The organism is Myxococcus guangdongensis (genome assembly GCF_024198255.1).
Lineage (GTDB): Bacteria > Myxococcota > Myxococcia > Myxococcales > Myxococcaceae > Myxococcus > Myxococcus guangdongensis.
In genome coordinates, this window is sequence record NZ_JAJVKW010000016.1 from 114066 (window position 1) to 171387 (window position 57322).

At 69.3% G+C, this 57322-nt stretch carries 47 protein-coding genes (2 of these 47 only partly in view); 25 read left to right on the forward strand and 22 right to left on the reverse strand.

Features of this window, described 5'->3' with window-relative positions; translation table 11 throughout:
• The 5 genes from LXT21_RS36880 to LXT21_RS36900 all read right to left on the reverse strand — a co-directional run.
• Nucleotides 1-492, reverse strand: the 5' portion of a protein-coding gene (locus LXT21_RS36880; RefSeq protein ID WP_254042923.1) for an RNA ligase family protein. The gene continues 270 nt to the left of window position 1, outside the view; the window shows 492 of its 762 coding nt (coding positions 1-492); its start codon is at nt 490-492; the stop codon falls past the left edge of the window.
• Nucleotides 493-532: 40 nt separating this feature from the next.
• A complete protein-coding gene (locus LXT21_RS36885) occupies nt 533-862 on the reverse strand; it encodes a Carotenogenesis protein CarS (RefSeq protein ID WP_254042924.1) in 330 nt (109 codons plus the stop codon).
• Nucleotides 859-1527: a DUF1109 domain-containing protein gene (locus tag LXT21_RS36890; RefSeq protein WP_254042925.1), complete on the reverse strand. Its 669-nt coding sequence runs from the start codon at nt 1525-1527 to the stop codon at nt 859-861. Before LXT21_RS36890 ends, LXT21_RS36885 begins: the two co-directional genes overlap by 4 nt.
• Nucleotides 1524-2069 carry an RNA polymerase sigma factor gene (locus LXT21_RS36895; RefSeq protein WP_254043003.1) on the reverse strand — a complete coding sequence of 182 codons (546 nt, stop codon included), beginning with the start codon at nt 2067-2069 and terminating at the stop codon, nt 1524-1526. The genes LXT21_RS36890 and LXT21_RS36895 overlap by 4 nt, the downstream gene beginning before the upstream one ends.
• Nucleotides 2070-2193: 124 nt before the next feature.
• Nucleotides 2194-3387, reverse strand: a complete 1194-nt coding sequence (locus LXT21_RS36900; protein ID WP_254042926.1) for a metallophosphoesterase — start codon at nt 3385-3387, stop codon at nt 2194-2196.
• A gap of 188 nt (nt 3388-3575) precedes the next feature.
• Between LXT21_RS36900 and LXT21_RS36905 the strand changes: the two genes are divergently transcribed.
• The 4 genes from LXT21_RS36905 (at nt 3576) to LXT21_RS36920 (ending at nt 9879) form a co-directional block, all read left to right on the forward strand.
• Complete coding sequence (locus tag LXT21_RS36905) at nt 3576-4067, forward strand: FKBP-type peptidyl-prolyl cis-trans isomerase (protein ID WP_254042927.1); 492 nt, start codon at nt 3576-3578, stop codon at nt 4065-4067.
• Nucleotides 4068-4222: 155 nt separating this feature from the next.
• Nucleotides 4223-5419 carry a cyclic nucleotide-binding domain-containing protein gene (locus LXT21_RS36910; RefSeq protein WP_254042928.1) on the forward strand — a complete coding sequence of 399 codons (1197 nt, stop codon included), beginning with the start codon at nt 4223-4225 and terminating at the stop codon, nt 5417-5419.
• Nucleotides 5420-5890: 471 nt separating this feature from the next.
• Complete coding sequence (gene fusA, locus LXT21_RS36915) at nt 5891-7999, forward strand: elongation factor G (RefSeq protein WP_254042929.1); 2109 nt, start codon at nt 5891-5893, stop codon at nt 7997-7999.
• A gap of 389 nt (nt 8000-8388) precedes the next feature.
• Nucleotides 8389-9879, forward strand: a complete 1491-nt coding sequence (locus LXT21_RS36920) for a DEAD/DEAH box helicase (RefSeq protein ID WP_254042930.1) — start codon at nt 8389-8391, stop codon at nt 9877-9879.
• Nucleotides 9880-10022: 143 nt separating this feature from the next.
• On the opposite strand, the gene LXT21_RS36925 is transcribed toward LXT21_RS36920, so the two are convergent.
• Nucleotides 10023-10556, reverse strand: a complete 534-nt coding sequence (locus tag LXT21_RS36925) for a pyridoxamine 5'-phosphate oxidase family protein (protein WP_254042931.1) — start codon at nt 10554-10556, stop codon at nt 10023-10025.
• The gene (locus LXT21_RS36930; protein WP_254042932.1) at nt 10553-10978 is read right to left on the reverse strand and encodes a PaaI family thioesterase; all 426 of its coding nucleotides are present in this window, start codon (nt 10976-10978) and stop codon (nt 10553-10555) included. The genes LXT21_RS36925 and LXT21_RS36930 overlap by 4 nt, the downstream gene beginning before the upstream one ends.
• 64 nt (nt 10979-11042) lie before the next feature.
• Between LXT21_RS36930 and LXT21_RS36935 the strand changes: the two genes are divergently transcribed.
• Together LXT21_RS36935 and LXT21_RS36940 are read left to right on the forward strand one after the other, a co-directional pair.
• Nucleotides 11043-11687, forward strand: a complete 645-nt coding sequence (locus LXT21_RS36935; RefSeq protein ID WP_254042933.1) for a TetR/AcrR family transcriptional regulator — start codon at nt 11043-11045, stop codon at nt 11685-11687.
• A gap of 156 nt (nt 11688-11843) precedes the next feature.
• The gene (locus LXT21_RS36940; protein WP_254042934.1) at nt 11844-12662 is read left to right on the forward strand and encodes a hypothetical protein; all 819 of its coding nucleotides are present in this window, start codon (nt 11844-11846) and stop codon (nt 12660-12662) included.
• Nucleotides 12663-12688: 26 nt separating this feature from the next.
• On the opposite strand, the gene LXT21_RS36945 is transcribed toward LXT21_RS36940, so the two are convergent.
• From LXT21_RS36945 to LXT21_RS36965, 5 genes are all read right to left on the reverse strand, one after another.
• Complete coding sequence (locus LXT21_RS36945; RefSeq protein ID WP_254042935.1) at nt 12689-13006, reverse strand: hypothetical protein; 318 nt, start codon at nt 13004-13006, stop codon at nt 12689-12691.
• 58 nt (nt 13007-13064) lie between these two features.
• Nucleotides 13065-16532 carry a methylmalonyl-CoA mutase family protein gene (locus tag LXT21_RS36950; protein WP_254042936.1) on the reverse strand — a complete coding sequence of 1156 codons (3468 nt, stop codon included), beginning with the start codon at nt 16530-16532 and terminating at the stop codon, nt 13065-13067.
• A gap of 75 nt (nt 16533-16607) precedes the next feature.
• On the reverse strand, nt 16608-17591 hold the full coding sequence (meaB, locus tag LXT21_RS36955) for a methylmalonyl Co-A mutase-associated GTPase MeaB (protein ID WP_254042937.1): 984 nt from the start codon (nt 17589-17591) through the stop codon (nt 16608-16610).
• Nucleotides 17588-19777 carry a methylmalonyl-CoA mutase gene (gene scpA / locus LXT21_RS36960; RefSeq protein WP_254042938.1) on the reverse strand — a complete coding sequence of 730 codons (2190 nt, stop codon included), beginning with the start codon at nt 19775-19777 and terminating at the stop codon, nt 17588-17590. The genes meaB and scpA overlap by 4 nt, the downstream gene beginning before the upstream one ends.
• Entirely contained in the window at nt 19777-21639 is a 1863-nt protein-coding gene (locus tag LXT21_RS36965) for a methylmalonyl-CoA mutase family protein (RefSeq protein ID WP_254042939.1), read from the reverse strand. The genes scpA and LXT21_RS36965 overlap by 1 nt, the downstream gene beginning before the upstream one ends.
• 237 nt (nt 21640-21876) lie before the next feature.
• Here LXT21_RS36965 and LXT21_RS36970 point away from each other — a divergent pair, with 237 nt between their 5' ends.
• Together LXT21_RS36970 and LXT21_RS36975 are read left to right on the forward strand one after the other, a co-directional pair.
• The gene (locus LXT21_RS36970) at nt 21877-22977 is read left to right on the forward strand and encodes an ankyrin repeat domain-containing protein (protein WP_254042940.1); all 1101 of its coding nucleotides are present in this window, start codon (nt 21877-21879) and stop codon (nt 22975-22977) included.
• 58 nt (nt 22978-23035) lie between these two features.
• Nucleotides 23036-23569, forward strand: coding sequence for a DUF2378 family protein (locus LXT21_RS36975; RefSeq protein ID WP_254042941.1), 534 nt, complete (start codon nt 23036-23038; stop codon nt 23567-23569).
• A 19-nt stretch (nt 23570-23588) separates the two neighbouring features.
• Here the strand turns inward: LXT21_RS36975 and LXT21_RS36980 are convergent, their stop codons facing one another.
• A complete protein-coding gene (locus LXT21_RS36980) occupies nt 23589-27191 on the reverse strand; it encodes an ABC transporter permease/M1 family aminopeptidase (RefSeq protein WP_254042942.1) in 3603 nt (1200 codons plus the stop codon).
• 1 nt (nt 27192) lies between these two features.
• Entirely contained in the window at nt 27193-28074 is an 882-nt protein-coding gene (locus LXT21_RS36985) for an ABC transporter ATP-binding protein (RefSeq protein ID WP_254042943.1), read from the reverse strand.
• Between the two features lie 39 nt (nt 28075-28113).
• On the opposite strand from LXT21_RS36985, the gene LXT21_RS36990 reads away from it, so the two are divergent.
• The gene (locus tag LXT21_RS36990; RefSeq protein ID WP_254042944.1) at nt 28114-29355 is read left to right on the forward strand and encodes a glycoside hydrolase 5 family protein; all 1242 of its coding nucleotides are present in this window, start codon (nt 28114-28116) and stop codon (nt 29353-29355) included.
• A 58-nt stretch (nt 29356-29413) separates the two neighbouring features.
• Here LXT21_RS36990 and LXT21_RS36995 read toward each other — a convergent pair whose 3' ends face one another.
• The 4 genes from LXT21_RS36995 to LXT21_RS37010 form a co-directional block, all read right to left on the reverse strand.
• Nucleotides 29414-29971, reverse strand: a complete 558-nt coding sequence (locus tag LXT21_RS36995) for a peptidoglycan-binding domain-containing protein (RefSeq protein WP_254042945.1) — start codon at nt 29969-29971, stop codon at nt 29414-29416.
• Nucleotides 29972-30108: 137 nt separating this feature from the next.
• Nucleotides 30109-30894, reverse strand: coding sequence for a response regulator (locus tag LXT21_RS37000; RefSeq protein WP_254042946.1), 786 nt, complete (start codon nt 30892-30894; stop codon nt 30109-30111).
• Nucleotides 30891-32174, reverse strand: a complete 1284-nt coding sequence (locus LXT21_RS37005; RefSeq protein WP_254042947.1) for a sensor histidine kinase — start codon at nt 32172-32174, stop codon at nt 30891-30893. Before LXT21_RS37005 ends, LXT21_RS37000 begins: the two co-directional genes overlap by 4 nt.
• A 105-nt stretch (nt 32175-32279) precedes the next feature.
• Nucleotides 32280-32777 carry a hypothetical protein gene (locus tag LXT21_RS37010; protein WP_254042948.1) on the reverse strand — a complete coding sequence of 166 codons (498 nt, stop codon included), beginning with the start codon at nt 32775-32777 and terminating at the stop codon, nt 32280-32282.
• A gap of 99 nt (nt 32778-32876) precedes the next feature.
• Here LXT21_RS37010 and LXT21_RS37015 point away from each other — a divergent pair, with 99 nt between their 5' ends.
• The 9 genes from LXT21_RS37015 (at nt 32877) to LXT21_RS37055 (ending at nt 38462) form a co-directional block, all read left to right on the forward strand.
• On the forward strand, nt 32877-33644 hold the full coding sequence (locus tag LXT21_RS37015) for a HesA/MoeB/ThiF family protein (RefSeq protein ID WP_256572297.1): 768 nt from the start codon (nt 32877-32879) through the stop codon (nt 33642-33644).
• Between the two features lie 408 nt (nt 33645-34052).
• Nucleotides 34053-34292: a sulfurtransferase TusA family protein gene (locus LXT21_RS37020; protein ID WP_254042950.1), complete on the forward strand. Its 240-nt coding sequence runs from the start codon at nt 34053-34055 to the stop codon at nt 34290-34292.
• A 7-nt stretch (nt 34293-34299) separates the two neighbouring features.
• A complete protein-coding gene (locus tag LXT21_RS37025) occupies nt 34300-34572 on the forward strand; it encodes a MoaD/ThiS family protein (RefSeq protein WP_254042951.1) in 273 nt (90 codons plus the stop codon).
• A 6-nt stretch (nt 34573-34578) separates the two neighbouring features.
• Nucleotides 34579-35211, forward strand: coding sequence for a HesA/MoeB/ThiF family protein (locus LXT21_RS37030; protein WP_254042952.1), 633 nt, complete (start codon nt 34579-34581; stop codon nt 35209-35211).
• Nucleotides 35212-35243: 32 nt separating this feature from the next.
• Nucleotides 35244-35630 carry a Mov34/MPN/PAD-1 family protein gene (locus LXT21_RS37035; protein WP_254042953.1) on the forward strand — a complete coding sequence of 129 codons (387 nt, stop codon included), beginning with the start codon at nt 35244-35246 and terminating at the stop codon, nt 35628-35630.
• 193 nt (nt 35631-35823) lie between these two features.
• On the forward strand, nt 35824-36615 hold the full coding sequence (cysC, locus tag LXT21_RS37040) for an adenylyl-sulfate kinase (RefSeq protein ID WP_254042954.1): 792 nt from the start codon (nt 35824-35826) through the stop codon (nt 36613-36615).
• 103 nt (nt 36616-36718) lie between these two features.
• Complete coding sequence (gene larE, locus LXT21_RS37045; RefSeq protein WP_254042955.1) at nt 36719-37612, forward strand: ATP-dependent sacrificial sulfur transferase LarE; 894 nt, start codon at nt 36719-36721, stop codon at nt 37610-37612.
• 56 nt (nt 37613-37668) lie between these two features.
• A complete protein-coding gene (locus LXT21_RS37050) occupies nt 37669-38238 on the forward strand; it encodes a hypothetical protein (RefSeq protein WP_254042956.1) in 570 nt (189 codons plus the stop codon).
• Nucleotides 38239-38297: 59 nt separating this feature from the next.
• Nucleotides 38298-38462 carry a ribbon-helix-helix domain-containing protein gene (locus tag LXT21_RS37055; RefSeq protein ID WP_074956984.1) on the forward strand — a complete coding sequence of 55 codons (165 nt, stop codon included), beginning with the start codon at nt 38298-38300 and terminating at the stop codon, nt 38460-38462.
• A 25-nt stretch (nt 38463-38487) separates the two neighbouring features.
• Here the strand turns inward: LXT21_RS37055 and LXT21_RS37060 are convergent, their stop codons facing one another.
• The gene (locus LXT21_RS37060) at nt 38488-39336 is read right to left on the reverse strand and encodes a tRNA pseudouridine synthase A (protein ID WP_254042957.1); all 849 of its coding nucleotides are present in this window, start codon (nt 39334-39336) and stop codon (nt 38488-38490) included.
• A 44-nt stretch (nt 39337-39380) separates the two neighbouring features.
• Here LXT21_RS37060 and LXT21_RS37065 point away from each other — a divergent pair, with 44 nt between their 5' ends.
• From LXT21_RS37065 to clpX, 3 genes are all read left to right on the forward strand, one after another.
• On the forward strand, nt 39381-40298 hold the full coding sequence (locus LXT21_RS37065; protein ID WP_254042958.1) for an AgmX/PglI C-terminal domain-containing protein: 918 nt from the start codon (nt 39381-39383) through the stop codon (nt 40296-40298).
• Between the two features lie 27 nt (nt 40299-40325).
• Nucleotides 40326-40982: a hypothetical protein gene (locus LXT21_RS37070; protein ID WP_223784435.1), complete on the forward strand. Its 657-nt coding sequence runs from the start codon at nt 40326-40328 to the stop codon at nt 40980-40982.
• A gap of 223 nt (nt 40983-41205) precedes the next feature.
• Nucleotides 41206-42483 carry an ATP-dependent Clp protease ATP-binding subunit ClpX gene (clpX, locus tag LXT21_RS37075; protein ID WP_046713573.1) on the forward strand — a complete coding sequence of 426 codons (1278 nt, stop codon included), beginning with the start codon at nt 41206-41208 and terminating at the stop codon, nt 42481-42483.
• Nucleotides 42484-42568: 85 nt separating this feature from the next.
• Here the strand turns inward: clpX and LXT21_RS37080 are convergent, their stop codons facing one another.
• Nucleotides 42569-47884, reverse strand: a complete 5316-nt coding sequence (locus LXT21_RS37080; RefSeq protein WP_254042959.1) for a trifunctional serine/threonine-protein kinase/ATP-binding protein/sensor histidine kinase — start codon at nt 47882-47884, stop codon at nt 42569-42571.
• 180 nt (nt 47885-48064) lie between these two features.
• Between LXT21_RS37080 and crtI the strand changes: the two genes are divergently transcribed.
• Nucleotides 48065-49561 (forward strand): phytoene desaturase family protein, encoded by a 1497-nt coding sequence (gene crtI / locus LXT21_RS37085; RefSeq protein ID WP_323395489.1) that lies wholly within the window; start codon nt 48065-48067, stop codon nt 49559-49561.
• Between the two features lie 184 nt (nt 49562-49745).
• The gene (locus LXT21_RS37090; protein ID WP_254042961.1) at nt 49746-50552 is read left to right on the forward strand and encodes a hypothetical protein; all 807 of its coding nucleotides are present in this window, start codon (nt 49746-49748) and stop codon (nt 50550-50552) included.
• Nucleotides 50553-50617: 65 nt separating this feature from the next.
• Here LXT21_RS37090 and LXT21_RS37095 read toward each other — a convergent pair whose 3' ends face one another.
• A complete protein-coding gene (locus LXT21_RS37095; RefSeq protein ID WP_254042962.1) occupies nt 50618-52675 on the reverse strand; it encodes a carotenoid oxygenase family protein in 2058 nt (685 codons plus the stop codon).
• Nucleotides 52676-53021: 346 nt separating this feature from the next.
• Between LXT21_RS37095 and LXT21_RS37100 the strand changes: the two genes are divergently transcribed.
• Nucleotides 53022-55040 (forward strand): protein kinase domain-containing protein, encoded by a 2019-nt coding sequence (locus LXT21_RS37100; RefSeq protein ID WP_254042963.1) that lies wholly within the window; start codon nt 53022-53024, stop codon nt 55038-55040.
• 21 nt (nt 55041-55061) lie between these two features.
• Here LXT21_RS37100 and LXT21_RS37105 read toward each other — a convergent pair whose 3' ends face one another.
• Nucleotides 55062-56585 carry an Hsp70 family protein gene (locus LXT21_RS37105; RefSeq protein ID WP_254042964.1) on the reverse strand — a complete coding sequence of 508 codons (1524 nt, stop codon included), beginning with the start codon at nt 56583-56585 and terminating at the stop codon, nt 55062-55064.
• Nucleotides 56586-56926: 341 nt separating this feature from the next.
• Between LXT21_RS37105 and LXT21_RS37110 the strand changes: the two genes are divergently transcribed.
• Nucleotides 56927-57322 carry the 5' portion of a PrkA family serine protein kinase gene (locus LXT21_RS37110; RefSeq protein WP_254043004.1) on the forward strand. The gene runs 1854 nt beyond the window's last position, so 396 of the gene's 2250 nt are visible here — the first part of the coding sequence; the start codon lies at nt 56927-56929; its stop codon lies off the right edge, out of view.

Here is a 57322-nt window from a genome sequence, read left to right on the forward strand (position 1 = left end):
CGTGACGAAGTCGCCCGCGCGGACTCGGGCGGTGAGCTGCTCCCACGGCAGGCGCTGTCCTTGCTGCATCAGGTCGAACACGACGAACGGCTCGTGCGGCAGCGCGTAGCGGGTGCCATGCGCGAGGGCGAGCCACTCGCCGACCAGCCACTCACCGGGTTGGAGCACGGCCCTGAATCGCTCGGCATGGAGGGTGACCCACTTAGCCCACAGCTGCCGGGCCTCGTTGGGGGAGTGCGCGGCGAGACGCCCCTCGCGACCGAGCGCGATGACTTCCTCTCCGAGCCTCGCGGCGGCGACACACGAGCCGTCCAGCTTCTCCAGGACGATGACGCGGTCCTTCGCGTCGCGAAGCCGCTCGGTGCAGACACGCGCCAGCGGAATGCTCAGGTGGTGGTCCGCGGGGCCGGTGCGCGAGCCGGGCAGGTGGGGAATCGAGCCGTAGGCCTTACGGCCCAGCGGGCGGAGTGAATCGTCGGGTGGTGTCACCACTCCGGAATCATGCCCTGCTCCGGTGCGCCGTGTCGGGTGCTCACTGCACGCGCCACACGGAGGGGACGGGGCGCTCGGTCTTCTTCTCGCGAGGCGGGCGCGGCAGGGGCGCGGAGGCCCACTCCGGGACGAGCTCGTCCATGAAGAACAGGTCCTCGCCCAGTCCGTCGACGCGCACCTGGATGAGCGGGTCCGCGGGGTACTGGGCCACGGGGTCGTCGTACACGAGCGCCACGACGACGCCGGTGTGGCCCAGGAAGCCGGCGCTGATGGTGCCGTCGGACGAGTGGGAGACGACCTTCACGCGCTCGCCAATCCTCACCGGCGCGCCGTCCACGTTCGTGCTCACGATGAGAGAGGGGTCGTTCATGGGGCGTAGGAGCGAGGCTTGAGGGTGCGTGAAAGGACGAGGGCCACCACACAGATGAACCCCCAGGCGAACAGGTGGTAACCGGCGACGTGGCGCCAGTCCTGCTCACAGGCCAGCTCTCCGACGAAGGCGCCCGTCGTGCCGACGGACAACCCCGCGCACAGGGCCCGCAGCGGCTGGAACGCGGCCCCCCGCAGCACCACCACCGCCACCACCAGGGGGATGATGCCCACGGCCAGATGGCTCGCGGTGCACACCCAGCCGGGCAGCGACGGAGGCGTCGTCGGCGAACCGCGCGCGAGCACGAGCGTCGCCGCGCAGGCCATGGCCAGGCCCACGGCGGCCCGCCGCAAATCCCGTCCGCGCGGAGACAGCGCGCCCCAGGCGCAAACGCCGCTCGTCATGAGCAACAGGAGCAGCAGCGGGGCTCGCGCCCACAGGGCCCCCGCGCTGACCGCGCCCACGGCGAGCATCACCACGGCGGCCATCAGCGCGAGGCCTCCAGAGGACGCCATCACCCACGTGGCCTGGGTGCGCCAGCCGCGCACGGGCTTGCGCAGCGCCAGCTCGCCCCGGGCGCTCGCGAGGGCGCGCTCGAGGGCCGCGGTGTCCGGCGGGCGGGGCTCCTCCTGGAGGAGGGCGTCGATGTCCATGGGCGTCTTCATCGCGCCTCTCCCAGCCCTCCGAGCAGCTCCCGGAGCTTCTCGTATCCCCGATGCGCCCGGAGTCGCGCGGCCCCCGCGCTGATGCCCCGAAGCGCCGCGATCTCGTCGAACGACCAGCCCTCCACCTTGCTCAGCACCACCGCCTCGCGGTGGTCGGGAGGAAGCTGTTGTAACGCGTCCAGCAGGTGGCGGCGCAGGGACGGGTCCCCGGAGGGTGGGGGGGCGGATGTAGGGGCGCCTGTGCCCTCGCCGGAGGAGTAGGCGTCCACGTGTTGACGGTGGCGCAGCGCATCGCGCGCGGCGTTGGCGGCGATGGTCATCAACCAGGGGGAGAAGCGGGTGCCGCGCTCATAGCGGCCCCGGGCCCGGACGACGGACAGGAAGGTGGTCTGCAAGAGGTCCTCGGCGAGCGGTCCGTCGCGCACCATCCGCGTCAGGAAGCCCTGCACCCGCCCCGAATGACGGGCGAAGAGGGCCTCGAAGGCGTCTTGTGCACCAGCGCAGAACCGTTCCATGAGCTCTTCGTCCGAGGGACTCCCCATCACCCGGCTCATGGACGGCCCACCCTGAAATGTGTTTCCGGCGTCCCCCCAGCCCCTCGGCGCGCCCGTGTCGGGCACCCGATGCCGCGACGCCCCACGAGGCAATCCGCCACGCCGCCAGGGCCTATCCGGGCATCAGCACCAGGCGGGCAATCTCGGGTGGGGCTCCCACGCGCATCGGCGGGCCCACGAAGCCGCAGCCCCGGCTGACGTAGATCTGCGAGTCGCCCGTGCGGCTGAGCCCCGCGTTGCGCTCCCCCCAGATGAGGTCTCCCACCACGTTGCCCGGGAACATCTGGCCGCCGTGGGTGTGGCCGGAGACCTGGAGCCCCACGCCGCGTCGGGCCACCTCGTCGAAGTTGGAGGGCTGGTGCGCCAGCAATACGGAGGCCTGGTCCGGGCTCACCTCGCGCAGCGCCGCGTCCAGGTCGTACCCGGGCAGACCCATCCGGTCCGCGCTCCAGTCGTCCACGCCCGCGAGCATGAACGATGCGCTCGCGTCGCCGATGGACACGGCGCGATTGCGCAACACGTTGATGCCCAGACGCTCCAGGTAGGCGACCCATGACGATGCGCCCGAATAGTAGTCATGGTTTCCGGTGACGAAGTACACCCCATGTCGCGCGCGCAGGGCGCCGAAGCCGGCCACGTAGGCCCCCAGGTCCGCCACGGTGCCGTCGACCAGGTCCCCGGTGATGGCGATGACATCCGGCTTCAGCGCGTTGGTGCGCGCCACCAGCTCGTCCACGAAGTGGCGCTGGAGCACGTCCCCCACGTGGATGTCGGTGAGCTGCACCAGCGTGAACCCGTCCAGCGCCCGAGGCAGCCGGGGCAGTCTCACCGGGATGTCGCGCACGTCCGGAGGATGGAAGGCCCGCCACGCGCCGAACGACGTCGTCGCCACGCCCGCCAGTCCCGCGCCCACGGCCAGGCCACCGGTGATGACGGCGCGGCGCTCGGGAGAGGGCGGACCCGAGGGTGGCTCGGCGGGCGGTGAGGCACGGCGCGCGAGCCTGCGCCTGCCTCGCTCGAGCAGCTCCACCCCCAGCGTGTAGAAGAGCAGGTACATCACCAGCCCCATCCACGCGAGCAGGCCGATGCCCACCGCGCGGGTCAGGTCCGAGGGGAACAGGCTCCCCAGGAAGCGGAAGCCCACCGCGCCGAGGAAGCCGAGCGTGAAGAGCACCTGCGCCGCGCGGCGCAGCCCCTGGCGCGCGGTGAGGTCTCTCACCAGCCGGCGGTAGAGGTAGACATGGGCGCTCGCCATCAGCGCGAGCACGGGGACGAAGAACAGGAGGAGGCTGAGCCAGCGGGGCATCGCGCTCCTGAATAGCGGAAGCCCTCGGTCGGTGCCCGTGCATTTCGCCAGCGGTCCCTCCAACGGCCCGAGACGCCCCTGGCGGCAGGCAGGCGGTCGCACTTCTGCTTTCGCGGAAGGACGCGTCGGGGCAGGCTTGGGGCCGTTCATCGCGGGCCCGGGGCCCGCGCTCCTTTTCGAGGACCTCCATGCTTCGTCGCTCCGTGCTGCTCTGTGCCCTGGTGCTCCCCCTGATGGGGTGTGGAGATGACCCCAAGGAGCCCACGCCGCCGGTGGGCAACCCGGACGATGGTGATCCGACGAAGGTGACGTACGCGGAGAGCCTGAACGTGGACCTGGCGGCGATGACGCGGCTGGACAGTGGCCTCTTCCTCCAGGACCAGGAGGTGGGCGCGGGCCCCGAGGCCGTCGCGGGCCGGCGGGTCCAGGTGCACTACACGGGCTGGCTGCCGGACGGCACGCGCTTCACGACCTCCGAGGGCGGGCCCGCGCTGGCCTTCGACCTGGGGGCGGGGTACGTCATCAAGGGGTGGGATCAGGGCATCGTGGGCATGCGCGTGGGGGGAAGGCGCCGCCTCATCCTCCCGTATGACCTGGCCTACGGCGCGGAGGGGAACCCGCCGAGGATTCCGCCCTACTCGGTGCTCATCTTCGACACGGAGCTCGTCTCGGTCCGCTGAAGGCCGCGTCTCGTCCTCGCGTCCACTTGACGGGCGCCCCGGAAGCTCCTCGGTGAAACAAGGGGTGATATAGCCACCCCACGTCTGCCGGGGAGTCGGGCCGTCCGAAAGGAGTCCCGACTTTGGGGGTTTCATCCTCCGGCGAGGGGGACGCAATGTCGGGGACCGAGTCGGAAGTGGTCGAGGGGAATGGGGAGAAGGCCGGGGCGGAAGGAACGCTCCAGGCGCTGCAGGCCCTGATGGGGCTGGAGTCCGCCGCGACGGCCGCCCGGCTCTACGAAGAGCTGAGCGCGGCCCAGCGCGAGCGACTGCTGCGGGATGCGGCGCTGGCCCCCGCGCGCGAGCGCCAGCAACTGTCGGAGGTCCTGTCGTGGGCGCGTGACTTCGCGGGCGCCGCGCGGCTCCTGCAGGGCTGCGGCGCGGACTCGCGGATGGCGTCGCTCTATGTCCAGGGCGGCCAGTACGTGGACGCGGCGGAGGCCTTCCTGCGCGCGGGCGATGCGGAGCGGGCGGCCGCGGCCTTCGAGCGGGGTGGCGCGCTGGAGCGGGCCCTGGAGGTTTACCGGGGGCTCGGCTCGCGCGAGCAGGTGGCGCACTGTCTGGTCCGCCTGGGACGTCCGCACGAGGGCGCGCTGCTGTACCGCGAGCTGGGACAGCCCCACGCGGAGGTGGAGGCGCTGGGGTGCGTGCCGGCGGGAGACGCGCGTCACACCGAGTCGGTGTTGCGCATGTGCATGCTGCTGGACGCGGAGGGCTTCACGCGCCGGGCGCTGGCGCTGCTCGCGGACACTCTGCGCGGCTCGGAGACGGCGCGCGGAGATCCGGCCCTGGCCGCGGAGAAGGCGCGGCTGCTTCGCCGCATGGGCATGGACGCGGAAGCCGAGGCCGTCATCGCCCGGCTCCCCGCGCAGAGCTCCTCGCCGGAGGCCAACGGGTACAACTACCTCAAGGCCATCCCCATCTTCGGCGAGCTGTCGCTGGTGGACATGAAGGACCTCTATCGCGTGGCGCGCCAGGTCCTCATCCCCGCGGGCGCCGTCATGTTGGAGAAGGGCGCCGCGGGCGTGGGCCTCTTCGTGCTGCTGGAGGGCACCGTGGACGTCTACACCGGCACGGAGGACGACGCGCGCCGGCTCAACACCCTGGGGCCCGGGGCCTACCTGGGAGAGATTTCCCTGGTGCAGGACGCGCCCGTGTCGGCGCGGGTGAAGGCTCGCACGTCGGTGCGCGCGCTGCGCATCACCCGCGCGGGCTTCCAGCACTACCTGGACACGCACGAGGGCGCCGCGCTGCGCATCTTCCGGCTCTTCACGCAGAACCTCGCCGCGCGGGTGCGGGCCCTCAGCACCTGACGGCGCCCGGGCGACGGCTGCCGATGCCTTGCTCCCCAGGACGTTGCGCGTGCCCGCCCGGACGCGCGTGCCTGGGGGCGCATTGACAATCACAGTCGTCTGCTTTATCTCAATCCCATCATGAGGCCCGTCTCCTTCACAGCCCTGCTGATGCGCGTCCCCGCGCCGGCGGCGGACGTGTGCCTTTCCCCCCGTCACGAGGTTCTGCTCGACATTTGAGCAGGCGGGCCGGAGTCCTTCCGGCGCGCGGGTCGCTGGTTCCCGTGTGTCGTGAAGTCCGGTTCCGCCCTGGCTCGATGAGGGCCGTCGTGTGCCTTCGTTCCATGCGTCCCTGAGCGGGCATTCTCGCCCCTCCGGCGCGTCGCGCGTGGACTGGCATCACGGCGGCACCGCGTCCGTCGTCCCTCTCCAACCGGCTCTCACTTCATCGCCACCCGCGGGCCTCGCTGCCCGACGGGAACGGGAGTCTTTATGCCTCGCAGCACTCGCATCGAGCGGTATCGCAACATCGGCATCATGGCGCACATCGACGCGGGCAAGACGACGCTCACCGAGCGCGTCCTGTTCTTCACCGGTCGCATCCACTCCACGGGCGAGGTGCATGACGGCTCCACGGAGATGGACTGGCTGCCGCAGGAGAAGCAGCGCGGCATCACCATCACCTCCGCGGCCACCACCGCGTTCTGGTCTCCTCGCACGGGGCCCTCTGCGGGCATGCCCCATCGCATCAACATCCTGGACACGCCGGGACACGTGGACTTCACCATCGAGGTGGAGCGCTCCCTGCGCGTGCTGGATGGCGCGGTGGCCGTGTTCGACGCGAGCCAGGGCGTGGAGCCCCAGTCGGAGGCCGTGTGGCGTCAGGCGGACCGCTACGGCGTCCCGCGCATCGCGTTCATCAACAAGATGGACAAGGTGGGCGCGGACTTCGTCATGAGCCTGGAGTCCATCCGGGAGCGGCTGGGGGCTCGCCCGGTGGCGGTGCAGTGGCCGCTGATGAGCGCGGACTCGGAGTTCCAGGGACTGGTGGACCTGGTCCGGATGAAGACGGTCCTCTTCGACGGCGACGGCGGCGAGTACCGCGACGGCCTGCCCATTCCCGAGGAGGCGCGCGCGGAGGTGGAGCGGTGGCGGCTGCGGCTCATCGAGGCGGCGGCGGACCTGGACGACGCGGTGATGGAGAAGTTCGTGGACGGACGTCTGGACGAGATTGGCGAGGCGGAGCTCGTGCGTGCGTTGCGCGCGGGGACGCTGTCACGCGCGCTGGTGCCGGTGCTCGCCGGGGCGGCGTTCAAGAAGAAGGGAGTGCAGATGCTGTTGGACGCCGTCGTCGACTACCTGCCCGCGCCGTCGGACCTGCCGGCGGTGGAAGGCTCCGTGTACGGCACGGAGCAGCGGACCACGCGCGAGCCCACGGACGACAGTCCTCCGGCCGCGCTGGCCTTCAAGATGATGAGCGACAAGAACGTGGGGAACATCGTCTTCCTGCGCGTGTACTCGGGCACGCTGCGCGCGGGCACCGTGCTGCTCAACTCCGCCACCGGCAAGCGGGAGCGGGTGGGCCGACTGATGTTCATGCATGCCAATCGCCGGGAGGAGGTGGAGGAGGTCCATGCTGGAGACATCGCCGCGGCGCTCGGCCTGAAGAGCGTGCGTACGGGAGACACGCTGAGCGACGTGGAGGCCCCCGTGGTGCTCGAGTCGCTCGGCTTCCCGGAGCCCGTGGTGCACCTGGCCGTGGAGGCGAAGTCCCCGGCGGAGCTGCCGAAGCTGGAAGAGGGCCTGCAGCGTCTGGCGGCGGAGGACCCGTCGCTGCGCGTGGGCGTGGACCCGGAGAGCGGCCAGGTGCTGCTGTCCGGAATGGGTGAGCTTCACCTGGAGGTCGTCGTGGACCGATTGAGGACGGAGTACGGCGTGGAGGCGCGCGTGGGACAGCCCAAGGTGGCCTACCGCGACACGCTCCAGCGCGCGGTGCGCCAGGAGTACCGCCACGTCCGTCAATCGGGCGGGCCCGGGCAGTATGCGTACGTGGTGCTGGACGTGGCTCCGGCGGCGCGGGGCGCGGGGCTCGTCTTCGTGGACGACACCAAGGGTGGCTCCATCCCGAGGGAGCTGGTGCCGGCCATCCAGAAGGGCGTGGCGGGGGCCATGGAGAAGGGCGTGCGTGAAGGCGTGGCGCTCGTGGACGTGGAGGTCCGGTTGGTGGATGGAGACACGCACGTGCGCGACTCCACGCCCCAGGCGTTCGCCACGGCCGGCTCCCTGGCGCTGCGGGAGGCGGTGCGGGCCGCGGGCGTGCGGGTGCTCGAACCCGTGATGTCGGTGGAGGTGACGACGCCCGAGGAGTACCTGGGCGACGTGCTGGGTGACCTCGCCGCGCGGCGGGGCAGGGTGTTGGGGATGGAGGACCGTGGCAACGCGCGAGTCGTCTCGGCGCGCGTGCCCATGGCCAGCCTCTTCGGCTACGTGACGAGTCTGCGTGGCCGTACGCAGGGCAGGGCCCAGGCGAGCATGCGCCTGGGTGAGTACGAGCCGTTGCCGGAGGCGCTCCAGCCGTCCCTGGCCGTGACTCACGCTTGATGGAAGAGGCCCTGGGCTCGTATCGGCCTGGGGCCTCGTTGTTTCAGCCGTGAGCGATTTCGCTTGCTTGGACGAAGGTTCGACGCGCCGAGAGTCCTCGTCAGACAGGGGACCCTGCGAGCGTCCGGGCGTCGCCGAGGGGAGTGGCGCAAAACGTACACCCCGCCGTTGATTCCGCGGGACTTTGGCCCGGGGAGCGGGCAGGGTCTCGCGCCAAGACGCCGGAATGGGTGGGTCAGCCTCCCTGTTCCCGGACGTTCCCCGAGTGGTCCGGACCCAGTGAGGTCCGGCCGCGCACCGCCAGGCGCCTCCGGCATGGGTCGGAAGAGCGCGCTGCGCGGGCTTGCTCGCCACCGTAAGGCGGTGAGCTCACTGTTTCCCAGGAAGACATGACTTTCGACGAATTGCAGCTTCACGACACCCTCCTGCGCGCGGTCAAGGCGGAGGGCTACACCACCCCCACGCCCATCCAGGCGAAGGCGATTCCCCACGCGTTGTTGGGCAAGGACGTCCTCGGCGTGGCGCAGACGGGCACGGGGAAGACGGCGGCGTTCGCGCTGCCCATCCTCCAGCGCCTGTCCGCGAAGGCGCCCGCGGGCGGCCACCGCCCGATTCGATGCCTGGTGCTCACCCCGACGCGCGAGCTCGCCGGCCAGGTGGGCGAGAGCTTCATGACGTACGGCAAGAACCTGCCGTTGAAGCACGCGGTGATCTTCGGCGGCGTGGGACAGGCGGCGCAGGTGCAGGCGCTCCAGCGCGGCTTGGACGTGCTGGTGGCGACGCCGGGCCGCCTGTTGGACCTGATGGATCAGGGCTACGTGTCCCTGCGCTCGCTCGAGGTGTTCGTGCTCGACGAGGCGGACCGCATGCTGGACATGGGGTTCATCCACGACGTGCGCAAGGTCATCAAGGCGCTGCCGGCGAAGCGTCAGACGCTGTTCTTCAGCGCGACGATGCCGCCGGAAATCGTGGACCTGTCGCGCAACCTGCTGACGGACCCCGTGCGCGTGGAGGTGACGCCGGTCTCCAGCACCGCGGAGACGGTGGCGCAGCAGGTGTACTTCGTGGAGCGCGAGCAGAAGCGCGGTCTGCTGACGCACCTGCTGAAGGACGGAAAGATTTCGCGGGCGCTGGTCTTCACGCGCACCAAGCATGGCGCGAACCGCGTGGCCAAGCAGCTCGAGGGCTCGGGCGTGACGGCCGCGGCGATTCACGGCAACAAGAGCCAGAACGCGCGTGAGCGCGCGCTGGACGAGTTCCGCTCCGGGACGCTGCGGGTGCTGGTGGCCACGGACATCGCGGCGCGCGGCATCGACATCGACGGGCTGAGCTTCGTCATCAACTACGACCTGCCGAACGTGCCGGAGCAGTACGTGCACCGCATCGGCCGCACGGGCCGGGCGGGTGCGACGGGCACCGCGGTGTCCTTCTGCGACGGTGAGGAGCGCGCGTACCTGCGCGACATCGAGCGGACCATCCGGCGCAGCGTGCCGGTGGTGGAGGACCACCCGTACCGCTCGGGCATGGCGCCGCCGCGTCCCGGGGCCTCGGCCACGGTGGATGCGCCGGTGTCTCGCGGTCCGAATCCTGGCGCCCAGGCGCGAGGCGGGCAGGGCGGCGGTGGTGGTGGTGGCCGGGGTGGCAACGCTCTCGGTGGTGCCTCGCGTCGTCGGCGGGGTGGCCGGGGTGGTGGCGGTGGCCAGGGGCGGTCCGAGGGTGGCAATCGCTCGGCGCGTCCGGGGGGGGCGGGCCCGAGTCGTGGCAATGCGCAGGCGCCGCGCGGTCCGGGTGGTTCCTCGCCCCGGCCCGCGGCCTCCGCCGGGCCGTCGAAGCCCGCTGATGCGCCTCCCTCGCGTCGCGAAGCGCCGAAGTGGCTGTGAGGTAGTGGCTTGGTGGCACCCGTGACTTCTTCCTGAGAGTCGACGGGTGCTGCGTGGAAGGTCGCCTTCAGCTCCATGCTGGAGGCCCTTCTCGTGTGGCGGTGCGAGCAGTCACATCCCCGTCGCTGCCTCCTCGGTTCGGACTATTCGAGGTGGGCCGTCATCGCGCCGAGGTGAACGGGCTCGATTCGTTCGACCGCGAAGTCGCGGACGAACTCGAGTCGGCCCCACAGCAGGTCATGCCCCTTCATCCATCGGACAGCGCCCACCCGTCTCGCGAAGCGCTGTTGTTCCTCTTTCGTGGCGCGACGAGGCGGCCCGAGGACGCGGCCGACGAGGCGCATGGCGGGCGCCCGCGCGAAGTGGCCCCTGAACAGCGAGCGGAGCCAGAACCCCCTCCCGCTGTCCACGGCGAGGATGCTCACCCGTGAGTCACGTGAGAGGTTCGCCGAGAGCCGTCGTGTGAAGACCTCGAAGAAGACCCCACGTCCAGGCTCGCCCAGCAGCACGGAGCCGATGGGCGTGACATGGGGCGCTCCGTCCGCATCGACGGTGGCGATGGAGAAGTGGAGCGAGCTGGCGAAGGCTCGCGAGAACAACTGACGCGTCCGCGCCCACTGCGCCTCAAGCTCCCGGGGCAGGGTGGTGCCGCGGTCAGCGAGTGCCAGGGCGCTCATGACTCCTTGCTGCTCCCCATCACGACGATGGTGCCCTGTGCCACGGCGACCAGGGTCTCCCCCTTGTCATCCACCGCGAAGATCTCGCACTGGCACACCGACTGTCGTCGTCCCGTGTGCACCGCGCGAGCCCTCGCGACGAGTTGGTGCCCGAGCGCCGGCCGCACGTAGTTGATCTTGAACTCCGACGTGATGATCGGCACGTCGAGCATCGCCGTGCCACCCGCGAACGTGAGCGCGTTGTCGGCCAGGTAGCTCAGGACGCCGCCGTGCGCGAAGCCGTACTGCTGGAGCAGCTCCGGGCGCATGGGCAGCTCGAGCTCGACCTCGCCCTTCGTCAATCGCGTCAGCCGGGTCCCCATCATGTTGCTGAAGCCCTGCTTCGCGAGGAGCTGCTGCCCAATCTCCATGAGTGAGTCCACGGTGCCCTCCCGGGCCATATTTAGAACATCGTTCTAGAATTGCGTTCTAATGTAGGGTGCGACCATGCGCAACCCGGGTCACCGGAGAGAAGAGGTCCTCAAGGCGGCGCTCGAGTGCTTCCTGGAGCGAGGCGTCGAGGGCACGACGATGGCGGCCATCCGAGAGCGCTCCGGGGCCAGCACGGGGAGCATCTACCACCTGTTCGAGAGCAAGGAGGCCATCGCGGCCGCGCTCTACCTGGAGGTGCTCGGCGAGTACCAGACGGGCCTCTTGAAGGAGCTCGAGCAGCATCCTGGCGCCCGCGAGGGCATTGAGGCGCTGGTGCGCCACCACCTGGACTGGTCCTTGTCCCGTCCCGACGCGGCTCGCTTCCTGGTGGAGGCGCGAAGTGGCGCGGCCGTCACGGCCGCCGAGACGCGCATCCGCGAGCAGAACAAGGGCTTCTTCCGTCAGCTCAAGGACTGGTGGCAGGGCCACGTCCGCGACGGCACGTTCGATGAGATACCCTTCGAGCTCTTCCTCGCCATCCTCCGGGGACCGGCGCAGGAGATGCTCCGCGAGTGGCTCGCTGGCAGGACGAAGACCGACCCGCGCACCGCGATACCTGTCCTGGCCCACGCCGCATGGCAGTCCGTCGAAAAACGCCCCACAAGCGCGAGGACTCTACGTAAGAAGAAGTCTGTCCAACAGGAGTTTGACCCCTCCTGATTCGTATGCCTGCGTTGAGTGCGCGTTAGTAGGGCAGCCTCGTGAAGTAGGCCTGGGTGTGAATCGCCAGGGGTGATGTCTACCCAGATGGGCCGGTATTTACATTGGCTTGTATGTTTGTGATGATTAGGCGGCCGTGCATGCATGAGGGGGCTGATGCATATTCAAGCCAGGGTTCTGCTGAGTCTAGGTGTCTCGGTTGCGTGTGTTGGTTGTTCATGGCTCAAGAGTATTCATGGCCCATTCCCAAACTTTGTGCCGGTGATTGATTCACCGACTCCCGACGAGAGGGCGTTGGCGGCCCGGTACTATGCGCATTATCCAGATGGTATTTTGGCGGACGGCAGCCCTGTGCTCATGGATGGCGGGACTCTCGTGATCGCTGGAGGTTTGGATGGGGGTATGGATGGAGGGGTGGTTTATGACTCCAGGCGGATTCGATACCCGATGCGCGATGGTTGGTCGTACTGTCGAAACATCGAACAGCATGCTGCTCGTGCGTCCACTGCATGGGCAGGGGAGGGGATTGTCTTCCTGGGGGCAGGGCTGGCTGGAACGGTGGCTGGAACCAAGATGATGACGGAGGGCAAGGCTACATTCGAGGATTTCGCAACGCTCGGAGGGAGTCTCGTTGCTCTTGGTATCGGCATATATGGCTTGGAACGGAGTTCTTCCGCCGCCAAGGCCTCGTCGACGGCCTCACTGGGTATGGCAAGCCAGACTTCAGATGCCGCCTTCGCGATTTGCATGGCTGCACGAAGCCAATGGGTATCCGAGAGGCAGGAGGCCAATACCCAAGCCCGGTTGATGATGATCAAGTATGCTGAAGGAGCGTTCAAATCTCCTTCCGATGTAGACGCAGGAACGAGTGACGCTGGTGCCTCGGATGCAGGAGCAGATGCGCCGCTAGCAAGCGATGCTGGCTCAGAGGGCGGTGCACCGAGTGATGCGGGGACGGATGGCGGCAATGCGTAGGGAGGGGTTCCGCAACTGCGGTGCCCTCAAGGCCCGGAGGTCCGCGGATGAATCCGGGCCACCCGTCCGAGCACATCGGACCGTCGAGCCCACCCGTTGATCCTCCCCAGCGCGTTGCCAATCAAGACACGGTCGGGCGTGGCGTCCTTAACCAGGTGGAGCAGCGCGCCGCCCTTCCAGCGCACGAAGACGACATCTCCCGCGCGCACCTCCAATGGATTCACCGGTGCCAGCGTCACGGGCTGGTTGTCCTCGATGACTCCGCGCATCGAGCCACCCCGGGGGCGTACGGTGATGTCCTTGCCTTGTGTCAGCGCCTGAAGTGCGTCCGTCATCCATCCCATGTCACGTCTCCTCGAGAAATTCCTCGAGGAGACGTGGGGTGCTCAGCCGCCTGACGGACTACATGTTCCGCCGGTACTGCCCACCGACCTCGTACAGGGCGCGGGAGATCTGCCCGAGCGTGCAGACCTTACAGGCGTCCATCAGCGCGGCGAAGATGTTGCCGTTGTCGAGCGCCGCGCGCTTCACCGCCTCCAGCGCCGCGGGAGCCACGTCCCCGTTGCGCTTCCAGAACGCGTCGCGCGCGGTGATGGAGTAGTCCTTCTCCTCCTTCGTCGCGCGAATCACCTCCGGCGGCGTCACGGTGGGCGAGCCCTTCGGGTCCAGGAACGTATTCACCCCGATGATGGGCAGCGTGCCATCGTGCTTCTGCATCTCGTAGTACAGCGACTCCTCTTGAATCTTGGAGCGCTGGTACATGCGCTCCATCGCGCCCAGCACGCCGCCACGCTCGGAGATGGCGCGGAACTCGGTGAGCACCGCGGCCTCCACCAGGTCCGTCAGCTCCTCGACGATGAACGAGCCCTGGTTGGGGTTCTCGTTCTTCGACAGGCCGAACTCCTTGTTGATGATGAGCTGGATGGCCAGCGCGCGCCGCACGCTCTCCTCGGTGGGCGTGGTGATGGCCTCGTCGTAGGCGTTGGTGTGCAGCGAGTTGCAGTTGTCATTCAACGCCAGCAGCGCCTGCAGCGTGGTGCGGATGTCGTTGAAGGCGATCTCCTGCGCGTGCAGGGAACGGCCCGACGTCTGGATGTGGTACTTCAGCTTCTGCGAGCGGTCATTGCCGCCGTACTTGTCGCGGATGGCCTTGGCCCAGATGCGGCGCGCCACGCGGCCGAGCACCGTGTACTCGGGGTCCATCCCGTTCGAGAAGAAGAACGAGAGGTTGGGCGCGAAGTCGTCGATGTCCATCCCGCGCGACAGGTAGTACTCGACGAAGGTGAAGCCGTTGGCCAGCGTGAAGGCCAGCTGGGAGATGGGGTTCGCCCCGGCCTCCGCGATGTGGTAGCCGGAGATGGACACCGAGTAGAAGTTCCGCACCTTCTTGTCGGTGAAGTACTGCTGGATGTCGCCCATCAGCCGCAGCGCGAACTCCGTGGAGAAGATGCAGGTGTTCTGCGCCTGGTCCTCCTTCAGGATGTCCGCCTGCACCGTGCCGCGCACCTGCTGGAGCGTCGACGCGCGGATCTTCTCGTAGACCTCGCGCGGCAGCACCTCGTCGCCGGACACGCCGAGCAGCAAGAGCCCCAGCCCGTCGTTGCCCTGCGGCAGCTCGCCCTGGTAGCGCGGACGCGGCACGCCGCGCTTCTGGTAGAGCGCGTCGATCTTCTGCTCGACCTCCTCCACCTTGTTGTTGGCGCGGATCCACTTCTCACACTGCTGGTCCACCGCCGCGTTCAGGAAGAACCCGAGCAGCATCGGCGCGGGGCCGTTGATGGTCATCGACACCGACGTCGTCGGGTCCGCCAGGTCGAAGCCCGAGTAGAGCTTCTTCGCGTCGTCGACATTCGCAATCGACACGCCCGAGTTGCCGACCTTGCCGTAGATGTCCGGCCGGTGGTCCGGGTCCTCGCCGTACAGCGTCACCGAGTCGAACGCCGTGGACAGGCGCTTGGCCGGCAGTCCGCGCGACACGTAGTGGAAGCGCTTGTTGGTGCGCTCCGGCCCGCCCTCGCCGGCGAACATGCGCGCCGGGTCCTCGCCCTCGCGCTTGAGCGGGAAGACGCCCGCGGTGAACGGGAACGCGCCCGGCGCGTTCTCCCGCAGGAGCCACGTCAGGATGTCGCCCCAGTCCTCGTAGCGGGGCAGGGCGATCTTCGGGATGCGCAGGTGCGACAGCGACTCGGTGAACAGGTCCAGCTCGATGACCTTGTCGCGCACCTGGTACTGGTACTTGGACGCCGCGTAGCGCCGCTTCGTCGCGGGCCACTCGCTCAAGAGCCGGCGGCAGTCCGGGTCCAGCCGCGACTCCAGATCCTTGTACAGTTCCACCAGCTCGCTCAGGTACGCGGGCTCGCCCTCGACGCGCTCGGTGACGTGCACCACGTCGGAGGTGTCCTTCGGCTCGACGATCTCCAGCCGCTTCTTGCCGACGTTCTGCCGCAGCGCCTCGACGGTGCCGTGGAGCTGATACATCCGCCGCGCGATCGCCGCCTGCGCCCGGGCGAAGCCGTCGTACGCCTCGCACGTCTCGACGATCTCGGCGAGGTAGCGGGTGCGCTCGGGCGGGATGATCCACTTCTTCTCGCTCATGCCCGGCGTCTGGGCCAGGTGCGACTGGAGCGGGGCGCCCGTCTTCTTCACCACCGCGTCCATGATGGCGCGGTAGAGCTGGTTCATCCCCGGGTCGTTGAACTGCGACGCGATGGTGCCGTGCACGGGCACCGCGTCATCCGCCGTGGTGAAGGCGTTGTGGTTGCGCTTCCACTGCTTGCGCACGTCGCGCAGCGCGTCCAGCGAGCCGCGCTTGTCGAACTTGTTGATGGCGATGACGTCCGCGAAGTCGAGCATGTCGATCTTCTCGAGCTGCGTCGCCGCGCCGTACTCGGCCGTCATCACGTAGAGCGCCACATCCGAGTGCTCGGTGATTTCGGTGTCGGACTGACCGATGCCGGAGGTCTCCACCACGATGAGGTCGAAGCCCGCGGCCTTGCACACCTCGATGGAGTCGCCCACGTGCTTGGACAGCGCGAGGTTGCTCTGCCGCGTCGCCATGGAGCGCATGTACACGCGCGGGTTGTCGATGGCGTTCATTCGGATGCGGTCGCCGAGCAGCGCGCCTCCCGACTTTCGCTTCGACGGGTCCACCGACAGCACCGCCAGCGTCTTGTCCGGGAAGTCCGCGAGGAAGCGCCGCACCAGCTCGTCGACGAGGCTGGACTTGCCCGCGCCACCGGTGCCGGTGATGCCCAGCACGGGCACGCGCGGCTGCTTCGAGCTCAGCTTCGTCATCGCGTCGCGGAGCTGGTCTCCCACCGACGCGAAGTTCTCCGCGATGGTGATGAGCGAGGCGATCTTCATCGGCTCGCGCACCGGCATCGCCGCCGCCGTCGGCGCGAAGTCCGCCGGGCGCTTCTCGAAGTCACACTCCTGGATGAGGTGGTCGATCATCCCCTGCAGGCCCATGGCCCGCCCGTCATCCGGGGAGTAGATGCGCGTGACGCCGTACGCGTGGAGCTCTTCGATCTCCGTCGGCAGGATGGTGCCGCCGCCACCGCCGAAGACCTTGATGTTCGCCCCGCGCTGCTTCAGCAGGTCGATCATGTACTTGAAGAACTCGACGTGGCCGCCCTGGTACGACGTGATCGCGATGCCCTGCGCGTCCTCCTGGATGGCGCAGTCGACGATCTCGGCGACCGAGCGGTTGTGTCCCAGGTGAATGATTTCGGCGCCCGAGGCCTGCATCAGGCGGCGCATGACGTTGATGGCCGCGTCGTGCCCGTCGAACAGGGAGGCGGCCGTCACGATTCGCACGTGGAATCGCGGCTTGTAGGGCCCGGGGACCGGGGTCAACTGGACGTTTCGCACGGCGCGTACAGTAGGAGCGCGGTGGATGTCGGGCAAGCGATTGAAGCGGGGCCGGCCGAGGCTCGACGCGGACTGTCAAGCCCTCGATGTCGGGAGGAATGCCTCCAGCACCCGCAGTGCGGCGGACGTCGGTGTGGCGCGCGCCTCACGCACCTCCGCCTCCAGCACCGGCACCAGGGCGGCCACCGCGGGGTTCGCATGCAGGGCCGCTCGCAGGCCGTCCTGCACCATGGACCACATCCAGCCCACCTGCTGCGCGCGCCGTCGCTGCTCCAGTGTCCCGGAGGCCACGCGCTTGCCCACCTGCGCCTCCAGCGTCTCCCACAGCTTGCCGATGCCCTGGCCCTCCAGCGCGCTGCACGTGGTGACCACGGGCTCGTTGCCCGGACGCATCAGGTGGAGCGCGGCGCGCAGCTCGGAGCGGGCCCGCTCGGCCCTCGGCAGGTTGTCGCCGTCCGCCTTGTTGATGGCGAGCATGTCCGCCACCTCGAGGATGCCGCGCTTGATTCCCTGCAGCTCGTCCCCCGCGCCCGCGAGCATCAGCACCAGGTAGAAGTCCACCATGTCGGCGACCACCGTCTCCGACTGGCCCACGCCCACCGTCTCCACCAGCACCACGTCGAAGCCCGCGGCCTCGCACAACAGCAGCGTCTCCCGCGTCTTGCGCGCCACGCCGCCCAGCGTGCCGCTGGAGGGACTGGGCCGGATGTACGCCGCCGTCTCGCGCGCCAGCCGGGCCATGCGCGTCTTGTCGCCCAGGATGCTGCCGCCGGAGATGGTGCTCGACGGGTCGATGGCGAGCACCGCCACGCGCCGGCCCGCGCCCACCAGGTGCATGCCCAGCGCGTCGATGAACGTGCTCTTGCCCACGCCGGGAACACCGCTGATGCCGATGCGCCGGCTGCCGCCCGTGAAGGGGAGCAACCGGGTGAGAACCTCCTGCGCGAGCGCCTGGTGGCGCGGATGTCCGCTCTCCACCAGCGTGATGGCGCGAGCCAGCACGGAGCGGTCCGCCGAGCGGACGCCGTCCACATAGGCGTCCACCGTCAGCTGCTTCACGCCTCCTCCTGCGCCGCCGTCAGCTTCTCCAGCAGCTCCAGGGCCGCCTTCGAGATGACCGTGCCGGGGCCGAAGATGGCGGCGGCGCCCGCGGCGCGCAGCTCGTCGTAGTCCTGCGCGGGGATGACGCCGCCCACGACGACCATGATGTCCTCGCGGCCCAGCTCGCTCAGCGCGCGCTTGAGCTGCGGCACCAGCGTCAGGTGTCCGGCCGCCAGCGAGCTCGCGCCCACCACGTGCACGTCGTTCTCCACGGCCTGTCGCGCGGACTCCTCGGGCGTCTGGAACAGCGGCCCGATGTCCACGTCGAAGCCCAGGTCCGCGAACGCGGTGGCGATGACCTTCTGTCCTCGGTCATGCCCGTCCTGGCCCATCTTCGCGATGAGGATGCGCGGCCGGCGGCCGAAGCGCGCGAGGAACGCGTCCGCCGCGGCGCGGGCCTCGGTGATGCCCTGGGCGTCCTTGCCCGCTTCGCTCGAGTACACGCCGGACACGCTCCTCACCGTGGCTTCGTAGCGCCCGAAGACCTTCTCGAGCGCGTCGCTGATTTCGCCCACCGTCGCCTTCGCGCGCGCCGCGTCGATGGCGAGCGCCAGGAGATTCCCCTCGTTGCGCCGGCCCGCCTCGGTGAGCGCGTCCAGCTTGCGGCGCACGTCGTCCGCGTCGCGCTCCGCGCGCAGCTCCTTGAGCCGGGCGATCTGCGCCTCGCGCACCGCGGAGTTGTCCACCTTGAGGATCTCGATGTTGTCGGGACGCTCGGGCGGGTACTTGTTCACGCCGATGATGGCCTGACGGCCGGAGTCGATGCGCGCCTGCGTGCGGGCCGCGGCCTCCTCGATGCGCAGCTTGGGCAGCCCCGCCTCGATGGCCTTCGTCATGCCGCCCAGCGCCTCGACCTCCTGGATGTGGCCCCACGCCTTCTGCGCCAGCTCGTGCGTGAGCCGCTCCACGTAGTAGCTGCCACCCCACGGGTCGATGACACGCGTGGTGCCGCTCTCCAACTGGAGATACAGCTGCGTGTTGCGGGCGATGCGCGCGCTGAAGTCGGTGGGGAGGGCGATGGCCTCGTCGAGCGAGTTGGTGTGCAGGCTCTGCGTGTGGCCCTGCGTCGCGGCCATGGCCTCCACGCACGTGCGCACCACGTTGTTGAACACGTCCTGCGCGGTGAGGCTCCAGCCGGAGGTCTGCGAGTGCGTGCGCAGCGCCAGGCTCTTGTCACTCTTGGGGCTGAACCCCTTGATGAGCCGGGCCCAGATCATCCGGGCCGCGCGCATCTTCGCCACCTCCATGAAGAAGTTCATGCCGATGGCCCAGAAGAACGACAGGCGGGGCGCGAACGCGTCCACGCCCAGCCCCGCCGCGAGCCCCGCGCGCACGTACTCCACGCCGTCCGCCAGGGTGTAGCCGAGCTCCAGGTCCTGCGTCGCTCCGGCCTCCTGCATGTGGTAGCCGCTGATGCTGATGCTGTTGAAGCGCGGCATCTTCTCCGCGGTGAAGCGGAAGATGTCGCCGATGATGCGCATCGACGGGCCCGGCGGGTAGATGTACGTGTTGCGGACCATGAACTCCTTGAGGATGTCGTTCTGGATGGTCCCGCTGAGCTGCTCCGGCTTGACGCCCTGCTCCTCGGCCGCCACGACGTAGAGCGCCAGGATGGGCAGCACCGCGCCGTTCATCGTCATCGACACGCTCATCTGGTCGAGCGGGATGCGGTCGAACAGGATGCGCATGTCCTTGATGGAGTCGATGGCCACGCCCGCCATGCCCACGTCACCGGCGACGCGCGGGTGGTCGCTGTCGTAGCCCCGGTGCGTGGCCAGGTCGAAGGCAATGGACAGGCCCTTCTGACCGGCCGCGAGGTTGCGGCGGTAGAACGCGTTCGACGCCTCGGCGGTGGAGAAGCCCGCGTACTGGCGCACCGTCCACGGCTGCTGCACGTACATGGTGGAGTAGGGGCCGCGCACGAAGGGCGGCAGGCCCGGCTGCGAGCCCAGGTGCTCGACGTCCGCCAGGTCCTCGGGCGTGTACACCGCCTTGACGGGGATGCCCTCGGGCGTGTCCCAGTGCTCCGCGCCCTTCAGGATGCCGCGGGCCTTCTCGCGTTGCGCCTCGAGCGCGGCGGCGGTCGGCTGGGTCTCCGGTGCGTCGAAGGCGATGCCGGAGAAGTTCGGGACGTGGGGTCGCATCAGGCCACTCCGAGCTGCGCGTGCAGCGAGTTCAGGAGCGCGAACAGGTCCGCCCCCGCGAAGATGAACAGGTCCACGCCGGCCGCGCGGAAGGTGGCCTCGTGCTCACCAGGACGTCCCGCCACCGCCACCGAGCGCGCGCCCTTCGCCTTCAGCGCCGCCGTCAGCGCGGGCACCCACTCGGGATACATCGCGTCCGGTCCGGAGATGACCGCGAGCGTCGCGCCCGACTCGACGAAGGCCGCCACCACCGCCGCCGGGGCCGCGAAGCCGTGCTTCTCCTTCGACTCGATGCCACCGGCCGCCAGCGCGTTGACCACCCACGTGGAGCGCGCGGTGTGCTCGGCCACCGTGCCCAGGCTCGCCAGGAACGCGGTGGGCCGCTGCCCGTGGGCCGCGACGTACCGGTCGCTCGCGTCGCGCAACGACTCGAAGGGCTCCGCGATGCGCGTGGGCTTCAGCCCCTCGCTGCTCGCGGCGGTGCTCCGCGTCCGGGCCTCGCGGCGCACGGGCGCCTCGCCCAGGAAGGGGAACTCGCTCACGCCCACGATGGGCTGCTTGCGGCTGCGCACCGCCTTCTCACGCGCGGCCCTCGTCTCCGCGAGCACCTTCACGATGTCACCCTGGGCCAGCGCCTTCTCCATGCCCCCGAGCGACTCGATGCGCTGCAGCTCCGTCCATGCCGCGCGCGCGAGCTCCGAGGTGAGCTGCTCCAGGTAGTAGCTGCCGCCCGCCGGGTCCGCGACGCGGTTGAGGCTCGACTCGTCGCGCAGGATGAGCTGCGTGTTGCGCGCGAGCCTGCGCGCGCCTTCGTCCGGTGTGCCGAGCGGCTCGTCGAACGGCGAGGTGCTGACGCTGTCCGCGCCCGCGACCACCGCGGCGAAGGACTCGGCCGTGGCGCGCAGGATGTTCACCCACGGGTCTCTCTGCGTCTTCGTGCCGATGGCGGTGCGCGCGTGCAGCCGCATCGCCTGCGCCTCGGGCGAGCCACCCGACGCGGCCACGACCTTGGCCCACAACAGCCGCGCGGCGCGCAGCTTGGCGATCTCCGGGAAGAACTGGCCGCCGACGGACAGCGCGAACTGCACCGAGCGCGCCGCGACATCCACCGCCACGCCCGCGCGCTCCATTCCGCGCAGGTACTCCACGCCCGTGGCCATGGCCCACGCCAGCTCGTGCACCGACGTGGCCCCCGCGTCCGCGTAGGCCCGCGTCGACACCAGCAGCACGCGCAGCTCCGGCGCGCTCGTGGCCCGCGAGGTGACCAGCGGCGCGGCCTCCGTGAGCACCGTCGCCACGCCCCCCTGCAGCGCGCCGGTGCGAGCGAGGATGCCCAGCGGGTCGATGCCCAGCGAGCCGCTCGGCTTGATGCCCGCCTTGTCGGCCACCGCCAGCAGCAGGGACGCCATGGCGAGCGGCGCCGAGTCCGACTCCAGATGCACGGGAGTCCGGTCCAGCGGCACATGGGCCAGCAGCCGGACCAGCGTGGCCTCGTCCTTCACCGGGATGCCATGGGCCTCGCCCAGGCAGAGCCAGACACCCTGGGTGCCTCGCTCCAGGTCCGTGCGGACGGCCTCGGCGGCGAGGGCGACGTCCGGCTCGGAGTACTCCTGGCACAGCAACCAGCCGCCCTCGGTGTGGCCCAGGGGCTGGGTGCCCCGGACGTAGGGGGCGACGCCCGGCGGCTGCGGCGCGGCCGAGTCGGCCTGCGCGTAGAGGGGCTGGAGCGCCAGTCCGCCTTCCAGCGATGACTGGAGCACCGTGAAGGGCTTGCCCTTCAGGTCCTTGTCCACCAGCCGGCGCCACTCCTCGAGAGTGCGGGCCGGGAACTCGGCGGCGATGTGAAGAGGCACCTGCGACATGCTGTGTCCTCGCGGGGGATGTGGCCGATGACAGGCCGGCCGTCCCCGTCCCATAGGCGCAAAAACGCGCCCGTTCAATGGCGGCGAGCGGGGGAGGGCCTTGTTGGCGTCGAGCCGGACGCCCAGGTGTCAACAAGCCGGGAGTCATGGGCCGGTGGGACGCCGGCCGGGCAGGGGTTGCTTTCACCCGTGAGGCGCGAGATGGCTGACCCAGACGAGTCACCAGGGTCGCGCGCCATGACGGAACAACAGTACGAGTTGCTGAAGCTCATCAGGAAGGTCCAGAGCCACCACTTCATCGAGGACCACATCCGGCCCTGGCACCCGGCCGACTACCAGGAGCGCCTGGTGAAGGAGCAGGCGGAGAACGAGGTCACGCTCGAGGAGATCCGTCAGGTGCTCGCCTCGGGGCTGAGCCTGGACTTCGCGGACCAGAACCACCACACGCCGCTGTTGATCGCCGTCACGCAGAACAACGTGGCGCTCATCCAACTGCTCATCGCCCACGGCGCGGACATCCGGGTGGCCCACGGCAACGAGATGCCGCTGCACCGCGCGGCGGAGTTCGGCGCGGACCGCGTCGTGCGCTTCATCATCGAGCAGGGCGTGGACCCGCGGACCCCATCACCCTTCGGCAGCAGCGCGTTGCTCATCGCCCGGAACTCGCGTCACAGCCGCGGTGTCCCGGCCTTGCTGGTGCAACTGCTGCTGCCCACCAAGGGCCAGCGTCCGCCGCCCCCGAAGAAGCTCAAGGGCCTCTCGGAGGAGAAGGTGATGAAATACCTCTCCAGCGAGCCGCCCGCGGGTGTCAGCGCTGCGTCCTGGGAGATGCTCCGGGGCATCATGGACGCGGTCTTCGTGGAGGCCCATGCCGTCTCGTTGGCCGAGCTCTACGAGGGCATCGAGTCTCGCTCCTCCATGAACCCCGACCTGGTCTTCGCCGCCATCGACCTCATCCGGGCCGTCATCCTGGAGGCGCCCAAGAACAAGTCGGTGAAGAAGCTCTCCAAGGATTCCCATGCCCACCACGGAGACCTGGAGATCAACGGCCCGCTCACCGTGAAGTCGCTCCTGGTGACGGGCAACCTGACGGTGAAGGGCAAGGCCGCCAACCCCGTCGGAGCCGCGCTGTTCGTCGGGGGCTCCTTCCAGTGCGAGACCTTCCACACCGAGGGGCCCGTCATCATCGGCGGTGACCTGGACGCCGCCGACGTCGAGGCGAAGGGCAACGACTACGCACTCGAGGTCCGGGGCACCCTGCGTACCCCGAAGCTCGTGGTGAAACAGCACGTCGTCAAGGCAGGGCATTTCGAGGTCCAGGAGCGCGTTGACTCCTAGTCCATGAACCAGTGCGTCATGACCCGATGACGTCACTACCCCTAGGGTGACGTCCCGAATGCCGACCGAAGTCAAAGTCCAGTCCACGTTGTTCGAGTCGTTGGTGCGCTGCATGAACCCCGACTCGGCCCAGCGCGCCGAGCTCCTCGCGGCGGGGTACGACGTGGACAAGCCTCGCGCCACCTATCCCGCGTCGGTGTTCGCGGCGTGTCAGGCATTGGCGCTGCGCACGACGTACGCGGGGCTCGCGCCAAAGGCTGCTCAGCGGGAGCTGGGACGAGACCTGGTCCGCAAGTACTTCGACACGCTGGTGGGTCGCGTGGTGGGCATGGCGTTGAAGGTGGCGGGACCCGAGCGGGCGATGAAGCGCGTGGCGCTCAGCTTCAGCTCGGTGATCGAGCCGGTGGACATCACCGTGGAGAACGTGGGCCCGAAGGACTGGCGCGCGAAGTTCCGCAGCTACGTGTTCCCCGCCGAAGCGGCCGCCGGCACGTGTGAGGTCGCCCTGAAGCAGGCGGGCGCCGCCACGGCGACCGTGGAGGTGGAGCGCTACGAGGGGACCGAGGGCTTCGACCTGCGTCTTCGCTGGTGAAGCCCCCGGCACTCCTGGCTCAGGGCTGAGGGCTGCCCAGCGCCAGGGCCGCGCCTTCCTTGGGCTCCGTCACGTTGTCCTGCGACGTGCGGTCGATGAGCTTGTTGAGCGGATCGATGCCGACCTCCACGGGCTTCACCGGCACGGTGAAGCTCAGCTCCGATTCACCCTGGCTCACCCGGCGCTTCTCCAGGAACACCGCGTTGCCGTCCTCGTCGAGCGCGCCCACGTCCATCCAGTCGTTGAACGTCAGCTCCTTCTGCTCGCCCTTGTCGTCGCTGCGGTACTTCTTCGCGATGACCTTGAGCGTGACGTCCCAGCCGCCTTGCGCGTTCTGCCGCATCGTCGCGGACACCGCCCGGTTGTCATAGAGGGTGATGGTCTCGAAGAGGTCCTCGAGCAGGTACTGGTACTCCGGCGGCGTCTCCTCGCGCAGGAAGCCGATGAGCTCGGCGGCGCCCGTGTACGGCGGCCCCTGGAAGCGGACCTTCTCCACGTAGCGCTTGAGGGCGCGGTTGACGCGCTCCTCGCCGATGAAGTCCTGCAGCGCGTACATGGCGAGGCTGCCCTTCTGGTAGTGGATGTACGGCTGGTTCTCCACGCGCGACAGCGGCACCTCCTTCTTGCGCTCCATCGCGCGGCCCATCAGGTAGCGGTCCAGCTCGAACTTGAGGAAGCGCTTCATCTTCGTCGCGCCGAAGCGGTGCTTCATCACCATCAACGCCGCGTACTGCGCCATCGTCTCCGACGTCATCGTGGCGCCCTGCGCGCGCGCGCCCACCACCTGGTGCGCCCACCACTGGTGCGCGATCTCATGCGCGGTGATGTAGTAGGGGTAGTCGACGTCGTCCGGGCTGTCGTCGCGCACGCGGGCGATGAAGCCCACCGCCTCCGAGTACGGAATCGTGTTGGGGAACGCCTGCGCGAAGCTGCCGTAGCGGGGGAACTCGAGGATGCGCGCCTGGCGGTGCTGATACGGCCCGAAGTTCTCCGAGCAGTACGCCAGCGCGTCCTTCATCCCGCGCATCATCCGGTCCAGCGCGTAGGTGTGCGAGGGGTGGTGGTAGATCTCCAGCGCCACGTTCCGCCACGTGTCGCGCATCACCTCGTAGCGCGCGGACAGCACCGAGTAGAACTTCAGGATGGGCTGGTCCATCTTGTAGCGGAAGAAGCGCCGGCCCCCCACGGTCCACTCCTTCTCCAGGTAGCCCGGGGCGATGGCGATCTGGTCCGGTGACGTGCTCACCGTGGCCTGGAACGAGACAAAGTCCGCGTCCGGCGTGATGTAGTTGTGCGCCAGCGCCTTCGGGTCATCCCGGTCTGGCAGCCGCTCCTTGGGCTTCAGCCCGTACTCCTCGCGGTCCTTGTCCTCCACCAGCTCCGAGTCCTCCTGGTAGCCGAGCGTCGGCAGGTTGCCGCTGTTGAAGAAGGTGCCGTTGCTCGCGATGTCCGTGCGCGGCGGCCCGTGCTTCAGGCGCTTCGCGTGGAACTCCAGGTCGAAGACCAGGTCGGCCTCGGCGCCGGGGGCCAGGGGCGTGGGCAGCTCGAGGACGAACAGACCCAGCTCCCGGTCCGTGGGCTCGGTGCGCTCCGCGCCCGCGAGGCTCAGCTTGCGCACCTGCACGTCGGTGGGCATGTCGAGCAGCACCTTGGAGATGGGCTCCCCGGTCTTGTTGCGCAGCCGGTAGGTGCCGAGCGCCTCCAGGCGCTGCTCCTCCGGATGGATGTGGAACGTCACGTCCACGTCCGTCACGCGCGGGTGGGGCAGGGCGAGGAAGGACTTGTATTCCTTCTCGTAGCGGGCCCGGGCGCGCTCCATGTCTTTCTCGGTGACGTAGGGATTGATGACGCGCGTCTGGTACATGATGAACGTGCCCAGTCCCAGGAACGCCAGCAGCGCCACGCTGGCGCCGGTCGTCCAGCCCCAGGTCTGGCGGGCGCGCGCCTCGCGCAGCCGCTCCCTCCACCGCGTGGTGCGACCGCGGACGACGAGCAGGTAGCCCACCGCGACGAGCAGTACCGCGAGCGCGTACCAGTAGAGCCGATACCACACGACGTTGGACACGAAGTGGCCGTAGCCGTTCATGTCCGAGTACAGCAGGCCCGGGTCCGAGCCGTAGCGCACCAGCCGGTCCTCCACGCCGAACAGTCCCAGCGCGGCCTGCGAGGCGAAGTGGATGACCATGACCAGATACGCCAGGTACTTCTGATGGATGAGCACCTGCGCGAAGAAGGCCAGCACGCACAGGAGCACCTCGTGCGTGAAGTCCACCAGGACGATGTCCGTGAAGTACAGGCCCCACTCAATCTGGAAGAAGCCCCGGCTCACCTGGGTGATGAGCACCGCGAGCGCGACCACCACCTTGAGCGAGAGCACCACGAGGAGCAGCGCGCCGACCTTGGACGCATAGCCCACCCACGTCGGGGCCCGCGTCGCGTCCACGATGTCGCCCAGGCCCGCGTCGCGCTCCTTCCACACCAGCTCACCGGCGTAGAAGGTGAGGGTGATGAGCACGAAGGGCTTGAAGGTGCCCGTCGCCACCTCCAGCGCCTGCCACGTCACCGGCCAGGTGGCGGTGCCGTAGAGCTGCTTGGACACCAGGGCGCCCAGCGTGACGAAGATGAGCCCCGCCACCACGAAGGACCAGTACACCGGTGAGCGCAGCACGTCCCGGAAGGCCAGCCACGCGGAGGCCGCCGCCGTGCGAGCCCAGCTCCCGAAGGTCGGCGCGGCGCGCGTGGTGGGGATGGCCACCGCCGGCGTCGTCTCCTCTTGCTTCCGGGCCGCGCGGCCACCCGAGTGCTCCTCCACGTCGGTGCGGAAGCGCAGCACGGTGAGGCCCAACAGCAGCGCGCCGACGGCGGACCACAAGAGCCGATTGACGAGCAACACCCCGGTGAAGGGCATCAGGTCGCGATTGCGCTCCGCGGGCGTCCAGTAGCGCGTCACGTTGTCGACGGTGATGAACCCGAACGGGTCCAGGATGGAGCCCAGCTGCTGGTTGGCCACGTCCGACATCGCGGAGCTGAGCGCCAGGTAGCCGAGCACCAGCACCACGACGCCCACGTACACGGGGGCCATGCGTCGGGTGAGCGCGGCCAGCGAGAAGAACACCGTGCCCGCGAAGAACAGCGTGGGCCAGACCCCCACCAGGTACGGCCACAGGTAGGCGAATGACTGGTGTGGCACGAGTTGCGTCTTGTCGATGAGCCACACGACGGCGACGCCCACCAGCATCCCCGGGATGATGGACAGCATCAGCACGGCGCTGAAGATGAACGCGCCCAGGAAGCGGCCCAGCAGGTACGGCACCTTCTTCACGTTCTTCGTGAAGATGAGCATCCACGTGCCGTGGCCGAAGTCCTGGTACGCGGCCTGACCGAAGACGGCCGCCACCATGAGCAGCGCGAACAGGCCCAGCACGGTGATGAAGTTGAAGAGCGAGTAGGGGCTGTTGGCCAGCACGCGCTCCGAACCGGAGCCGGCGCTGAAGTTCTTGAAGACACCGCCGGAGGCCAGCATCAACAGCAGGCCGGCGCCGGCGAGGACCGCCGCGTACACCCAGGTCGACAGCATCTTGACCCGGCGCCGCAGCTCGAAGGTCACGAGTGCGCTGAACATGTCACGCCGCCTTCGACGCGCCGGACAGCGCGTGGAAGTAGACGTCCTCCAGGTCGGGGCTCGCCGCCTCGAAGCCCTCGGGCGCGCTCGGGGCGTGCACGTGCACCAGCCGCTGGCCCGCCACGCGCCGCACGGCGATGACCTCCAGCTGCTTCGACAGGGTGTCGAGCTCCTCCTGGCTCGCGACGAAGCGCTTCCACACCCGGTCTCGCAGCTGGTCCACCAGCTTCAGCGGATGGCCGCTCGCCACCACGCGGCCTTGCGCGAGCACGGCCATGTTCTGACAGAGGTCGGCCACGTCGGACACGATGTGCGTGGACAGAAGCACCACCACGTCCGAGCTGATCTCCGCCAGCAGGTTGTGGAAGCGGAAGCGCTCGGCGGGGTCCAGGCCCGCGGTGGGCTCGTCGACGATGAGCAGCTTGGGGTCTCCGAGCAGCGCCTGGGCGATTCCGAAGCGCTGCTTCATGCCGCCGGAGAAGCCGCCGAGCCTGCGGTCTCGGTGCTCCCACAGGTTCACCTTGGTGAGCAGCGCCTTCACCGCGTCATGGCGCGCGCGCCGCTGGGCCAGCCCCTTGAGCTGCGCCAGGTGGTCCAGCATGTCCCAGGCCGTCACCTTCGGGTACACGCCGAAGTCCTGCGGCAGGAAGCCGAGCACGTCGCGCAGCCGGTCCTTCTCACGTCGCACGTCGATGCCGTCGAAGGTCATGCTCCCACCGTCCACGTCCTGCAACGTGGCGATGGAGCGCATGAGCGTCGACTTTCCGGCGCCGTTGGGCCCCAGGAGGCCGAACATCCCGCGAGGGATGGTGAGGGTGACGTCGTGCAAGGCACGCGTACCGTTGGGGTACGTCTTGGACACGCCTTCGAGTCGGAGCTCCATGTCGGGCATCAACCTAGCCCATCCGTTACCATGGGCTCCATGTCTTCACGGCGCTGGCTCCTGTGTCTCACGCCCCTCGTCCTGCTGTGCGCGTGTGGCGATGGAGAGCCGGTGATGCTCGAGGCCGCGGCGGCCGACTGTGGGAGCGCTCCGCCGCAGCGACTGGGTCGCCTGCCCGCGACGAGCATGGTGCTCAACGCCTACTTCCTCCAGGAGGAGGCCGCGCGCGACGTGCGCCGTGGTCTGCCCGAGTCGCCCATCGTCGAGGAGGTGTTCGCCAAGGCCGCCGCGATGGGCGTGGTGGCGCTCAGGACCAACGGGCACAACGAGGCGCCGGAGAAGGTGGGGGACAGCACCATCCAGACAGCGCCGCTCCAGTACGACGAGGTCGCCCTGCGAGGGTTGGACCGGGTGCTCGCCCGCGCCCGGGTCCACGGCGTCCGGTTGGTGCTCACGCTGGGCAACTACTGGGATGCCTACGGTGGCACGCGCCAGTACGTGAGCTGGGCGGGGCTGCCGAACCCGGTGCAGGGCGACCCGCGCTTCTTCACCGAGCCCCTCGTCATGGCGCTCTACAAGGAGCACATCGCGAGGACGCTGGAGCGGGTGAACACGGAGGACGGCATCCGCTACGGCGACCACCCCGCGGTGCTCGCGTGGGAGCTGCTCAACGAGCCTCGTGGCCGGGGACTGGACGCGCAGGGCGCGAAGCTGCGCGCGTGGGTCGACGTGATGGCGCGCGAGGTGAAGGAGCGCGCGCCAGGGCACCTGGTGGGCACGGGGGAGGAGGGGTTCGAGCCCTCGTCGGACGGGTACGACGGCGCCTACTGGTCCCGCGTGGGGACGACGATGCTGCGCACGCCGGGCTCCAGCTTCACGCGCAACACGGCGTCGCCGTACATCGACTTCGCCTCGGTGCACTTCTATCCGGAGTCGTGGGGCCTGGATGGCGCGGGCACGGCGGAGGCGGGGGCGCGGTGGATTCGCGAGCACGCGGCCATCGCGCACGGCCTGGGCAAGCCGCTGCTGGTGGGCGAGCTGGGCCTTCGCAACGAGGGGGACCTGGATTTGTCCCAGCGCCGGGCGCTCTACCGGGGCTGGCTGGAGTGCATGCGCGGCGTGGGCGTGGGCGGCGGCGCGCTGTGGATGTTCGCCAACGACGCCCGGCCCGACGCGTGGGATGACCACACCTTCTACTTCCGCGATGGCACGTCGCCCGCGGACCCGGTGAACCGGTACGCGGACCTGGTCATCGAGGCCGCGGGAGCGGCGAGGCCCTGACGCACGAAGGCCCGGGCCGAGCGTCCTGCTCGACTCCGGGCCTGGGCGTCACGACGAATCAGTAGGCGACGTGCACGTGGTCGCGGTGGCCGCCGATGGCGCCGATGTTGTTGCCGTGCTTGATGCCGCCCCGCGGATCGTAGAACAGCTCCGTGGGCTTGCTGCCCGCGAGGCGATCATAGAACGCCGCCATCTTCGAGGGGCTGCCGGCCACGTCGATGGCGCGCCCCTTGTAGTGGTACGAGCCCGGCGTGTGCTGCCCACCCGTCGTCGAGGTGATGGTGAGCCCCATCTGCCGCGCCAGGTTCGCCGCGAAGTCCAGCTTCTGTCGGTTGGAGCCGTTGACCGGGAAGTTGCCCGGCACGTTGCCACCGGGCTTCACGCCGTCCGGCTTGCCGTCCCACAGGTCCTGGTTGCGCGAGTTGAACAGCGCGCGGCCCGTGTTGTTGCCCACGATGCCGTCCTGCGTCAGCCCGTGCTTCTTCTGGAAGGCCTTCACCGCCTGCTGCGTCTGCTTGCCGTAGATGCCATCCGCCGCGCCAGGATTGAAGCCCGCCTTGGCCAGCGCCTTCTGCGTCCGCGTCACATCCGAACCGCGCGTCCCGACATTGAGCATGGTGGGCCTCTTTCCCTCTCGCCGAAGGCGGATGACTTCGTACGAGAGGGTTCTCGGCCCACATGTCCCGCGAGTTGCGGCTTAAGTGGGATAGTCCTGTTTGTGTCGTCTGGTGGACAGGGCCTCGCCCTGGAGTCTCAGACGGAGATGAGGCCCTTGCGGATGCCCTCGGTGACGGCCTCGACGCGGTTGGTCACCTCGAGCTTCCGGTAGATGTGCTCCAGGTGGGTGCGGATGGTGGCCTTGCTGAGGGTGAGGAGCCGGGCGGCCTCGCTGTTGGAGACGCCCTTGGCGATGAGCTGGAGGATTTCGCGCTCGCGGTCCGACAGGGGCTTGAGCAGGGGCTCCTCGGCGGAGGGGCTCCCGGCGGGAGCGGGCGCGGGGGCCTCCGGGCGCGGGGCGGCGGGGGCGGTGGCCAGCGGCTCGGAGGGGACGGGCGTGGCGTCTGGCTCCACGCGGAAGTGACGCAACAGCCTGCGCGCGAGGTTGGGCTGGATGACGGTGCCTCCCGCGCGGACCTCCTTGATGGCCTCGATGATCTTGTCGACCGGGGAGCCCTTGAGCATGTAGCCGGAGGCGCCCGCCTTCACGGCCTCCAGCACTTTGTCCTCCTCGTCGAAGATGGTGAAGATGAGGATCTCCATCTTCGGGTAGACGGCCTTGATCTCCCGGGTGACGTCGATGCCGCTCATGCGCGGCAGGCCCAGGTCGAGCAGCAGCACGTCCGGCATCAGCTTGGGCACGTCCTCCAGCGCGGCCTCGCCGGACAGCGCGGTGCCGACGATGTCGATCTCCGGGTGACCCTCGAAGAGGCGCAGCTGGTTCTTGAGGATCTTCGTCTGGTCCTCGACGACGAAGACGCGGATGGGCGGCTGCGCGGGAGTGGAGGGAGGCTGCGGGGCGTCCACGGGGGCTCCGGTCATGTCGGGGGGCAGGGAAGGGAGAAGGCCACCTGGGCGCCCGAGCCCGGTGACGAATCGACGATGAGCTGGCCACCGAGCTTCATGGCGCGCTCGCGCATGTTGAGCAGGCCGTAGTGGCCTCGCGGCGTGTGCTTCGGGTCGAAGCCCTTGCCGTCGTCGTGGACGATGAGGTGCACGCGGTCCTCGCCGTAGTCGAGCTTCACCTGCACGAGCTTCGGCTCGGCGTGCTTCACCGCGTTGGAGAGGCACTCCTGGAGGATCCGGAAGAGGGCCAGCTGCACGTCGGGGGACAGCTTGCGCTGCGCGCCCGTGCGCTCGAAGTGGATGGGCAGGCCCGTGCGCTCCTGGAAGGTCTTGGCGTAGTCCTCCAGGCCCTGTGACAGCTCGAAGTCCTCGCGCATCATCCGGAGGTTGCGCCGCAGCTCGTCGATGGACTCCTCCGCGGTGGCCTTCAGCTCGCGGATCTCCTCGCGCAGCCCGTCCTCGCGCGCGAGGTTCAGGATGTACTCCGCCTGGATGATCATGGAGGAGAGCGACGCGCCCAGGCCGTCGTGGATCTCCCGCGCCAGGCGGTTGCGCTCCTCGACGACGGCCAGCTCCTTGAGGTCACCCTGGAGCGCGACGACTTCGCGGTGGGCCGCAGCCTCGCGCTCGTTCAGGTACACGAGCACGTAGACGATGATGAAGTTGAGCGCCAGGTACCAGAGCAGCGTGAGCAGCTCCACCGCCGTCACGTTGCGGTTGAGCAGCAGGTCCAGCCGCGTCGTGATCGGCAGCGCGAGCAGCGGCGGGAGGATGGCGAGCGGCTTGGGGTAGAGGATGGAGAACAGCGTGGTGAAGAGCAGCTGGGTGGCGAGCAGCGGGCTCTGCAGGCCGCCGCCCACCTGGGGCTTGGCGATGAGGACCACCAGGATGACCAGGTCCAGGCACAGCGTGGTGTACGTCACCCAGCGGCCGGCCTTGGGGTGGTCGATGACCAGCAGGTTCGCGACGCTGTAGAGCAGCATCGTGAAGTAGCCCAGGAAGGAGAGCGCTCCGGTGAGGCCGAAGTAGCCGCTCCACGTGGGCACCGCCAGGATGAGCAGGCCCAGCGTGAGGAACATCATGCGGGCGTAGAAGAGGGCGCGGGCCCGGGCGACGAACCGGTCCTGCTCCCAGGACGCGGTGGCCTGCTCGGTGGAGACGCTGTCCGTCAGCTTGCGGCGCGAGAGGACCTCGCGCACGCGGGCGCGGAGGTCATTGGCCGGGGTCTCCTCGCCCAGGGCGAGATTCGAATCCATTGGGCCGGCAGCTTACGAGAGCCGCCGGGTGTGCGGGAATCCCTGGGGTGGTCCGTTCACCTTCTCGGCGAGCGAGAAGGCGGCCGGGTGTCCCGCGCGCCTCCGTCATCGGGAGGAGGGCTGCATGCAGACCTTGCGGGCCTCGGGCTTGCTGCGGAAGATGAACTCCATCCGGTCCGTGGACTCGCCGGTGCGCTCGTCGAACAAGGGCGTGCCGCCCGCGTACATGGTGCCTTCCTTGTTCCCGTACGGGTCCAGGTTCTGCTTCTTCAGCCAGCGGTCCACGCACGCCTCGAGCGCGGCGCGGCGGGACTCGGGAGCGTTCGCGTCCTTGACGTTCGTCCCGGCGGCTGGAGTGGAGGCGTCGGGGGACTCGGCGACGAGCGTGCCGGAGTCCGTCCCGGTCTTCTCGACGCCCGGGGCGGGGGCCTCGAGGGTGGAGCCGCTGTCGACGAGCTTCGTCGCCTCGGCGGGGGCCGTGGCCTCGGCGGAGGGCTGCGACGCGGCATCCGCGGGGCCGGCGGTCTCGCCGGTGTTCTTGTGGCACCCCAGCACGAGCAACAGGGTGGTGGAAAAGACGAGCACGCCGGTCAGGTTTTTCATATGTGTGGCAGCTGGTAGGGGCGCCTGCGCCCAACGGTCGCCTGATGCGACGCAGGGGTCCGCACGTTATTCGCATCCGCCTTCGCGGAGCAGCATTCGATGCACGGCCCAGAAGAACACCACCATCCCCGCATTCCCCACGCGTCCCGGATAGAGCGCGCGAGGGTGCTCGTCGTGGGAGCAGGCGGGCTCGGTTGCCCCGTCTCCCTGGCGCTCGCCCAGGCCGGTGTCGGCCACCTGACGCTGGCGGATCCGGACCGGGTGGACGTGACGAACCTGCCCCGGCAGCTGTGGCACCGCGCCGAGGACGTGGGCCGCAACAAGGCGGAGTCCGCCGCGGCGGGGCTCGCCAGGGCGTTCCCCGGGCTGAGCACGGAGGTGCTGCCCGAGCGCGTGGACGCGGACAACGTGGAGGGCCTGTTCCGCTCGCACGACGCGGTCATCGACGCGACGGATGGCGTGGGGACGAAGTTCTTCCTCTCGGACGTGGCGGTGCTGACGGGCGTGCCGCTGGTGTATGGCGGCGTGCTGCGGATGCAGGGCCAGGCGATGCGCGTGGAGCCGGGGGGCCCGTGTCTGCGCTGCCTCTACGAGGCTCCGCCTCCGCCCGACTCGGTGCCCACGTGCGCGCAGGCGGGGGTGCTCGGCTCGCTGGCGGGGCTGGTGGGCTCGGTGCAGGCGCTGCTCGTGCTGGAGCTGCTGGCGGGTGCGGCGCGGCGCGTGCCGGGTGAGACGGCGCTGCATGTGTTGGATGGGCGCACGATGCTCGGGCGCGTGACGCGGGTGACTCGCGCCGAGGAGTGCCCGGGGTGTCAGGTCACCGCCGTTCCGAGCTTCCCGGACGAGGCCTCGGCATGCGCGCGATGAGTCTGTGCGGCGCGGGGGCGATGGTGTGCGGGCTCGGATTCGAGGCCAGGGTGAAGGCGTGTCCGAACCTGGCGCGCGCGGAGCGGGTTCGGGCGAGGCTGCGTTCCCGCCTGGGCGGGTGGGGGTCGGGCCGGGACAGGCGTCGCGATGGATCGACGGTGTTTCGTGCTCGGCCCGGAGTGAACGGCTGCTCGAGGCGACGCTTCGTGCACGCTCGCGCATCCGGTGATGTGTCGACGCAGTGGGAGGGCGTTCAGCCTGCGCGGAAGCGGGACGCGTGCATGGGTGGCACGACGGCGACAGGGGACATCGTTCTCGAGGGTTTCATGCTCGCTCGGGCATCACCTAAGACGTCGACGCATCGTGAAGGCACTGGCGCTCGTGCCCTCACGGAGGCGGGGCGCGTGTATGGGTGACGCGACGGCGACGCTGGACATCACGCGCGAGGTCTGTCCGATGACCTACGTGCGCACGAAGCTGCGGCTGGAAGCCCTCGAGCCAGGCGCGCTGCTGGAGGTCTTCCTCCGAGGCGCCGAGCCCCTGAAGAACGTCCCCCGCAGCGCGCATGAAGAGGGGCACGAGGTGGTGTCACTCGAGGCGCGTGACGACGGGACGCATCGGTTGCTGCTGCGCAAGCAGGGAAGGTGAGTGGGTCATGGCGACGATTCGGATTCCCTCGACGATGCGCGCGCTGACGCGCAATCAGGCGGACGTGGTGGTCCCGGGCGCCACCGTGCGCGAGGTGCTCGCGAATCTGGACGCGAGCTACCCCGGTATCGGCGCGAAGCTGCTCGACGAGCGCGGCGCCGTGCGGCGCTACGTCAACGTGTTCCTCAACGAGGATGACATCCGAGCCCTGCGCGAGCTGGAAACGCCCGTGAAGGACGCGGACCGGCTCACGCTCATCCCCGCGATGGCGGGAGGGTGAGGGCGCATGTCGCTGCGTGAAGATCAGATTCAGCGCTACTCACGGCAGATCCTCCTGCGCGACGTCGGCGGTCGAGGCCAGGAAGCGCTCCTCACCGGCCCCACGCGCGTGGATGCCACGGGCGCCTCGGGCATGACGGCGGCGGCGTACCTGGTGGGCGGCGGTACGCCGGTCGCGGGCGTGGGCTCGTTGACCCTGGGCCCGTGGGCTCCCGGCTTCCTGGTGTCGGCCCGGGACGTGGGACAGCCTGTCCCGGAGACCCTGGCCCGCGAGGTCCCCGCGCTGAACCCGGACGCCGCGAACCCCGAGCGCCGGGGCGGCCTGCTGGCGGAGCTGCCCACGGCCTGGAGCGGCGAGGCCCCCTGGGTGGCCCTCTGCGGCGACGGCGCCCGGGCCGGCGTCGTGTTCCGCGGCAGCGAGGGCTGTGTGTGGTGCTTCGGCGAGACGGTGCGGCACCTGGGCTCGCCGCCGGATGGCGCGTTGGGCGTGGCGCTCGGAGCGCTGGGCGCGATGATCTTCCAGAACCTCCGCCTGGGCCTGGCGCCCTCGCTGGGGGGGCGCTGGCTGGTGCCTCCTGGCGGCCTGGAGGAGATGGAGCTGCGCCGCTGCTCACGCTGCGCCGCTCGCGCCGAGCCGTGAGCCCCTGGGTGGATCCACGCTGGCCGGAGCCGGTGCGCACGGCGCTGCTCCGCCACCTGGAGGCGTCCTACCCGCTGGAGGGCTGCGGCGTGATCCTGGCGTCGTCCGGCTCCGCCCGCGTCCTGCCCCTTCGCAACGTGTCCCCGAGGCCCACCGTGGCCTATGCCTTCGAACCCCACGAGTGGTTGGAGGTGTGCCTCCAGGCCGAGTCGAACGGTGAGCGGATCACCGCCGTCTTCCACTCACATGTCGACGCCCCTCCCACCTTTTCCCTGGAAGACGCAGCCTGGGCGGCCCCCACCGGCCATCCGCTGCTACCGGGAGTTTCCTATCTCATCGCATCCGTACAACGCGGCTGTGTCACCTGCGTGTGTGAGTATGAGTGGAGTGGGGGAGAATTTCGAACGCGACAGGTTTGAATCCCGCATTGCAAGAACGAAAAAGCCCAGTGGACGCAGGCACTTGGCTGCCCGTCACCCCTACCTGCGGAAAGGTGCGCTCGAATTGTCAAGTGCGTGGGTTTTCGTCTATAACCACGCGCATCTTCTGGATCTGCGGCGTCCCAACGCGGCGTGCAAGAAGCGCTCCGGACGCAGGGAGTTTAAAATCCTTATGGCCTCCAACACTGGATTCACCCTTTGGCTGACCGGCATGTCCGGTACCGGGAAGACCACCACGGCCGCGTACATCGCGGCGCGGCTCCGTCAGGTGGGCCGTCACGTGGAGATTCTCGACGAGGGTGAACTCGCCGATGAGCTGTGGGCGGGGCTGGGCGACTCGAAGGACGAGCGCAATGTCATCGCGGGCCGGCTCGGCTTCGTGGCGAACGTGCTGACGCGCAACGGCGTCGCGGCGCTGGTGCCCTGCGTGAGCCCGTACAAGGCGAAGCGCGAGGAGAACCGTCGCGCCATCGGCCGGTACGTGGAGGTCTACGTCGACTGCCCCACCGAGAAGCTCATCGAGCGCGACAGCACGGGCCGCTACAAGAAGGCGCTCAATGGGGAGATCCCCAACTTCATCGGGATCACCGAGCCGTACGAGCCACCCACGTCGCCGGAGGTCACCATCCACTCCGACGTCGAGTCGGTGGAGGACGGCGCCGCGAAGATCTTCCAGTCGCTCCTGGACCTCGGCTACATGTCCACCGAGGAGCTGAAGATCATCACCGGCAAGAAGATGAAGGCCAACCCGCTGCCGGCCAAGGGCGAGAAGGCCGAGAAGCCGGAGAAGAACGGCGGCGCGAAGGCGCGTCGCGCGGAGGAGCCGAAGCCGGCCGCCGCGACGAAGGCCAAGCCCGCGAAGGCGGACAAGGGCGCCAAGTCCCGTCCCGCCACGCGCGCGGCCCGGGTCGCCAAGCCCGCCAGCCCCGCGAAGAAGCCGGCGGCGAAGAGCAAGGCACGCTGAGCAAGGGGGCCGGCATCCGGCCCCGTCAGTGTCCATGACAAGGGCTCCAGGTTGCCGCGCGATGCGCGTGCAATCCGGGGCCCTTCCGTTTTAGGAGTCCAGCATGCTGAGCCCCGAGCGAATCCAAGCCCTGTGTGAGTCGTCGCGCCCCAAGCTCGAGGCCATGAGGGCCGCGCTGCGCACCCACGGCAGCGCGCTGGTGGCGTTCTCGGGCGGCGTCGACTCCACCTTCGTGTTGAAGATCGCCGTGGAGGAGCTGGGCGAGAAGGCGCTGGCGCTGACGGCGCTGTCGGCGTCCGTGGCGCCCGAGGAGGCGGAGGAGGCGAGGGCGCTGGCGACGAAGCTGGGCGCCCGGCACGTGGTGGTGAGCAGCAACGAGCTGGCCAACCCGTCGTACGCCGCCAACCCCACCAACCGGTGCTACTTCTGCAAGACGGAGCTGTACGACCTCTGCGAGGCGCGGCGCCAGGAGTTGGGGCTGGCGGTGGTGCTGGACGGCTTCAACGCGGACGACTTCAAGGACCACCGCCCGGGGCACAAGGCCGCGCGGGAGCACGCCGTCGAGTCTCCGCTGGCCGCGGCGTGCCTGACGAAGGAGGAGATCCGCGCGTGGAGCCAGGCGCTGGGGCTGCCCACCTGGGACAAGCCGCAGATGGCGTGCCTGGCGTCGCGAATCCCCTATGGGACGTCGGTGACGCGCGAGCGCCTGCTGCAGATCGCCTCAGCGGAGTCGGAGCTGCGCAAGCTGGGCTTCCGCCAGTTCCGCGTGCGCTACCACGGCGAGGTGGCGCGGCTGGAGGTGGCGGCGGAGGAGTACGAGCGCTTCCTCGCGGCGGACGTGCGCCAGCGGATCAACTCCGCCTTCCTGGCGCTGGGGTTCAAGTTCGTGGCGTTGGATCTGGAGCCGTTCCGCTCGGGCCGGATGAACGAGGCCGCTGGCGTGACGAAGCCCACGACGCCGGGAGCCCCGAGCTTCGCGCTGCCCGTGGTGAGCTGATCCCGGACTCCCATCTCCGCCCGGCACCCAAGGCTGCTGGATCCCCGGAGCAGATCATGACGGTCGAGCGGTCTTCGAGGCGCGGGCGGTCCTCCTGGCTGACGGGCGCCACGGGCGTGGTGCTCCTGACGCTCACCCCTGGCGCGTCCTACGCCGCCGAGTACGTGGACTCACCGTACCGGGACCGACGCTCCTTCTCGCTGATCCTCGGACCGGGGTTGTCCTACACGGAGCTGATCGGCGAGTCGGACGCGGACGTGGTGCACGGACTGGATGCCCAGCTGGATCTGGGGGCCAGTCTGACGGTGGGGTACGGAGGGGACGAGGTCTTCGTGTTGATCCGCGGGAGCCTCCGGGGGCCGGATCTCTCGGTGGTGGGGGGCTTCCGGAGCGTCTTCGGGATGGAGGCGTGGCAGTCCTTCGTGGATCTCGGCGCCGTCGTGCGGCCGTTTTCTGGGCCGTGGGTGGGGCCTCGCGTAGCTTTCGGTTTGCGACACACCTTCTCGGAGCGGCTCGCGGTGTACGGGGGGCTCGGGCTCACGCTCGGGTTCGGATCCGGACTGCGCGCCGACGCCGAGGGCTTCACCGGGTTGCAGTGGATCTTCCCGGTCAGCGGATCCGAGTGAAAATCTTGCGATCAGAAAGGGCTGTGAGATGGTGTGTGCATCTGTAGGAGGTTGCGCACTTGGAACTGAATCCCCGCCTCACCTCAGTGGTCTTCCGGCTGAACCGCGAGAAGCTCGACGCCCTGAAGGAGCTGTCGCGCTCCACGCGCATCCGCCAGAGCGAGTACCTCCGGGAAGCCATCTCGGATCTGCTGGCGAAGTACGAGGAGCGGCTCGTCGATTGACGGCTGCTCGTGGATCCGCCCCGTGTCACTCCGAGAAGGGTGACTCCGGCGGCAACCCCGGAGGTTGGAGACGCTCTGGGGCGGTGAAGGGATCCACCTTCGGAGGGTAGTGGACCTCCCAGAGCATCAGGCCGTGAGCGGGCGCCTTGAAGCCCTCCATGGCCGTCCCCGTCTCCAGGGCCGCGTGCCACGCTTCCTCCGGCAACAGCCCCGCCGCCACCTTCAGCGCGCCACCCACCAGGTAGCGCACCTGGTAGCGAGCAAAGCCGTCCCCCACCAACCGTACTTCGTACAGCCCTCCGCCCCGCTCGTGCAGGGTGGCGGACTCCAGCGTGCGCGGCTTCTGGGGACTGGACTTCTCATGGAAGGCGATGAAGTCCCGCGTGCCCTGGGCCCTGGCGAGCAGCTCCGCCACCCGCTCGGGCGTCACGCCGCTCCCTCGTCCCAAGAGCCCCGGCTCACCCGGCACGTCGAGCGAGTAGGGTGCCCAGTCCTCCGTCTGAGGGCCCCCCAACCGCAGCCGGTACCGGTACGCCTTGCCGCTGGCGCTCCACTGGGCATGGAAGCCCTGGGGTCGGCGGACCAGGCACAGCCCGAGCCCCGGCGGCAGGTGCTCCGGGAGCCTGCGGGCCAGCGACTCGGGCGAATCCCCCGCCTCCAGCCGCACGCTCACCACCTGCATCCGGGCGTGGACCCCCCGGTCCGTCCGCCCCGAGGGCATCACCGAGGCTGGGACGCCCACCGCCCGCAGGCCCGTCTCGAGCGCCTCCTGGACGGTGGGGCCCTCTACCTGGCGCTGGAAGCCGCGGAAGTTTCCGCCGCGGTACCAGATCCACAGTGCGACGGGAATCCGCTTGGAGGTCGAAGTGAGCACGGCGTTGCGAGGTCGCGGGGTTACACGGGATAATCGCGCGCGAAATGGCGGCTGGACAAGAACTCGCGGCGGACGTGGATGGGCAGTGGCTCTTCCGACATGGTGACCTGGTCCTCGGACCTGTCAGCGGCTCGGCCATCGTGGAGAAGCTCAAGCTGGGAGAGCTGACCCCCGAGTCGCCGCTGGCCCTGGCCGGTGAGCGGGACTTCCACCCGATGCGCGAGGTGGAGCCCTTCAAGGTCCACGTCGCGCTCTCGGAGGCGCGCGCCCGCGTGGATGCGGCCGTCCTGGTGGAGCGGGAGAAGAACCACAAGCGGGTGCTGGTGCTCGGCGGCGTGGCCGCGGGCCTGGCGCTGGTGCTCGGCTCCGCTGGCATCTACGTGGCGCGCAACGCCGCGGTGCACGGCTGGTTCGGTGAGGACGAGTTCGAGGGCATCGAGATGGAGGCCCCCGTCATCCGCGTGGCCCAGGCCCGACAGGACGACGAGGAGCTCTTCGACTACCCGACGCAGGGCGCCGCGAAGCCCGGCACCCCGGCGGGCACCAGGCCCACGGGCGCCTCCACCGGCAAGCCCACCGCCGTGGCCTCCACGTCCCGGACCGACGAGCGCCGGCCGCCGCGCCCCGCGGGCAGCGTGGGCACGGACCCGGACGGCATGGAGGTGGCGCAGCAGTTCGACCAGTCCGCCATCAACCGCGTCGTGGCGGGCAACAAGTCCACGCTCTTCAAGTGCTTCAAGGAAGAGGCCGAGCGCAGCCCGGGGCTCGCCGCGAAGATTCCGCTCGAGTTCGTCATCGGCAACGACGGCAAGGTCAACAAGCTCTGGGTGGACAACCCCCAGTTCAAGAAGGGCCCGCTCTACGAGTGCCTGCTGACGGAGCTGCAGAAGTGGCCGTTCCGGGCCTACGAGGGAGAGCGGGCGACCGTCGGCCTGTCGTTCAACATCGGCAAGCGGGGCTAGGGTCACTTTCTTGCCCACCCCACGGGCATGCCCCATACCGGGGCCATGTCCGCCGCATCCGTTGCCGAGACCGAAATCGCGAAGAAGGCGCTGAGCGTGCCGCCGGGGACCTTCCGTCACACCGTGCTGGTCGCCGCCAAACGCTTCAAGTCCACCTGGGCCGAGCTGGGCAAGCTGCTCGTCACCGTCCGGGATGAGGCGAAGTTCGAGGAGTGGGGCTATCCCACCTTCGAGGCCTACTGCCTCAAGGAACTGCACATCAAGAAGCAGACGGCCCTCAAGCTCACCCGCTCCTTCAGCTTCCTGGCCAAGCACGAGCCCGAGGAGGAGCTGCGGGCCCAGGAGTTCCCGGAGAAGGCGCCCGCCTTCGAGGTCATCGAAGTGCTGGCCGACGCCGAGGAGCGGGGCCAGTTGTCTCCCACTGAATACAAGTCCCTGCGTGACAGCATCTGGAGCCCGGAGAAGAACCCGACGGAGCTCAAGAAGGAGTTCACGGAGCGCTTCCCCCGGCCGCCGCCCGAGCCTCCCCCCGAGAGCCTCCAGGTGCGCAAGCTGGCGTCCATGGCCCGGAAGCTCGCCAGCGAGCTGGCGGGGTGCCGCAAGATTCCGAACGCTGTCGCCGAGCGGGCGGCCGCCCTGGCGGATGACGTGGAGGAGCTCGCCTCGGGCGTGACGGACGCCTGAGCCGCTGTTACTGAACGCTCACCCGTTGCGGACGCTGTACGGTCCGTAACGGGCCCGCACCGTTGGGCTTCCTGCCCAAGGGACAGGGCCCTATAGTGGTTCAGGGCCCCGGTGTAGGTGGGCCTGACGGCTGTTCGAGACGTGGGCAGGCCGTGTAGGTAGGGGAGCGGTGGACGGCGAAGTGGCTCCGGCAAGTCTGGGGTCGGCGAACTCGGAGGCGGCAGTGAAGAAGGAGCACCACGTCAACCTGTCCTGCTCGTTCTGCGGAAAATCGCAGCGCGAGGTCCGCAAGCTCATCGCGGGACCGACGGTCTACATCTGCGATGAGTGCATCAAGCTCTGCAACGACATCATCGCGGACGAGAACGAGCGAGAGGAGGGCAAGCCCCAGGTCAGCTTGCCGACGCCTTCGGAGATCAAGGCGTTCCTCGACGACTACGTCATCGGTCAGGACCAGGCGAAGAAGGTCCTGTCGGTAGCGGTCTACAACCACTACAAGCGCATCTATCAGAAGAAGCCCACGTCCCGACCGCGCCCTGGCGTGAAGAGTCCCTCGGGCGAGGAGGTGGAGCTGAGCAAGAGCAACATCCTGCTCATCGGCCCCACGGGCTCGGGCAAGACGCTGCTCGCCCAGTCGCTGGCGCGCTTCCTCAACGTCCCGTTCACCATCGCGGATGCCACCAGCCTCACCGAGGCCGGCTACGTGGGTGAGGACGTCGAGAACATCATCCAGAACCTGCTCCACAACGCCGATTACGACGTGGAGAAGGCGGCGCGCGGCATCGTCTACATCGACGAGATCGACAAGATCGCCCGCAAGGGTGACATGCCCAGCGCCACCCGCGACGTCGGTGGCGAGGGCGTGCAGCAGGCGCTCTTGAAGATCATCGAGGGCACGCGCGCCAACGTCACCCCGCGGGGTGGCAAGAAGTACAACCAGCAGGAGTACGTCCAGGTCGACACGACGAACATCCTGTTCATCTGCGGCGGCGCGTTCCACGGCATCGACGGCGTCATCAAGCGCCGCGTGGGCGAGAAGGGCCTGGGCTTCGGCGCGAAGATCACCCACCGCGAGGAGCGCAGCGTGGGCGAATTGCTCGCGCTGACGGAGCCGGAGGACCTGATGAAGTTCGGGATGATTCCCGAGTTCATCGGTCGTCTGCCGATGATCGCCACGCTGAACGATTTGAAGGAAGAGGACCTGGTCATCATCCTCGCCCAGCCGAAGAACGCGCTGGTGAAGCAGTACCAGAAGCTCTTCGAGATGGAGAAGGTGAAGCTCACCTTCACGAAGGAGGCGCTGCGCGCCATCGCCCGCGAGGCGATGCGCCGTCACTCCGGAGCGCGCGGCCTGCGCGCCATCCTCGAGGACGCCATGCTGGAGATCATGTACGACGTGCCGTTCCGCGAGGGCGTCAAGGAGTGCAAGATCACCGAGACGGTCATCACCCGCCACGAGCCTCCGCAGCTCGTGATGGAGAAGGAGAAGAAGACGGCCTAGCGCCGGGCTTCTCCTCCTGACGAGCCGTCCCTCCGGCCCCTCCTTCCCTCACGGGAGGCAGGGGCCGAGTCATGTCCGGCGCCCGTTACGCGGCGGCCGTCGTGGGCAGCATCGACGGCAGGGAGATGACGAACTCGGAGTACTCGCCGACGACGCTCTCCACCCGGATTTCGCCCTGGTGCTCCTGGACGATGTCGTGGACCAGGGACAGGCCCAGGCCCGTGCCGGAGCCCGCGGGCTTGGTGGTGAAGAACGGGTCGAAGAGCTTCTCGCGAATCTCCAGGGGGATGCCCGGCCCGTTGTCCCGCACCCGGAGCTCCACGCGCGCGGCGAGCCGCCGGGTGGAGACCTGGATGCGGGGCACGAAGGCCTCGCCCTCGCCGCGGCGCTTCGCCAGCGTCGCGTAGAAGGCGTTGTCGAGGATGTTGATGATGAGCCGGCTGATGTCTCCGGCCACCACCACGACGGTGCCCACGCCCGGGTCCAGCTCCGTCTCCGTCTCCACCGCGGCCGCGCCCTCGCGCACGCGCAGGCCCTGGACCGCCAGGTTGACGCTGTCGCGAATCAGCACGTTCAGGTCCACGCGGGTGCGCGAGCCCTCGGAGCGGCGGGAGTGCCGCAGCATCGTCTTGATGATGTCCGAGGCGCGCCGCCCGTGGGTCTGGATGCGCCGGGCGTTCTGTTTCAGGTCCTCCAGCGTCTCGAGGATGTCCTCGGCGGTGGTGGACTCCAGCTTTCCCGTCTGGGCGCGCAGCGTGGTGTCCAGCTCCGCGGCCAGCCGCGTGGACAGCTCCGAGAAGTTGTTCACGAAGTTGAGCGGGTTCTGCAGCTCGTGCGCGATGCCCGCGGTGAGGGCGCCCAGCGACGCCAGCTTCTCCTGGGCGACGAGCTGACGCTGCATCTCCTGGAGGCGGGTGAGCGTCTCGGCCAGCTCCACGTTCTTGCTCTGCAGCTCCGCGGTGCGCTCGTCCACGCGGCGCTCCAGCGTGTGGCTGTACTCCTCCAGGCTCGCGTACAGCCCGGCGTTCTCCAGGGAGATGGCGGCCTGGAAGGACAGGAGGCGGAGGACCTCCAGTCGCTCGGGGGTGAAGGCCCCGCGCGTGGCGTCGTTCTCCAGGTAGAGCACGCCCGTGAGCGAGCCCTGCTTGAGCAGCGGGCTGCACAGCACGGACTTGGGATGCGCGGTGCGCACGTACGGGTCCTCGGAGAAGGGCTCCTCCGTCGCCGCGTCGTCCAGGATGACCGTCTCGCCGGTGCGCACCACGTAGTGGACGATGGAGGCCGGCAGCGCGGTGGAGGACTCCACCGGCACGCCCTGGTCCAGCAGCACCCGCGCGCCGTCCACCGAGCCCTCGGCCTCGATGTAGAGCCCCTCGGGCCGCATGAGGATGAGGAAGCCGCGCCGCGCGCCCGCGTTCTCGATGAGCAGCGTCATCAACTTGCGCAGCAGCTTGTCCAGGACGATTTCGCCGGACAGCGCGCGCGCCGTCTTGAGCACCGACTCCAGGTCCAGCGAGGCCAGCGGCGTGCCCGCCGACTCCTCGGCCCGAACGGGCTCGGGGGTGGAGGGGAGCAGGTGCGGGTACTCGCGCTCCAGCCGCGTGGCCACCGCGCGCGCGCCCCAACGCAGGTACGCAGCGCGGGAGTCTCCCAGGTAACCATGGGCCACGCGCTCGCGGCGCTGGTCCAGGTGGAATCTCGCCGCCAGCTCGCAGCCGACCGCCTCGTCGAGTGACAGGCCGTGCTCGCGCGCGAGCCGGATGGCCCGGTCATAGCCATCCGCGGCCTCGGTGGGCTTGCCATCCACCCGGGCGCGCTCCGCGTCGAGCAGCTCCGCGCGCGCGGCGTAGTTCATCGGGGCGATGCGAGCCCAGCCGCGCATCTGCTTGCGGAGCGCGTCGATGGTGCGGGATGCGCGCAGGCGCTCCAGCGGTCCTCGGGAGGTGTGCAGCTCCAGCAGGGCCAGGCCCTGGAAGAACTTGTACCAGGGCAGGTAGATCTGCCCGGTGATGAGCTCCGCGCGAGCGTCCACCGCGGCCGCGCTCTCGAGGGAGCCCCTCGCGTCGCGCCACAGCCAGCGGCGCATGGTGCGCATGACTTCGCACGTGGCGATGCCGTTGGAATAGCCGGCCTGGTGGTACGGCGCGACGATGTCCCGCTCCCGTGCCTCGACGTCGCCCGAGAACGCGCCGGTGAGCACGTCGAGCGTGTGCCGCGTGTACTGGAGGAACGGCACGTTCTGGTGTCGGTGGCTCGCGAGGGCGTCGCGGAAGCGGTCGACGCGGGAGCCGTGCTCCAGGAGCCCGTCGCGTCCGATGAGGGACACCGCGCAGCCCGCGCTCGCGTTGTACGCGAAGTACTCGATGTCGCCCGTCTCCTGGCCCTTGCTCGCGCCGGCGAAGAAGTCATCCAGGCACGTGGCCAGCGGCTCCTTCCAGTGGCGGATGAAGAGGTTGAAGACGAAGTGCACCATCGAGCGCAGGCTCTCCGCGCCGAAGCGGTCCAGCGTCTTCAGCGCGAGCCGGCCGTAGCGATAGCCCTCCTCGGGGTTGCCCAGGTGGACGCTGAGCATCAACCCGTAGCCCACGTAGCCGAACGCGGCCGTGCCCGTGGCGCCGTGGCGGATGGTGAGCTGGAGGTTTCGCAGGACCACGAGCGGGAAGAGCAGGGGACGGGCCATGAACGCGGCCGTGGCCAGCTTCATCATCACCCGTAGCGTCGCGACGAGCAGTGGGTCTCTCAGCTCGGGGAGCGACTCCAGGTCCTCGGGCTTGCGCAGGCCCAGCAGCACCTTCGTCTTCGCGACGCCCGCCAGCACGTGCGCCTGGATGGGACGCGCGGGCAGGTGCTGGCCCAGCATGCCGAGCACCTCCAGGCCCAGGTCCACCGCGCGCTCGTGCTCGCCCCGGTGCGAGTGGCACTGGATGCGCACCAGGTGCACGCGCACCTGCTCCAGTCGGTCCTGCGCGTGGTCCAGGGCGGCGCTGGCCAGCCGCTCCATCTGCTCGAAGTCCGCCGCGAGGTACGCGGCCTCGGCCGCCTCGACGTGCAGGTCGAACGCGAGCGCGCGGTTGGCGCTCCAGCCGTCGTCTCCGAGCAGCTGACGGCCCGTCGTCAGCAGCCGCAGCGCCGCGGACCACGCGCCGCGCGACTTGGCGCCGCGACCCGCGCGCAGGTCCAGGGCCGCCACCCGGTGCCGCTCCTGCGCGTCCTTCAGCACGGGCAGCGCCAGGTGGAAGTGGCTGACGATGTCCGCGAGCTGCTCGTCCATCAGCTCGGGCGGCGTGTGGCGCAGCAGCAACCGACCGATGCGGGCATGGACCTCCGGGTGCTGCTCCGGCGGCGTCAGCTCCAACGCGGCCTGTTGGACGCGGTCATGCGCGAACTGGAAGCTGTCGGAGGGCTCGGTGTCCGTGAGCCGCTCGCCCACGGGCGCGACCAGGCCCGCGCGGAGGACCTCGTCCAGCACCGCCGCCGTCTGCTCGGGCGTGCGCTCCAGCACCGTGGCGAGGTTGCGCAACGTGAAGGCATGACCGAGTGCGGCGGCCACGGGCAGCAGCGCCTGGGCGCCCTGACTCAGCTCCCGGATGCGCGCGGTGAGCAGCGCCACCACGCCGTCGCTGAAGTCCTGTCCACGCAGGGCTCCGCCATCCCACCGGAAGCCTCCGCCCTCCGCGTCGAAGCGCACCAGACCGCGCTCGTAGAAGGCGCGCAGCAGCTGCACCGCGAAGAAGGGGTTGCCCTCCGTCAGCGACAGCACCACCGCGTCGAGCTGTGTGTCGGGCTGCCCCGCCGCCGCCGGGAAGACGTCCGCCACCAGGCGCGACAGCTGCTCGGGGGACAGGGGCTCCAGGTCGATGCGCTGCACGGGCGTCCCCGCGTCACGCAGGGCCTGGGTGAGCCCCTCGACGGGGTGCTCGGCGTCGAGGACCTCGGTGCGGCACGCGGCGACCACGAGCAGGTTGCCCAGCTCCCGGTCCGTCAGGAGCTGGCGCAGGAACTGGAGGCTCGCGCTGTCCGCCCACTGCAGATCATCCAGCACGATGACGAACGGATGCTCGGGCGTGGCGAGGACGCTCACCAGCTTGCGCAGCACCAGCTGGAAGCGCAGCTCCGACTCGGCCGGGTCCAGCTCGGCCACGGGCGGTTGCTCTCCCAACACCAGTCCCAGGCGCGGCACCGCGTCCACGACGAGCTGGCCCATGCCGCCCAGCGCCTCCAGCAGGCGCTGACGCCACAGGTCCAGGCGCTCCTCTCCGAGCAGGCTGCGGGCGACCTCGCGGAACGCCTCGAAGATGCCGGAGTAGGGCGTGTCGCGCAGGAGCTGGTCGTACTTGCCGCGCACGAACAGGCCGTGCTTCTCCGACACGGGGCGCTTGAGCGTGCCGGTGAGCGCGGACTTGCCCATGCCGGCCGCGCCGGTGACGAGCACGAAGCCGGAGCGCCCCGCGGCGGCCCGCTCGAAGGCGTCGCGCAGCGCGGCCTGTTGCGGGGCCCGGCCATAGAGTCGTTCGGGGACGGCGAAGCGCTCGGGGACGTCCTTGGTGCCCAGCTCGAAGTCGGGCACGCCGTCGCCCGTCTCCAGACCATCGAGGCAGCGCTGCAGGTCGACCACCAGTCCGTAGGCGCTCTGGTAGCGGTCCTCGGGGGACTTGGCGAGCAGCTTGAGGATGAGGGCGGACAGCGTGCGCGGCAGCTCCGGCACCAGGGACTGGGGCAGCGGCGGAGGCAGCGCGACGTGCGCGTGGACGAGCCCCAGCGCGTCGGTGTCCGCGAAGGGACGGCGGCCGGTGAACAGCTCGAACAGCATGACCCCGAGCGAATAGAAGTCGCTGCGGGAGTCGACGCTGCGATGCGTGCGGCCGGTGCCCTCGGGGGACAGGTACTCGAGCGTGCCCTCGAGCCGGTCCGGAGCGACGGGGGCCACCTCCGCGCGGGCGCGCCGCGTGGCGAGGGTGAGCCCGGTCAGCTTCACGGACACGCCGTCCACGCCCACGAGCACGGACGCGGGTTGCAGGTCTCGATGCAAAATGCCGGCGGCGTGGAGCTGGCCCACGGCGCGCGCGAGCGAGACGGCGAGCCGGCAGCCCGCGAGGACCTCCATCCGGCCCACGGCCAGGCGCTGGGCGAGCGTCGTCTCGCCGAAGCCCTCGAGCACGAGCACGGACATGCCGGGACGCGACTCCTCCAGGGCGAGCGGGTGGAGGACGCCGTCGAGGCGCAGCGGATGGGTCAGCTCGAATTCGTGCCGGAGCCGCTGCGTGAGGGCTCCGGTGCGCGAGGGCTCCGCGAGCTTGAGGTTGACGGTGGCTCCATCGTTGGCGCGGGTGGCGCGAACGAGCTGGAAGGAGCCGGAGCTGGAGAGCGCTCTGTCGCTTCGGTAGCCAGGGACATCAATCATTGCTCAACCCGTGCGCGCAGGGGCGCGGCACCCCCCTTGGGGCCGGCAGGCTAGCTGCGCCCGCCCGCGGCTCGCAACCGAAGCGGGCCCACTTCACGGGGCGGCTGCCTGCTCACCACAGTGGTGGTCTCGGGCCGGGTGTGCCATGCAACCTCCACGGTGATGCGAGCGACGGCCAGGGTGGAACAGGACACACGGCGGGACGGCAGGCGCGTCCTCGTCATCGGCAGTGGTTTCGGAGGGCTCGCGGCGGCGGTGCGACTGGCCGCGCGAGGCTGGCGAGTCACCGTCCTCGAGCGTCGCGCCGTCCCGGGGGGGCGCGCCCATGCCTTCCAGCAGGACGGTTTCACCTTCGACGCGGGCCCCACGGTCATCACCTGTCCGCACCTGTTGGAGGAACTCTGGACGCTCGCGGGGCGGAAGCTCTCCGAGCACGTCGAACTGCGGCCGGTGACGCCGCTCTACCGGATGCGTTTCCCGGACGGCTTCACGTTCGACTACCACACGGACCGGGAGCGGATGCTCGAGTCCGTACGGAGCGTCTCGCCCGGGGACGAGGCGGGCTATCTGGCGCTGTCCGCCCGAGTGGAGCGGATGTACGAGGCGGGCATCGGTCCGCTGATGAGCGCGCCCGTGCCGCACGTGCTGAGCCTGGCGCCCTTCACCGCGGCGCTGGTTCGCGACGAGGCCTTCCGGACGATGTACGGTCTGGTGTCGCGGCACGTGAAGGACGAGCGGCTCCGGCAGGCGCTGAGCTTCCATCCGCTGCTCATTGGCGGCAGTCCGTTCTCGGCCGCGAGCGCGGTGTACACGTCCATCCAGTTCGTCGAGCGGCGCTGGGGTGGATTCTTCCCCGTGGGGGGAACGGGCGCGCTGGTGAGGGGGCTCGTGTCGCTGCTGGAGTCGCTGGGCGGCGAGGTCCGCTACGACAGCGAGGTGTCGGAAATCACCGTGGAGGGGCGAAAAGCCACGGGGGTCCGAGTGGGCTCGGGCGCGTGGCTCCCCGCCGAGGCGGTGGTGTCCAACGCGGACGCGGCGTGGACGTACCGGTACCTGCTCCCACGTCACGTGCGCAGCCACTGGACGGATGACCGCATCCAGCAGGCCCGTTACTCGATGAGCGTGTTCCTCTGGTACTTCGGCACACGGCGCCAGTACCCCGAGGTCGCGCACCACACGCTGCTGTTCGGTCGGGATTTCCGAGGCATGTTCTCGGGACTGTCGGGCTCGGGTCAGCCGTCGCAGGACCCGTTGCTGTACTTGCACCGGCCCACCGCGACGGACGCGGGGCTGGCGCCACCGGGGCACGATGCGTTCTATGTCCTGGCGCCGGTGCCGCACCTGGGCGAGGGCTCGAACTGGAAGGCGAGGGCGGAGACGTTCCGTCGCATGTTGGCGGAGCGACTGTCGCGCACGGTGTTGCCGGGGCTGGAGTCCGAGCTGGTGACGTCGCGGGTGTTCACGCCCGAGGACTTCCGGGATGACCTGCGCTCGTTCCGGGGCGCGGCGTTCAGCTTCGCGCCCACGCTGTTGCAGACGACGTTCTTGAGGGCGCAGGCGAAGAGCGAGGACGTGGACCGGCTGTATCTCGTCGGCGCGGGGACACATCCCGGCGCGGGCCTGCCCGCGGTGCTGTGCTCGGCGAAGATCGTCGATACGGTGATGGCGGAGGCGTGAGCCTCGGGTGCGGGCTCGCCATGGCGTGTGGTGTCCCGAGGAATCGGTGAGCGAGGCCGAGCGGGTGAGGTCTCCGCGCGCGGCACGACCCCTCTGGCCGCTGAGATGTCGCGGGGAGAAGGTGGGCTGCATGAGGACCCGGGCGATGCGTGTCATGGCCCATGCCGCGCGGAGGTGAATGGACATGGCGGAAGTCGAGGGACTCGAGCGCTGTCACGTCATCCTCAAGGCCGCGATCCTGGCGGCGAAGCCCGAGGACCGGCCCGCGATTCGGTGGGCGCTGGGCGGTCCGCGTCCCGTGTGTCCGGCGGCGGGGCAGGTGGAGCTGGGGTTGTGGTTCTCCTCCCTCGTGTCGCCGTTCCTCGCGGACCGCTTCGAGGAGGCCGTCGCGCACCGCATCGTCGAACGCGTGCGTGACTTCCTGGCGAAGCCGCTGCGCCTCACGCCACAAGAATCGATCTCACTGGGGCACGACAAGAAGCTGACGAGCAAGGCGGGGCGCGCCTATCACGCGCTCATCGCGGACTCGCGCTCCGAGGCCAAGGAGTCGGAGGCGCTCGCGGTGGCCCGGCGGACAGCCGGCGCTGCGGCGGCGCTGTGTCGCGGCAAGGACACCTTCGTGCACCTCACCGCCTCGGTGGCCCGTGTCGTGGATTACCTCGACGAGGAGCCCGTGCGCGCGGGGCTGAGCGTGCGGGAGCTGCTCGTGGAGCTGGATGCACGCCTCCTCCGGATGGAGTGCCAGGCCACCATCGCACCGCTGCTCGCGGGCCGTCCTCCTCCAGACCTCGAGGAGGTCCTGTGGCGAGGAGACGGCGGCAAGGGAACCGCGAAGCACTTCGTCGCGAGGCTCCGCGGCGGGACGCTCGGACTGGTCACGAAGTTGGGCGCGCGGTGGACCTGGATTGAGGGCGGGAAGGACGAGGTCCTCGCCTCCGTGCCGGACGCCTACTTCGAGGAGGCGACCCGCGCGGTCATGGCAGGTGACTGACTCGCGCGAGCCCATGCCTCGGAGACCACACGTGTCCCCGAGGCACCCCTATCGTCGTCGTGCCGCTACTTCCGGCGCGGCTTCATCGTGAAGCGCGGGTACACGTCGTTCTCGAACACCTCGCGCAGCTTCGGGAAGTTGAGCACCCAGCGCACGCCCAGCCTCCACGGCGCGAAGAGGGCGCGCGGTACGCGGGGGAACAGGCCCGGCAGCCAGTTCTCGTAGTTCTTCTGCATCTGGCTCACGTCGTAGTCCTCGCGAACGTCCACGCAGTAGGGCGGGTCGTTCGGCACGTGCCCGTCGAGGATGTCCCCCAGGCCCGGTGGCAGATACGTCGTGTGCAGCGTCATGCCGATGTCGAAGTTCTTGCTCCCCAGCCGGCAGATGGGGCCCTTGGCGATGTCCTCCGAGTCGAAGATCCACACCTCGTCCCCCGTCGAGTCCGGCGGCAGGTTCGGCGTGGGGTCCGACACCACCAGCGCCACGACGTAGCCCTTCCAGTACGGCACCATCGGCAGCTTGATGCTGGGCACGAACTGCGGCGCGAAGCCGAACCAGCCGGTGGGCAGCACGTAGCCATCGAAGCGGCCGGAGTTGATGAAGAACTTGAAGAAGCTCGCGGCCCGGCCCTCGCGGATGGGCAAGCCCTCCCGGTCTCCGACGATGGGCTTGTACATCTGGTAGATGAACTCGGGGACCATGTCCGCCGCGAAGCCGTCCGAGTTGAAGTAGATGGCGAGCTCGTCCTCCGGAATGCCCCAGTTGATGCCACCGGGAGGCTCCCCCCCGGGAGGCGGCTCTCGCGGAACCTCGTCCAGGTACAGCCTCAGGTTCGTCTCGAGCTCGCCGTTGATGAGGCCCGTGTTGGAGAAGACGGTGAGCCCCCACGTGTAGTCATCGTGCGAGTGCAGCTTCGACTCGATGGTCCGCCGGCGCATGTCGATGTGGTGCACGCCCAGCGAGCTGCGTGTCACTGGCACCGCGGTGGGCATGCCCTCCTGGTACGCCTGGGCCCGGTTCCCGTTGATGAGCAGGTCCCCCTCCCGGATGGTGTGGGAGAGGTCCTCGGTGGGCGAGTGCCCCGCGACAATCGTGATGACGTCGTTCGGGTTCTCGTAGCGCGCCGCGAAGTGCAGACCGCCACCTCCGGACTGGAAGCGGTACGCGGGGATTCTCGGCGGGTCATCGGGCAACAGCGTGCCGGGCGAGGGGCGCAGGTCCGAGCGCTTCACCACCCAGAACACCGCCTGCGGATAGGCCGGCTCGGACGTCAGTCGGCTCACCAGCCGCTGCAGCCGCGTCATGCCTGGCAGCGCGGACTGCACCGCGATGCTCCAGAAGTTGACCGGGAAGTTGCTGTCCAGCAGGACGACGTAGTCGCGCGTGACGGCGATCTGATGCAGCGACTGCGTCACCACCGGCTTGCCCGTGGCCGCGTCGATGAGCGACCAGTGGTGCAGCCGGTTCTCCCACGTGTCCCAGCTCACCAGGTGCGTCCAGCCCTCCCCGAGCGGCCACTTGGGCGCGTGATTCGTCAGGAACAGGCGCGGCTTCTGCCCTGCGCCCGGCGCCTCGGAGAGGGCCACCGGGTGCTCGAACGCGAAGGCGGGGTGCGCGGTGCTCTGCAGCAGCGGGAAGGCCCACGGGGTGCCGATGGCCGGCTTCCACTCGCGCAGGTAGCCCAGCGGCGTGTACGCCTCCAACGTCATCGGATGGATGGCCCACGGACGCCCCGCGTCCGTCGTCACCAGCATCATGTTCTCGCCCTGCACCAGGAAGGGCGCCGTGTTGGGGGCCTCCTGCGCGCCCAGGGCGATGGACACGTCCGACAGCGTGGTCTCGCGGAACTGATTGAGGTAGCGCGTGAGCGGCCCTCGCGACGTCTGGCCCTCGTTGACCGGCTCGCGCGCCACGTACGACGGCGTCTCCATGATGGAGGAGCTGAACGTCGCGCGGGCCCCGTCGAAGTCGAGCCGCAGCACCAACCCATCCGAGGCCAGCGCCGGTGAGCCCTCGGACACGCTGGGGCCGGCGACGAAGACGTGGCCGTGCAGGTCCGGTGGCAGCTTCCCGGCGAGCACGTGCAGCGGCTCGCGCGTGAAGCGCTCCCGGTTGGACGTCATCGCGTTGCGCGGCATCCCGGGTCTGAGACCCGGCGGGACGGCGACGCCAGGGTACGTCGTCCCATCCGGCAAATGGGGCGGCGCGGGGGGGGCGACTTCCTCCGCCGAGGGGGACGGAAGGGGAGACACGGCGCTTCGAGTCACATCAGGCATGACTCCTCCACGGGTAGGGAGCTGCGGAACAAGTCGGGGAACGGGGCCAGCACGGTAACACGTGCGACGTCCGCGACTCGCACGAGGTGGCACGTTCGCCAGGGGAGGGAGGGGGCGGGATGGTGTTCCGGCTCGTGGACCCGATGTGCCATCATCGCGACGCTCGGTGCGACCAACCATGAACCAACACGACATGTCTGAGCCGCGCATCATCGGCGGGCGATACGTCCTCGAGCGGGTGCTCGCGGGCGGTGGGATGGGCACGGTGTGGGTGGCGATGGATCCCAAGCTCCAACGCCGCGTGGCCCTCAAGCTCATGGCCGCCCACTGCGCGCCCACCCCGCACGCCTTGCGCCAGTTCGAGTGGGAAGCCCAGGCCATCGCCCGCTTCCAGAGCCCGCACGTCATCCAGATCCACGACTGTCTTCTGGAGGGAGACACCCCCTACATCGTCATGGAGCTCCTCGAGGGCGAGGACCTGGAGGCCCTGCTCAACCGCCGCGGCCGCCTGTCGCTCGCCATGGTGGAGCGGCTGCTCACCGAGACCTCCCGCGCCCTCACCGCCGCCCACGCCGCTGGCGTCATCCACAGAGACTTGAAGCCCGCGAACATCTTCCTTTCCCGGAGCGCATCCGGAGAGGTCGTGAAGGTGCTGGACTTCGGGCTTGCCCTGTTGACCCAGGGAGGCACGGCGCATCCGCACCCCGAGGAGGAGATGGCGGGGACGCCGCGCTACATGAGCCCCGAGCAGCTGCGGGGGCTGTCGCCGAGGCTGGACCACCGGTGTGACTTGTGGGCGCTGTCGGTGGTGGCGTATCGGGCGCTCACCGGACAGCACCCGTTCCCGCTGGAGTCGCTGCGCCAGTTCCGGCTGGGCAACGTGCCGCCGCCGCCGGTGGCGCCGTCCTCGCTGGCGCCCGAGCTGGGCACGGAGGTGGACGCGTTCTTCGCGCGGGCGCTGGACGTGGACCCGTCGAAGCGCTTCCAGTCCGCGCACGAGCTGTCCTCGGCGTTCAGCGCGAGGGTGGAGGCGGGGCGGCCCGCGCGTCCGGCCAAGGTGCTGGTGGTGGACGACGAGCCGGATGTCGCGGTGTTGATGGAGCAGGTGTTCCGCAAGCAGGTCCGACGCAACGTCTACCAGTTCCTGTTCGCGGCGGACGGCGAGGAGGCGCTGGAGGAGCTGCGCCAGCACCCGGACACCGAGGTCGTCCTCTGCGACATCAACATGCCGAGGATGGACGGGCTCACGTTCCTGTCGCGCATCGGCGAGGTGACGACGCTCACGCGCGTGGTCATCGTCTCGGCGTACGGGGACATGAGCAACCTGCGCACGGCGATGAACCGCGGCGCGTTCGACTTCATCACCAAGCCCATCGACTTCCCGGACCTGGAGGCCACGCTCGTCAAGACGCTCAAGCACGTGCGCGAGCTGCGGCGCACGGTGCGCTACACCGAGGAGAACGGCCTTCTGCGCATGTTCGTCCCGGGCGGCGTGCTGGAGCGGCTGCCGCCGATGATGCAGGGCACGGAGGCCATGGCCGGCGAGTGGGTGGAGGGCACCGTCGTCTTCGTCGACGTGCACGGCTTCACCCCGGTGCTCAAGGACGCGCCGCCCCCGGAGTCGCTGCGGCGGCTCAACGCCATCTTCGAGGCCATCGTCCCGGAGGTGCTCTCGCGCGGCGGCACGGTGGACAAGTTCGTGGGGGACGCGGTGATGGCCGTCTTCCGGGGCCCCGGCCACGTGGACCACGCGCTGGAGGCGTGCCTGTCCATCCGCCGGCAGCTGGAGGTGCTGGCCGCGCGGGGCGGCGAGGGCGCGCCGTATGCCCATGGCGTCTGCATGGGGCTGGACTCCGGCGACGTGGTGGCCGGCAGCATCGGCGCGAAGGCGTCGGGGCGGCTCGACTACACGGTGCTGGGGGACGTGGTGAACACCGCGGCCCGGCTCGCCACCCTGGCGCGGCGCGGCCAGGTGCTGCTCAGCGAGCGCACCAAGGAGCGCGCCCAGGAGCCCTTCGACTATGCGTCGCTGGGGCCCCAGGTGCCTCCGGGCGCCTCCGCGGAGCTGCTGGTGTACGAGCTGCTCCGGGCGGAAGGGGCGCGCCCGCCGGTGTCGGAGGACTCCACGCCGTACGTGCCCTCGGGCGGCCAGGAGGAGCCCGAGGAGGGTTCGCACGAGGCGGCGGGGCTGGTGGCGCTGCCGTCCCGATGAACAGGGACGGCGCGCGGCGCTTCAGCTGCTCTGGGTGACGCGCACCGTGGTGTTCATCTCCCGGCCGGTGGCCGGATCGCGGGCGCGCATGGTGAGGATGCCTTCGATGTTCACGTCGAAGGTGATCTCCACCTGCACGCCGCCGGCGCGGGCCTGCTGGATGCCGGAGAAGGTGAACTCACCGAGCATGTCGTTGCGCGCCACCATCTCGTGGTCGCCCTGGAAGATGCGCATGGCCAGCTCGGTCTGGTTGTCCATGCTGGTGGTGGCGAGCAGCTGCTTGGCGTTGGGGATGGGCGCGTTGCGCGGGAAGACGACGTGGAAGGCGCCGCCGGCCTTCTCCAGGCCGATGGCCATGGGAATCACGTCCAGCAGCTGGATGCGCAGGTTGGTGTCGTCCTGGAGCGAGTGCGCGTAGAGCGCCGCGCCGATGGCGACCGCCTCGTCCGGGTGCACGGCCTTGCTGGGCGCCTTGCCGAAGAACTTGGTCAGGCGGTCCTGGACAATCGGCATGCGCGTCTGGCCGCCGACCAACATCACCTGGTCCACGTCCTTGGTGGACAGGCCCGAGTCCACCAGCACGCGCGCCACCATCTGCAGGGTGCGGTCGACGAGGTGGTTGGTGAGCTGCTCCAGCATCTTGCGCGTGAACTTCATCTCGATGTTCAGGGGCTGGCCCTGCGACGTCATCGTGATGAAGGGGATGTTGAAGGGCACCTCGTCGCGCGCGGACAAGTCAATCTTGGTGCGCTCGGCCAGGTCCTTGATGCGCTGCATGGCCACCGGGTCCGTGGCCAGGTCGATGCCCGTCTTGGCCGCAAAGTCCTTGAGGACGTGGTGGATGATGGCGTTGTCGAAGTCGATGCCGCCCAGGAACACGTCGCCGCCGGTGGACTTCACCTCGAAGACGCGCTCGCGGATCTCGATGATGGAGACGTCGAAGGTGCCGCCGCCCAGGTCGTAGATGACGACCTTCTCCTTCAGGCCCTTGCCCACGCCGTACGCGAGCGCCGCCGCGGTGGGCTCGTTGATGATGCGCACGACGTCCAGGTCGATGAGCTTGCCGGCGTCCTTCACCGACTGGCGCTGCCGGTCGTTGAAGTAGGCGGGGACCGTCACCACCGCCCGCTTGATGGGCATCTTCAGGTAGTTGGACGCGACCTCGCGAATCTTGCCGAGGATCTTCGCGCTCACTTCCTGCAGCGTGAACTCACGCTTGCCGACGTCCAGCGTGACGTCGTTCTTCTTGCCCTGGCGCATGTTGTACGCCACGACCTTCTTCATCGTCTCCACGACATCGCTGCCGAATGGACGGCCTACCAGACGCTTGGCGCCGTAGACGGTGTTGCGCGGGTTGAGCTGCCACTGGCGCTTGGCCTCGTAGCCGATGAGCTCGTTCCCCTTGTCATCAATCGCGAAGATGGAGGGGATGGTGTACTCACCGCCCTTGTAGGGGATGAGCTTGACGTTCCCGCTGTCCTCGACAATCGCCGCGCACGAGTTGGTCGTGCCGAGGTCGATGCCGATGATGGGCTCCTTGTGCATCGTGTCTGGGCTCCGGGTGGCCACCGAAGAGAAAGGCTGGACCGTAGCGCACCCTGGCCCACCACGCGAGTAAGCTGACACCCACCTGGCGCCCTCACCGCGCCCTGGGTCCTGCAAAGCCCTGCAACCCCGCACCATGTCGGGCGAAAAGTGCACCTGGGCTACTCTCCTCCCTGGAGGACAGCCGGCGGCCCGAGCACGTGGGGTGGACGACACGAGGCCAAAGGGCCCTGGACTTTCCGGAGGGTGGGCGGGAAAGGTCGAGGAGCGCAGAGGACGGCCTGCGGCCCGCCGGCGGCGTGGCTAGATCAACGGACCTGGACGACGACGAGGAGAGCCACGTGGACGCGAAGGGGTATCTGCAGGAAGTGGGCTCGCAGGTGAACGCCGACTTCGTCAAGAACCGTTCGATCCTGTCCTTCGAGGAGTACCTGTCGCTCTTCTTGAACGACCCCAAGGCCCAGGCGCGCAACGCGGCGCAGTACCTGCGGGACGTGATGGACCACTTCGGGACGGAGACGGTGGCGCACCCGACGGGGAGCATCCGGCGCTTCAAGGTGTTCGATGCGCAGCACAACGAGCGCGACGGGCGGGTGGCGGGGCAGGAGGAGGTGCAGAACGCCATCTACCGGGTGCTCGGCAACTTCGTGCGCGCCGGCCGCATCAACAAGCTCATCTTCCTGCACGGCCCCAACGGCAGCGCCAAGTCCTCGCTGGTCAACGCGCTCAAGTCCGGG

Excerpts from the sequence above, each read along its gene's own strand:
- LXT21_RS36925 (WP_254042931.1), bottom strand. The coding sequence starts at position 10,556 with ATGAGCGCCCTGGCACTCGCTGACCGCGGCACCACCCTGCCCCGGGAG.
- fusA (WP_254042929.1), top strand. The coding sequence starts at position 5,891 with ATGCCTCGCAGCACTCGCATCGAGCGGTATCGCAACATCGGCATCATG.
- larE (WP_254042955.1), top strand. The coding sequence starts at position 36,719 with ATGCTGAGCCCCGAGCGAATCCAAGCCCTGTGTGAGTCGTCGCGCCCC.
- LXT21_RS37095 (WP_254042962.1), bottom strand. The coding sequence starts at position 52,675 with ATGACGTCCAACCGGGAGCGCTTCACGCGCGAGCCGCTGCACGTGCTC.
- LXT21_RS37025 (WP_254042951.1), top strand. The coding sequence starts at position 34,300 with ATGGCGACGATTCGGATTCCCTCGACGATGCGCGCGCTGACGCGCAAT.
- LXT21_RS36980 (WP_254042942.1), bottom strand. The coding sequence starts at position 27,191 with ATGTTCAGCGCACTCGTGACCTTCGAGCTGCGGCGCCGGGTCAAGATG.
- LXT21_RS36985 (WP_254042943.1), bottom strand. The coding sequence starts at position 28,074 with ATGGAGCTCCGACTCGAAGGCGTGTCCAAGACGTACCCCAACGGTACG.
- LXT21_RS37005 (WP_254042947.1), bottom strand. The coding sequence starts at position 32,174 with ATGGATTCGAATCTCGCCCTGGGCGAGGAGACCCCGGCCAATGACCTC.
- LXT21_RS37105 (WP_254042964.1), bottom strand. The coding sequence starts at position 56,585 with ATGCACAAGGAGCCCATCATCGGCATCGACCTCGGCACGACCAACTCG.
- cysC (WP_254042954.1), top strand. The coding sequence starts at position 35,824 with ATGGCCTCCAACACTGGATTCACCCTTTGGCTGACCGGCATGTCCGGT.
- LXT21_RS37010 (WP_254042948.1), bottom strand. The coding sequence starts at position 32,777 with ATGAAAAACCTGACCGGCGTGCTCGTCTTTTCCACCACCCTGTTGCTC.
- LXT21_RS36945 (WP_254042935.1), bottom strand. The coding sequence starts at position 13,006 with ATGGGATGGATGACGGACGCACTTCAGGCGCTGACACAAGGCAAGGAC.
- LXT21_RS36940 (WP_254042934.1), top strand. The coding sequence starts at position 11,844 with ATGCATATTCAAGCCAGGGTTCTGCTGAGTCTAGGTGTCTCGGTTGCG.
- LXT21_RS37050 (WP_254042956.1), top strand. The coding sequence starts at position 37,669 with ATGACGGTCGAGCGGTCTTCGAGGCGCGGGCGGTCCTCCTGGCTGACG.
- LXT21_RS36970 (WP_254042940.1), top strand. The coding sequence starts at position 21,877 with ATGACGGAACAACAGTACGAGTTGCTGAAGCTCATCAGGAAGGTCCAG.
- LXT21_RS36890 (WP_254042925.1), bottom strand. The coding sequence starts at position 1,527 with ATGAAGACGCCCATGGACATCGACGCCCTCCTCCAGGAGGAGCCCCGC.
- LXT21_RS36900 (WP_254042926.1), bottom strand. The coding sequence starts at position 3,387 with ATGCCCCGCTGGCTCAGCCTCCTCCTGTTCTTCGTCCCCGTGCTCGCG.
- LXT21_RS36910 (WP_254042928.1), top strand. The coding sequence starts at position 4,223 with ATGTCGGGGACCGAGTCGGAAGTGGTCGAGGGGAATGGGGAGAAGGCC.
- LXT21_RS36990 (WP_254042944.1), top strand. The coding sequence starts at position 28,114 with ATGTCTTCACGGCGCTGGCTCCTGTGTCTCACGCCCCTCGTCCTGCTG.
- LXT21_RS36885 (WP_254042924.1), bottom strand. The coding sequence starts at position 862 with ATGAACGACCCCTCTCTCATCGTGAGCACGAACGTGGACGGCGCGCCG.
- LXT21_RS36920 (WP_254042930.1), top strand. The coding sequence starts at position 8,389 with ATGACTTTCGACGAATTGCAGCTTCACGACACCCTCCTGCGCGCGGTC.
- scpA (WP_254042938.1), bottom strand. The coding sequence starts at position 19,777 with ATGCGACCCCACGTCCCGAACTTCTCCGGCATCGCCTTCGACGCACCG.
- LXT21_RS37100 (WP_254042963.1), top strand. The coding sequence starts at position 53,022 with ATGTCTGAGCCGCGCATCATCGGCGGGCGATACGTCCTCGAGCGGGTG.
- LXT21_RS36975 (WP_254042941.1), top strand. The coding sequence starts at position 23,036 with ATGCCGACCGAAGTCAAAGTCCAGTCCACGTTGTTCGAGTCGTTGGTG.
- LXT21_RS36895 (WP_254043003.1), bottom strand. The coding sequence starts at position 2,069 with ATGGGGAGTCCCTCGGACGAAGAGCTCATGGAACGGTTCTGCGCTGGT.
- LXT21_RS37030 (WP_254042952.1), top strand. The coding sequence starts at position 34,579 with ATGTCGCTGCGTGAAGATCAGATTCAGCGCTACTCACGGCAGATCCTC.
- LXT21_RS36905 (WP_254042927.1), top strand. The coding sequence starts at position 3,576 with ATGCTTCGTCGCTCCGTGCTGCTCTGTGCCCTGGTGCTCCCCCTGATG.
- LXT21_RS36965 (WP_254042939.1), bottom strand. The coding sequence starts at position 21,639 with ATGTCGCAGGTGCCTCTTCACATCGCCGCCGAGTTCCCGGCCCGCACT.
- LXT21_RS37080 (WP_254042959.1), bottom strand. The coding sequence starts at position 47,884 with ATGATTGATGTCCCTGGCTACCGAAGCGACAGAGCGCTCTCCAGCTCC.
- LXT21_RS37000 (WP_254042946.1), bottom strand. The coding sequence starts at position 30,894 with ATGACCGGAGCCCCCGTGGACGCCCCGCAGCCTCCCTCCACTCCCGCG.
- LXT21_RS37070 (WP_223784435.1), top strand. The coding sequence starts at position 40,326 with ATGCCCCATACCGGGGCCATGTCCGCCGCATCCGTTGCCGAGACCGAA.
- LXT21_RS36935 (WP_254042933.1), top strand. The coding sequence starts at position 11,043 with ATGCGCAACCCGGGTCACCGGAGAGAAGAGGTCCTCAAGGCGGCGCTC.
- LXT21_RS37090 (WP_254042961.1), top strand. The coding sequence starts at position 49,746 with ATGGCGGAAGTCGAGGGACTCGAGCGCTGTCACGTCATCCTCAAGGCC.
- LXT21_RS36995 (WP_254042945.1), bottom strand. The coding sequence starts at position 29,971 with ATGCTCAATGTCGGGACGCGCGGTTCGGATGTGACGCGGACGCAGAAG.
- LXT21_RS37020 (WP_254042950.1), top strand. The coding sequence starts at position 34,053 with ATGGGTGACGCGACGGCGACGCTGGACATCACGCGCGAGGTCTGTCCG.
- LXT21_RS37015 (WP_256572297.1), top strand. The coding sequence starts at position 32,877 with ATGCACGGCCCAGAAGAACACCACCATCCCCGCATTCCCCACGCGTCC.
- LXT21_RS37065 (WP_254042958.1), top strand. The coding sequence starts at position 39,381 with ATGGCGGCTGGACAAGAACTCGCGGCGGACGTGGATGGGCAGTGGCTC.